This is a genomic window from Paenibacillus sp. J45TS6 (assembly GCF_018403285.1).
In the GTDB taxonomy this organism is placed as follows: domain Bacteria; phylum Bacillota; class Bacilli; order Paenibacillales; family Paenibacillaceae; genus Paenibacillus.
Genome location: NZ_BOSJ01000001.1, coordinates 288358 through 346028 on the forward strand (window position 1 = coordinate 288358; position 57671 = coordinate 346028).

A 57671-nucleotide genomic window follows, 5' to 3' on the forward strand; every position below is an offset into this window, starting at 1 on the left:
CAGCTCCAACGACCATACCAATAGAAGTGGAACTTGTGATAAGCCCTACTTCGCCTGGACTGAGGAGCCATTCCTTCGCCAAAGCAGCTACGATAAAGGACATCATACCTACTTCCATGGCATCAAACATCCAGCTCAGCCCGGCGCTAAAGAGCAGCTTACGTTGTTTCGGATTCTGTAAGACTTCGAGTTTACTCATCGTAATACTTTTGCTCCCTTATGTAATGTATTTGAAGTGGAACCCATCATCTTATTTATAATGATTTAAAACAGCCTGTCAACAAAAAAAGAGAACAGTCTGCTTATGAAGTAAGCATACTCTTCTCTTTTTTCTACTAACTCTTATTTCCGCAACAAGATTTAGGTTTTCCTATTTATTTTCTTTACGAACAAGAGATACATCATCCTTCATTTTCTCATACCACACTTCATAATGATGTACCGCAAGTCCTGCAAAGGAATGATGTTTTGTGCCAAGTTCAGCCGCTGTTTCCATCTCTGATTCCATATTCGTAACTGCTTTCCGGTAAAAGGTTAGATGTTCGCCTTCCTCGGTATGACCAAGCTCGGCACCGATCCATACCTTCTTGTCCAGCTCATCTGCTTCCGCAAGTTCTTCCTTGGAGAGATCGTACATCTGCTGACCGCTGTCTCGATAAGCCATGATAGCAATTGCATCAAACTGATCAATCATCCACCGACTAAGTGTACTCTTACCATCTGGACTTTCTCGCTTATCAAGCCAAAAAGGAACCGCTGCGCTCATATAGAGGTTTCCTTCAGACCCTGCCTGAATCCACTCTTCTATATTTGCGCTCCATTCTGCAATGACTGCTTGCTCCTCTTGTTCCCAGCGCCGCAATTGATACGGCTCGACATCGAACTGCACACCTGCAAACTGCTCCTCTGGTGCTGCTTCCTGGTTAAATTTCTTTACCCATTCCACCCATACGGTGCCTTCTTCTCGTTTTTCTGTATAAGCCCAGTCTGCATGACCATTGAGTGCATGGACTGAAATGTCGTGAGCTTGTGCTTCCGCATTAAAATGCCTGTATGCTTCATCAGACACGCTTTCCTTCGTTTGCAGAAAAACAGTATTCACCTTTTGTTCTGCTAAGAACATCACAATTTCATCTGTACGCTCTTCAATGATCGAAGCATCCCATAGCCATGTCGCTTTATTTTCATTCACCTCAGGTGATTTCAGCATGAAATACAGGATAAGTAAAAGGACAAAGATGATTAATAAGCTGCTTCCTTTTACCCATGCCGGCCATGAATTCCATGCATATCCTCCTTTACTCGGTGGCTTCTTCGCAGCGTTCACCGAATCTTTTTTAAGCAAATACCACTTCTTCCTGCGACGTCACGGGATGCTGTACAGAGTGGCCTATTTTATAGATGTGCGGTAATGGGTATTCTTTAAATGCATTACGAGTGTCAAGTACAGGTACGCCCAGCGATGCGATTTCATCATACTCTAGATTTTTATGGTTCGTAATTAGAACGATGCAGTCATATCCTTTGAAGTTAGCTGGGTTATACTCCACGCTATGAACCGTTTCTCCATGTTTATCGCGGAAAGTATCTGCATACGGATCAAAGTACTCTACATTCGCACCTGCTTCTTTAAAGAGCTCGTAAACTTCAAGAGCAGGAGATTCACGAAGGTCTGCAATGTTTGGTTTGTACGCCATACCGAGCAGCAAAATGTTCGATTTACGAATGGATTTCGCATATTCATTTAGAATGGTTGCTGTTTTGTTCATTACGTAGTACGGCATATTCTCATTAGTGGATTGAGCAAGTTCAATAAATTGGCTGTAGAATCTAAAACCTTTCGCTTTCCAGGATAAGTACATTGGATCAAGTGGAATGCAGTGTCCACCGATACCTGGTCCCGGATAGAATGGCATAAAGCCAAATGGTTTTGTAGCAGCTGCGTCAATGACTTCCCAAATGTCAATTCCCATGCGGTCACACATCATTGCCATTTCATTTACAAACGCAATATTGATACTGCGGAATGTATTTTCAAGCAGCTTGGACATTTCTGCAATTTTTGGATTGGATACAGGAACTACCGTTTCTACATACTGGCTGTACAGTGCTGCTCCGAGTTTTAAGCATTCTTCTGTAGTACCGCCAATTACTTTTGGTGTATTAAAAGTCGTAAATCTGCCGTTTGACGGATCCACGCGTTCTGGTGAGAAGCAGAGGAAATAATCTTCTCCTACTTTTTTACCAATCGCTTCAAGTTTATGCTCAATCAATTCTTCCGTTGTACCAGGATAAGTTGTGCTCTCAAGCGTGATGAGCATACCTTCCTTCATATGAAGTTTGATTTGGTCTACCACGGTTTCAATGTATGATGTATCCGGATCTTGGTTTTCACTGAGCGGTGTTGGCACACAGATACTTAGTGCATCAATCACACGCAGCATGCTGTAATCTGTTGTTGGCTGAAAACGACCGCTTTGCATTACTGTTTTCAGTTCTTCCGAAGAAATATCATGAATGTAGGACTCGCCTTGATAAATACTCTCCACTTTGGATGGGTCTAAATCAATACCGATTACCGTAAATCCTTGCTTTACCATTTCTACTGCGAGCGGCAGGCCAACATATCCTAGTCCTACTACACCCAACACGGCTTTCTTGCTTTCAATTGCGTTCATTAAAGTATGGAATTGCTCTTTCACAGTACTTCACCCTCCAAATGGAATTTTAGGTAAGCAGGTTGCATCATTTGGTTGCGATGATACACAGCTCACTGACTTTTTATGTGTTAAATCAGGACTACCTTATCAGTTTGAAATCTACTATTTTACAAGCTACGATTACTGTAAGTGCTATGATTTCTATTGAAAACAGCGACGAATACGAGCATCGAGTTCCACAGGTGAAAAAGGTTTGGTTACATAATCTTCTACACCTTTTTCAAAACACTGGGTGATGGTCTGCTCTACTCGCTGGTCTGTCAAAACAATTACTTTTGGCTGCTGTTTTAGATCCAGGTTTTGAATCTGATGGATAAAAGGAACTCCACTCATTCCATACAAATTAAGTTCGGTCAGAATAAGATCCGGTTCCACTTTTACAGCCATATCGAGGGCACTAAGTCCATCCACTGCTTCATAAATGTCATATCCTTGCAAAGCAAGGCGGATTTGAAGAAATTCTCTTGTTGATTGTTCTTGATCTACAATAAGAATCTTCCCTGGCCGTACCGCTGTTTCATTTGGTGTATATAATTTGATATCTGCATCCGTACTGAGTCTTGCGGATTCAGCCATACTTTTCAGCATGTGCTTGCTTGCTTTCCCCATTTCAGGGAAACTTGCAATTGTCAGACGCGGATCTACACCGGGTAACACTTGCATCAGGCTCTGTTTGATTAACAGTGCCTGATAGTGTGTACGATTAAGTGACATAAAAGGAAGGAAGACCGCAATCGTATTTGTCTGCGTATCTTTCCAGACCTGATATTCAGTTTCGCAGATCCTTGCGAGAATATCCTGCAGCTCCGCATCCGGCTGCTGGTCCCTATCCATGCAGTGGACAAACACAACGCCGCTGTTTTCGTTAGCCATTCCTTTTAACTGCTCATCCAGAATGTCATATACACTGTCCTTCATCTGACGCTCAAGAGTTACTGTATTTGCCATAAGACTCATCTCCACCTTTCAACATTCACTTTTACCTTACTTAAGCAGCCTCTTCGGCTTTTGGTTCTTCCCAGCTCTGTCTTGTCATCGTTCCCCAGGAGTTATTCTTTCTCATAAACTGGATATGTCCTTGTACTCTCCAGAGGACGCCAAGCTGATGATACCCTACAAACTTAAGAGCAGAAAAAGCTAACATTTTTACAAGATCAGACGGTTTTGGATAACGGCGGAAAGCAATCTCTTCGAGAATCAGGGCTCCTACACTCAGCAGATAGCCGCTTAAGAAATTAAGGAGACCAAAAATCAATAGAACAGGCCATGCCGTCATATCCAGCATAACGTAACCTACTAAAGCTAGAAGTCCAGTAATCCGGAAATAAGGATTCAATGCCTCGAAAAAGATGTTATACGGCATCGTAAGCATTCCCATTGTTTTATACTTGGGTCTGAACATCATATTTCCGTTCTCCAGCATATTTTTCAGGTTTCCCCGACCCCAGCGTTTACGTTGATTCGAAATAATCTGGTACGTATCTGGAGCTTGAGTCCAGCAGACTGCCTCTGGACAGAATGCAATACGATACTTTTTCTTGTTTTCCAGCATATAGCGATGAAGCTTGATAATGATGTTCATGTCTTCTCCGGGATATCCATCACGATATCCACCTACTGCAATAACAGCCTCTTTCTTAAATACTCCAAAAGCACCTGAAACGATAATCAGCCCATTTATTGAACTCCAGCCAATTCGTCCGCCAAGGAACGCTTTTAAATACTCAATAGATTGAAACATCGGCCACATTTTACGCGGAAGTGACACATCTTTTACAGCACCATTTTCAATCTTGCATCCATTTGCAATACGAACATCTCCGCCGATCGCAACGGTTTCTTCTGGGTTCTCCAGATACATACGAGCCATGCGAATAAGCGCATCCTTCTCAAGTAAAGAATCTGCATCAATCGATGAGATCAGAGGATAATGTGAGAAATTAATTCCAGCATTCAGCGAATCCGCTTTACCGCCATTATTCTTATCAATGAGATAGAGAAAAGGATAATCCGGGTTATGATATACACCGCGAATCTGCTCACATCTGATCGTTCCACGGAAAGTCGGATTTTGAACGGGTTTAAGTCCGAATTCTTTGATGAGTACAGGTATCGTCTTGTCTGTAGAACCATCATTGACGACAATGACCTCGTATGTCGGATAGTTGAGTGTCATCAGACATTTTACATTTTCTATAATCGTCAATTCTTCGTTAAACGCAGGTACCAAAAGCGAGATAGGAGGAACGACATCCGATCCCGCTAAGCTTTTAAAGCTTGAATACTCTGCTCGGCGGCGAATTGTAAAGATATCTCTGTACGAAAAACATAAAATTCCGAAATATAAGACAGTAACGAAAATAACGTAATAAATGATAACCATTCCATAACCAAGCAATATATCCCTAAGCAGTGAAATCCCCTCCAATAACCTCTGACATACGGCGAGTTTGTTTTTCTTTCGGTGAAGTTCCGAAATAATGTTGATAGATTAGTCTTTTCTTGTTCAGTGTCATCATTTTTTCAACTTCTTCTTGGCCGTCAGCCGTAGCCATCGCACGCTCTGTATAGGCAAGAGCTGCTTCTCTAGCCGTACCGCTTGCCGTAGCCGCTGTTTCGCAAAGCACTTCAAAACCGCGCACACCAAGTCCTGCAAGACTTTCTGCACTTTGATTACGCACAAGCAGTTCTGCATCGCTCAGTCCTTTTTGTAACAGCTGGATGCTGTCTTCCGTGTGGATGGAACCAAGAGCATTTGCCATTGCCGTTCTAACCTCAGGATTTGAATCTCGCATTAACTCTTTCATCGTTTGATCCTTGAGTACGGGACCTCTGCTTAAATAAAGTTTAATCGCATCTGTACGTATTGTTTCATCCTTCGAACGGAACAACGGGATAACAGCCGGCATCACTTCTGGAGATGCATAAGCATAGGAAGCGACGAGTCCCACTTTTACATCATTATAGTGATCTGATTCAAGCAGTTCTTGCAGCAGATTACTCGGTGTAAGACTCGTTTCCATCAGAATATCAGCAGCAAGTTCATAAACTGGTTTTCCTTTATCAAGGAGATATCTGAGCATCTCTTTCAGCTCAGCAGGCCGTTCTGCGCACTTCGCTACCGCTCTGGCGTATATGACAGCATGGGCTACCTTTTTTTCTTCTTTTAGCACTTGCAGCAAAGCTGTTGTCGCTTCGGCAGCTCGTATTCCGCCGAGCCTGTAAGCAGCTTCTATAGTTTTGCTGGTCGAGATGCTGTCAAGCTGTTTCATTTGCTTCGCAATATAGCCCGTTTCCCTAGCTATGTCGCGTAGTTTTGCAGCATGCTCTCCTTTAATCTGATCATGGATGGCGATTAATCGATCCATAATTACTTCCTCTTCTATTTTTGTCAATTTCCCTGGGGGAAGCTCAATTTTCTCATTCCCCGTCAGGTTTGCCTGAACATAAACGAAGTAATCCTTGTGTTTACTTGTATACTCTTCTTTTTTGCGTTCTTTTGAATTGTGGGTTGTTTTCATCGTTATGAGCAAACCGATCCCCACGACAATGAGTCCTGCGCACGAATAAAGGAAAATGTACGCCAGGGCCAAATTAGAAAACATGGATAAGTATCCTCCTTTATTTTTGCTGCATTTGTAATTCTGAGTATGTTTCTTTCATGAGATCATAGCTCTTTTTAAAACGTTCACTATAATTCACAGTTTCCCATGGGTCCCATGAATAAGCCTGAATGTCTTGTATATCAAATGTATCCTCTTTGCCGCCAGGCCAAGATACGTTACCGCTGCTAAGATCAGTCAACCAAGGGATCAGCCGAATTCCTTCCGTTGTTACCGTCTGAAATTCCTTATTTTCTGTTAACGGGCTGTAATCAATGACCTGTAGTGAACTCGGATCTCCAAAACCAAGCAGCATCCACGGAATGCGGACCTCTATTTCTTTCCCTTCGTACTGCCAAAGGGTTAGTGAATCGTAATCAGCAGCATCGGGATTTGTCGAGCCCCGGTTTAACAGGCCTACAACTTCATCCATATAAGGGTGGGCATATTTGGTATCAGGCGGATTCATCAACAGACTGATGGCCAGCTTCCAAGGAACAAATGACGGTGTATCCTTTGTCTGTTCCTCCAGCATCCAATAGCCTTCCGGTCCATATAATCGCTGGTTAAAGTCATAGCTTTTCGCGATAGCTACTTCTGATTCCTTATCCTTGCCTATTGTAATCAGCGTTTCCAGATCTCCGCCTTTTAGTGTTTTATCTGGAAGAGATTCAAGCGGCTGATTGCCGCCAGGAAGCGTATCTGTACCGATATTCAACTTCGTCTTAGATGGATCAAATGGTTCATCGAGCGTAATCCCCATATATAGATAAGCTTCATCATGAGTTAATTGAATACTCTCGATGCCTTCTGTATCCCCTTGCCAAAGCTTAATTTGTTCAGCGGGAAGCGTGGTCCACTCATCCAGTTTCCCATCGATAAACAGCTGGTTTTGTTTGCCTGCTTCCATGGCGAGAATACCGAACATTTTCTCATTCGTGAGTACGTTCAGCCAGTAAGCTTTACGATCTGCAGGAATTTCGAATGGCATCGTATTCCACGTCTTCTTAAACCACTCATCCTGCCACATGAAGAGAACAGCTCCGGCATATCCTTCATCAAAGATATCCTTAGTTAGCGACTGGTTAATCTCGCCCTGTTCCTGCTCATTATGTCCCCCTTGATCTTTCCCTCCGGGACCATAATGGGATATTCCGAGAGAAGACGGAACTCCGTATTCTGTAATCATTATAGGTAGATCGGGAAACTCGGATTTAAGCTTACGCAAGTACGCTTTATACGTGTTGTATTCCCCTTGTTCATCTTTTATCGTCTGCAGCGTTTTGTCTGTACGGAAGAAGTCTGGATAATAAGGATAGACGTGATAGGCTGCAAAATAACCGCCTTGCCAATTCACAGGCTCAATATGTCTCGCATCTACGCTTACCAAATCTTCTTCAAATAGAGGTTCTCCTGGATGTTCAAGCACATCGGTTGTAACCCAGTTGGTAAAAGTTAAGGGGTGTTCCCATCCGTATTTCTGTTCTTCCTTTGCTACTTCATCCAGCAGCTCAGCAAGCCAGTTCTCGAAGGGGCTTGCCTCTTCGGTACCTGAAAAGTGTTCACCGGCATAGCGAGGATGATCCGAATACTTGTTATTTGTTTCCTTTACCATCTCTGGGTCCCACTCGGTACCCAGATGCCATGCTAGCAGATACTGGCCTACATTCGCTCTGTACTTACCACTCGATTCTCCATTCACATGCGGGATATCCGCATCTCCATACACTGCCGATACTGCTTTTTTTATTTCTGCTTTAAATTTTTCTTCAATTCCTTCGGCAAAAGCGTCCCTTTGCTCAATCAGTTGTTCTTCTGGTGACCAGATCCCTTGCATGAAGTACAGCGGGTGTTCCTTGCCTTTGTTATACTCTGCGAGCGCTGAATAAAACACGGGCTGATGAACCGTATAGATGCGGATTACATTTGCGCCCAGATCTTCAATCTGTTGAAACCATCTAAGATAATCTTCTTTTACTAACGGAAATTCACCTGGGTAATGACCTGGTTTCGTTGAACCCAGGTTAACCCCCTTCACAAACAGTTCTTGCCACTTTCCTTCCTGGCTGTATTGTAAGAACTGATTGCCTTCTGTTTTGAATTTCAGTTTCGTTCCGTCTTCTGCTGTAAAAGTATTTTGTGCTGGCTTCAAGTATGAGTATGCTGCCCATCCTCCACCGCCAAAAATAAGAATGCCAATTAAGATGCCTACAGCAAATCGTTTTCTCTGTCGTCTGCTCATGGTTTCCTGGTTCGCTCCACTTCTAAAATCATTCTTAGTCATCGTAAGGCAAAAACGAGTTTTGCAATGCCTCCCTTTAATTTACAGATTGCCTGCAATGCAGAATCGGATTCTGTCGTTTGGCGAATGTCTGTAACTTCTCTATTAACTATATCGCCAAGCTTTCCCTTTTGTAACTAGGCAAATGGAAGGAAAGATAGATTGGATAATATTGCCCAGTTTCAAATCATGATCCTGGGTTTAGGGTCCGATCATCCTAAAAATCAAACTTTCTTTTTACTGCTCTGTCTACACCAAAGCAACACCTGAACTTCTCTTCAATAATCAAGAAAAATCCTTACTCATCAGTAGTTACAGCTCTGTTTTCCTCCCCCTCTGCCTATATAATGTAACGCATGTAATCACCTAAAGTTGCTATTTGTTTACAATTTTAACCATAGTTATTACAAAATTGATACTATAGTCCGATATCAAAAACGTGAAAAGCCTTGATATACCAGCATTCTTAAAATATCAAACTTTACAAAAAAATCGGATGGTCCTGTATCCAGGACAAATTTATTTAATTTTCCTTTACATTCTGCTTATAATCCCCTGATTTCTGACTCCCTGGTCTCAAATCACTCGCTCTTTATGTTAAAAACCGAGTCCTTTTTCCTAATTTCTAATACTTTCTGAGCATTTCAGAAAATCTCATCTCTTTTCAAAAAAATTCCGGTTGCTGTATGTATATTTCTCCGTTATTCTTATAAAATAAGAACATGTGTTCTATTACGGAACGAATGAAGAGGAGTATGGTCTTATGGAGCGGAAAAAACGTGTGATTATGCTGGCTGATTGTCAGTCTTTTTATGCCAGTGTGGAGAAGTCAGCCCATCCGGAGTATACGAGTCGCCCCCTTGTCGTTGCAGGCGATCCGGCTCGCAGGTCCGGAATCATTCTTGCCGCCTGTCCACTGGCCAAGACCTACGGAATTACAACAGCCGAGCGCCTGTCCGATGCAATTGCCAAATGCCCAGATGTCGTTGTAGTCAAACCTCGAATGGCAGAATATATCCGGGTTTCTCTCCATATTACAAGTATTTTTCAATCCTATACGGATCTTGTGGAGCCCTACAGCATTGATGAGCAATTTCTTGATGTAACCGGCAGTCTAAGGTTATTCGGTTCACCAGAAGAAATCGCCCGCCAGATCCAGCAGCAAGTTTGGCTTGAAACCGGAGTACGGGTACGGATCGGAATTAGCGATACCAAGGTCGTGAGTAAGATGGCCTGTGATTTGTTTGCTAAGAAAAATAAGACAGGGATCTATATTCTTCCAAAGGAAGATATAGCTGAGAAACTCTGGTCTATGCCCATTCGAGACATGTTTATGGTCGGCTCGAGAATGGCTCATCATTTTTATAAGATGGGTATTCATACGATTGGGGATTTAGCCCGCACTCCTCTCCCCCGTCTGCGTGACCGCTGGGGTGTCAATGGGGAAGTCTTATGGCGTATTGCGAACGGAATAGATGATTCGCCTGTAAGACCCAGTACTTTTATGCAGCAACAAAAAGGAATCGGTCATCAAATGACCCTTCCGAGAGACTACACTACATGGTCAGAGATTCGTGTTGTCCTATTGGAACTGGCTGAACTTGTTGCAAGAAGGGCCAGGGAGAAAGGACTTATGGGCCATGTTGTATCTGTCGGCTGCCGGGGAACCAACTTTGACAAACCCACCGGCTTTTCCAGACAAATGAAAATAAAGGAACCTACGCAAATTACCGCAGAAGTCTATAAAGCAGCCAGTGAATTATTCCAGCGCTACTGGGATGGTCAGCCCGTAAGAAGATTGGGTGTATCTCTTACAGAACTGATCCCTGATACGGAATATCAATTAACCTGGTTTGATAACCGGGAGCAACAACGGGAACTTGATAAAGTAACAGATGCGATCAAACGTAAGTTTGGAGACACTGCTATTATTCGTGCTTCCTCTCTTGAGCATGCAGGTCAGATACATGATCGTTCCCGCAAAATTGGAGGTCACTATCGATGAGTAAAAAATTACAACAAAACGGATTATTTGAATCCTCACGAATGATGCTTCCCGAACATCGCGAAGCTTATGTACAACATCAGCAAAAATTAGCTCCAAGGTCCCGGCCGATCCTTGATCCTCAAGCGTTCGAAGAAATGTCACGTCTGCTTGCCGAGTCGCTGATGTTAAAAGAGCCTGTGACAATCGTCCTGTTCGATGAGTGGGAAGATGTCCATCTTACCGGAACCGTTGTCAAATTTGATCAGGCAGGAAGATCGATTCGTATACAGGACCCGGCCGGATTCCATGATGTTCGAATGAGACATATTATTGATGTTCATGCTAACTAACCTGCTGAATGATAACGGGAGATTTGGTAAGGAGTCATGCGTTATACTGATACAAAAAAGGAAGGTGGGCTAACTTTGTGCGGAAGATTCACCCTAGGTGTTACGATGGAAGAATTGATGCTTCGTTATATGCTTGATGATATTCCAGAGTATATTGATTACCGCCCCCGCTATAATATCGCCCCAACTCAGCAGGTTATTGCGGTTATCCATGATGGTACTAAACGAAGAGCGGGTACACTCCGCTGGGGACTGATCCCTCACTGGGCAAAAGATATCCGCATCGGCAGTAAATTAATCAATGCCCGAAGCGAGACTCTTCTCGAGAAACCCGCCTTTCGCGAATCCTTTCTCCGTAAACGCTGCCTTATACCAGCCGATGGTTTCTATGAATGGCAAAAGCAGGAGAATGGCAAAAAAGTACCCTTTCGAATCACCATGGAAGACAAGGGTATTTTTAGTTTTGCTGGATTATACGATGTATGGATAAGCCCGGAAGGGCAAAAAGTCAGCAGCTGTACCATTGTTACCACTAAGCCGAATTCTCTTATGTCTCCCATTCATGATCGTATGCCTGTTGTCATCCCTTCAGGGCAGGAAGATCAGTGGCTGAATCGATCCATTCAGCGCCCAGAGGAAATATCCTCCCTACTTAGCCCCTATCCTGCGAATCAGATGCTGGCTTATCCGGTATCTGCTGCTGTAGGCAAGGTAGCGAATGACAGTATCGAGCTGATCTCACCGGTATAGCGGAAGTATCCTGGAGTAACTTTAAGTTTTAGATCGTTTCCAATACAAAAAGAAAGGGTGCTGGATATAACATCAGCACCCTCTTTTTTCAGTTTACCCGCACAAAACGCAGGGCCATCCTTCTAGATCGGCAAGAATCTAAACAAAGACCAGCCTGCACCCCATTCAGCGAAACATTCCCCATAGTTTAATGAGATGCAAAGTATTGTTCGGATCTATCTTTTGGTCAACCACAAATTTGACAAAACGTTCCTCATCCGCCGGCGTAAATTTCTCATTCAATATAGCAGCAGACGATTTTACCAGTCGTCTTACTTTGGCACTATTCTGAAGATCTGATTTTGTAACTCCATCAACCAGCAATTTGACTCGTTCCTTCGCTGCCGGATTTTTCATTTTTGTCTTGATTCGCTCCACCAGCTGCGGACTAATGCCATATTTTTGATAGCTCAAAGAACGTTACACCTCCCGCATATTGTAGTCCCTCATTACTATATGCGAGAGGTGCCCGTCCACTTGACCTCTATTTTATAAAACATGATTTAATCCATGATATCGCCTTGGAAAATTTGTTCCTTCTGCAAGAAACCTCGTAACGCCTCATATCCAGGAGAAGTCCAGAATGACTCACTAGATACGAGTGAAGCAGCATCATCACGGGCTACCTCAAGCACTTCAAAGTCGCTGACCATATCCGCAATTTTAAAGTCAGGCATACCGCTTTGCTTCGTTCCAAAGAAATCTCCGGGTCCCCGCAAATCCAGATCCCGCCGTGAAACCTCGAATCCATCTTCCGTTTCTGTCATAACCTTCATTCGCTCTTGGCCTATCTCTGACTTCGGATCTGCAATAAGTATGCAATACGATGCATGGGAGCCCCTTCCTACACGCCCGCGTAGCTGATGAAGCTGGGAGAGTCCGAATCGCTCTGCATCCATAATAATCATCAGCGTCGCATTCGGTACATCGACTCCCACCTCAACTACGGTAGTGGATACAAGCATCTGGGTCTTGTTCTCATAGAAAAGCCGCATCGACTCTTCTTTCTCTGACGGCGTCATGCGCCCGTGCAGAAGACCTACCTGATACTGAGGGAGAGCTTGCTGCATCGCTACATGCAGATCAATCGCATTCTGAACGTCGAGCTTCTCCGATTCCTCAATGAGAGGGCAGATCAGGTACGCTTGACGACCTTGACTCAGTTCTCGAGTAATAAAACCAATGACCCGATCCATCATATCGTGCTTCACCCAGTAAGTAGAGATTGGGATTCTCCCTTTAGGACGTTCAGAGATAGTGGATACATCAATATCACCAAAGGCCGTGATGGCAAGTGTTCTTGGAATTGGTGTAGCTGTCATCGTGAGAACGTCTGGGTTATATCCTTTACGGCGCAGTACACTGCGCTGATTGACCCCAAACCTATGCTGTTCATCCGTAACAACAAGGCCAATATCTCGGAAAAATACATCATCCTGTATAAGAGCATGCGTACCTACGACCACGTCGATAAGACCCATTTGCAGTCCCGCTAAAATCTCTTTTCGTTTACGGCCTGGTGTGCTTCCTGTGAGCAGAGCCACTTGGATATCAAAAGGAGTAAACAGCTTTTCAAGCGAGCGCATATGCTGTTCTGCCAATATTTCAGTCGGCACCATTAACGCCCCCTGAAAACCAGAACGTACCGCAGCGAACAAAGCGATGGCAGCAATGACCGTTTTACCTGAACCAACATCTCCTTGAAGCAGCCTGTTCATGCAGTGCGGAGAGCGCATATCATGCAATATTTCCAGTTCTACTCGTTTCTGAGCATCCGTAAGCTCAAAAGGTAAACTGCGAACAAACTCTCGAACGGTGCTATTGGAAACGGTATGTACGACTCCATCGCTTTTCCCTCGATTTATAGCACGAAATGCCTGCATTTTCAGTTGAAATAAAAAAAGTTCTTCGTATACCATACGTCTACGTGCTTCTTGACCAGCCTCTGGATCACCAGGCTGATGAATCAGCGCGATAGCCCGTTTACGAGGCATGAGGTTATATTTACTAAGCAGTTCAGCAGGAAGCAATTCAGGTACAAGGTCGCCATATTGCTGAAGTGCTTGGTTAATGGTTTTCCGCAGCCAATTTTGTGTCATCTTCCCGCCTATAGAATAGACAGGCTGAACAGACCCGGTACGTACTGCTCCTTTGTCTGGAAATTCAGACTCCGAGACAGTAAGCTGCATTCGTTTCTGATCCCATTTTCCCGTCAGCGTGATTTCCCGATTCGGCGTTAGCTGATCTTTCAGAAAATGACGATTAAACCATGTCGCTGAGAACATAAAATCTTCTGTCATCATCCGGCAAGTGAGTCTCGACTTGCGACCATATCGCTGCAGCACAGGTACACCCATGATTTTGGCCTGAACCGTCACTCGATCCCCATCTTTCACCTCTGTTAAAGAACGCAGACGGTAGTCCTCATAACGGAAAGGATAATACTCAAGCAAATCTTTCACGGTATAAATGCCAAAGGCGTGAAGCTCTTCTTCTTTAAGAGCACTCACGCCGCTAACTTGCTTCACCGATGTTTCTTCTAACAACATAAAGCATCCCTCATTTTATGCCGGCCATACAAAAATAGCAATCGTTCCAAAACCTACGTGGCTGCCAATAACAGCACCAATGTTCGGATAAACCACTTCACCGAGTTCAAACCGGGTTTGGATCAGTGAGATAAAAGTTTCAGCCGAGGCAGGATTGGCTGTATGACCGACAGCAATATTAATTCGTTTTCCCGCAAAGTCTTGTTCAAACATCTGAATGATGCGTTCCATAGCTTTTTTCTGGCCTCTAATCTTCTCGACAGCGTAGATAATTCCCTCATCGTCTATCGATAGAACAGGCTTAATATTAAGCAAGGTACCCAATACAGCAGAAGCTTTACCGATTCGTCCGCCTTTTTGCAAATATTCTAAGGTATCCACTAAGAAATACAGCTTACGCTGCTGATGAAGCCTAAGTACAGCGGCTTCAATCTCTTGTGCATTCTTTCCCGCCTGTGCCAGCTGTGCAGCATGTACAACGAGCAGTCCATACCCATAGCTGGCAGATTTAGAATCAATAACCGTAATCTCTGCCGTCTGCTCATCTTCAAGCATCGATTTACCAAGCAGTGCAGATTGATATGTTCCGCTCATACCTGATGATAAGTGGATCGAAACAATCTGACTGCCTGGATGATCATTCAGAATTTGGCTGTACACATTCATAAACTCGACTGGCGAAGGCTGGGAAGTGGAAGGCAGTACCTTAGCATTCCCAAGTTTCTCATAAAACGTAGCAGGACTGAGTTCAATCCCATCGAGATATGTTTCCTGATCAAATACGACTCGAAGCGGAACCACATGAATCTGATACTTCGCAACAAGTTCATCAGGAATATCCGCAGTACTATCCGTAACAATGAAAACTTGGCTCATGAAAAAGGACCCCCTTATTTATGATCAAGCTTCAACCGAGAAGAGATAAGCATAGATTGGCTGACCGCCTTCGTGTACTTCAATCTCTGCATTTGGATATTCAGCAGCAAGCCATGATGCTAGACGCTCTGTATCTGCCTCATCGGCTTCTTCACCTGACAGTATTGTAATTACTTCATCACCGCTCTCAATCATCTTGCTCAGCAGCTGCTCACAAGTAGGAACGAGACCTTCCTCCGTAGCCACAATTTTGGAATCATGAATACCAATAAAGTGTCCTGCTTTAATCTCAAGATCATCGAATACCGTGTCTCTTACCGCATAGGTAACTTGACCAGAACGAACATGAGCTATGGCTTCTAGCATATTCTCTTCATTGGACTCTGCACTTTCATCTTCCTGGAAAGCAAAAGCAGCGGAAATCCCTTGCGGAATCGTCTTACTTGGAATGACGGTAACAAGACGCTCTCCTTCTAACAAATCTCTTGCCTGTTTAGCAGCAAGAACAATGTTAGAGTTGTTCGGCAGAATAAATACATGTTCTGCGTCGATGGAATGAATGGCTTTCACAAAATCTTCTGTACTCGGATTCATGGTTTGTCCACCGGATAGAACAATATCTACTCCAAGACTTTTGAATACCTCTTCGATCCCTTGACCAGAAGAAACAGCAATAAAGCCAAATGGTGCAAGTTCATCTGCCGGCGGTATTGACAGTTCTGGAGTAAGCTCTTGTTCCGTCGGAATATCCGCAAAGAGCCCTGGCTCTGCAGCAGCATCCATACCCGCTGTCAGCAAATCACGATGCTGTTCTCGCATGTTCAGGATATGAATTTGTGTTATTTCTCCGTATTGAAGCGCTAAGTTAAGTACATCACCTGGTGTTTTGGAGTGAACATGTACTTTAATGACTTCATCATCTGAGATAATAATGATGGAATCTCCATTTACTGACAACGCTTTCCTAAAATATTCCTCATCGAATGGCGTTCCCTGTGCATCACCTAACTGACGGTTAATGAAAAATTCCATATCGTAAAGGAACTCAATATCCTCAGTTTCCAGTCTAGCTTGCGCTGTGTCAGGAAGTTCACGATGAGTGGGTGGTGCAGTTGGCATCGTTTTTGCAACAGGAGCCGGCGGAGTCATTTCCTTAGCAGGTTGAACTTTAGAATCTGTTTGGGCAGTTCCGCCAAGTAAGTACTCCATAAATCCTTCATAAATATATACAAGTCCTTTTCCGCCGGAATCAACAACGCCTACCTGTTTAAGTACAGGAAGCATTTCCGGTGTTAAGGCAAGAGTTTCATTTGCTTTTTTTAATACTTCACTCATAAGTTCAGTAATGTCAGTGGTTCGACGAGCATAATAAGTCGCATGCTTTGCCGCTTCCTTGGCAACCGTGAGGATTGTACCTTCTACTGGTTTTACTACAGCCTTATATGCGGTATCCACACCGTTCTGGAGGGCAGCAGCAAATTGAACTGTATTCAGCTCCTCATATGGGGCAGCGTAACGACTGAAGCCTCGGAACAACTGCGACAAAATCACACCCGAGTTCCCCCGCGCGCCCATTAGCAGGCCTTTCGATAAAATCCCTGCACAGCTTCCAATGGAACTAGAGCTGTTTCTTTTAAGTTCGGCCACACCGGCACTCATTGTCAAATTCATATTTGTACCCGTATCTCCATCTGGAACAGGAAATACATTGAGGGAATTGACATGTTCAGCATGCTTATGCAATTGATCCGCTCCGGCTAAAACCATCGCGTAGAAATCTGTTCCATTTAAAGAACGTTTACTCAAGTGAGAATTCCCCTTCCTAGCTTGATGCGGGAGCTTGTTCAAAAAAAGGCAGTTGCCTTCGAGAAAAGCTCTAACATCCGTTGTTCCGCTGAGTAGTGACTCAAGCGACAGCGGTCTTTCCGCAGTATTATGGACTATACCTCATTGTACTATAATCATGAGGAGAAATAAATAAAGTTTTTGTTTATGTTGACTAAGCTTTTTCTTATATGATATTATATTTAAGTATTGTTTTATGCAGGTGTATTGGATTAAGTATGGCCAAATTTGGTCTGAAGTACAACCATTGACCTTGCGGATAACGGTTACTTTCAGAATAGGAGGTGTAATCTATGTCTCGCAAATGTTATGTGACAGGTAAAAAACCGGGTAGCGGTAACCATGTTTCTCACGCTAACAACCGTAACCGCCGTTCCTGGGGCGTAAACGTTCAAAAAGTTCGCATTCTGGTGGACGGTAAGCCAAAACGCGTTTATGTTAGCACCCGTGCTCTGAAAGCCGGTAAAGTAACTCGCGTATAATCTTAGCAACGTCTATAGAATACAAAGACAAAAAGCACCTCGCCTTCTGACTAGGTGCTTTTTTCATGTCTGGATTTCGGCGACCCTTCCTATGCCAGCTCTTCTCAGCGTAAAATGAACACACCTCAAGCCGATTTTATTTCTGGAACGTGTTAAGGATCGCTTTCACAAAACCTCCTAAAAATTTTGGAAGCTTAAACGTGTAGAATTTCATACTTAACCCTCCCCATCATCCTCATGTGCTCCACCTTTTATCGTGCAAGAAGCCTTCCTATTCGCTTTAGAATCAAAACCAGGATTATACGAAAAAAGGCTACATGAGAATCGCGCTCATGTAACCATATTTATGCAGGACACTGTCTTGCTATGCCACTAGCTTTGCTTAAACCTGCGGCGGATTCATTTTTATAAAGGTATATGCCGACCATAATAAGATAAATAACAAGTAATATACGGCGGTAAAAATAACAAAAGTAATGCGAATCCCTTTTCGCTCAAACTTACGGAAAAACCAAATCACAAGAATAACACCAAGAAGCGATACGACTGCATTAATAGGAGAAGGGAGTAATGCAAAGGAACCTAATAAGGTTCCCGTAACAAGACTAATAAGCGAAGTCCACATTGCTTCTTTAAAGGTCATTTTTATCCTCCGAGGCTTTGACGTATCTCAGTAATTGCTTCTGCACGATCTTCTCTTCCAAATACAGCACTGCCAGCAACGAGTACGTCGGCTCCTGCCTCCACTACAAGCGGAGCTGTCTCCTTCGTAATTCCTCCATCTACTTCAATATGAACGTCCGCACGTCCTCTTTCTCGCAACGAACTGCGGATTTCGCGGATTTTACGTAATGTGCCTGGAATAAATGCTTGTCCTCCAAAACCAGGATTCACAGTCATAACCAGCACCATATCTACGTCATCCAGAACTTCTTGTACATGAGCTGCAGGAGTGCCAGGATTGAGCGCTACGCCTGCCATGATGCCATGTTCCTTAATCATATGAATTACCCGGTGCAGATGAACACAGGCCTCCGCATGCACCGTAATCATACCTGCTCCTGCTTTTACAAAATCAGCAATATAAAGCTCTGGATTTTCAATCATTAAATGTACATCCAGCAGGAGACTTGTGTGTGGTTTAACTGCTTTTACAATCGGCGGTCCCAGCGTAATATTAGGAACAAAATGTCCGTCCATAACATCAACGTGGATCCAGTCCGCACCAGAAGCTTCTGCTTCTGCTACTTCAGCGCCGAGGCGTGCAAAATCTGAGGATAGGATAGATGGTGCGATTTTAATTGTCATAGTTAGTACCTCCGCTTTTTGTCCTTCATTTCTTCTAAAAATTGAACGTAATGATGATATCTGCTTTCTGCAATCATGCCATCTGCTTTGGCACGAATCACTTCACAGCCGGGCTCATGCGTATGTGTACACCCTCGGAATTTACATCCGCCTGAGTATTCACGGAACTCACGGAAACACTCTCCGAGCTCTTCTACACCGATCTCAAGGAAATCCAGCTGACTAAAGCCTGGGGTATCAGCAACAAAACCACCGTTATCGAGTGGGATCAGCTCCACATGACGTGTGGTATGTTTCCCCCGGCCAAGTTTCATGCTGATTTCGTTTGTTTCAAGAGTAAGTCCTGGCATCATTGCATTTAACAGCGATGATTTCCCTACACCCGATTGTCCTGAAAAAACACTGATTTCACCCGCAAGATGTTCCTTCAGTTCGTTAAAACCAAGTCCTTCCTTAGAACTTGTACGAATGACCTCGTAGCCGATTTTCTTATAGAGTTCAATAATTTCTTTGTATTTTTGTTCGCTTTTTTCATCCACCAAGTCACTCTTGGTCAGACATATGATAGCAGTAAGACCCGCCTGCTCAATGTGTACCAAAAATTTATCAAGCAGCTGAACATTCATTTCTGGTTCTTTTAATGAAAATACTAATACGGCAAGACGTGCATTTGCCATTGGCGGCCGGATCAATTCTGTCTTTCTGGGTAAAACTTCAGTAACGGTTCCTTCTCCATTTTCAGTAAGAACGTACTTCACTCGGTCTCCTACCAGTGGGGAGATACCTCTATTTTTGAAGACCCCTCGCCCCCGGCATTGAACGGAGGATTCCGAATCGATCGGAGCTCCATCCTCTCCAAGTGGCTTAACATAATAATATCCGCTTAATGCTTTAATAATAACTCCATCGAGCATGAATCCACCGTCCTTTATACATTTCATATTGCTACGGAATATAAGAACAGGCGCCTATTCGGCGCCTGAAATGAAGAGTGTATACTCATATTTCATCTATCACTCATCGCCATCCTCATCATCGGATGGATCTTCATCTCCCTGACCGTTACCTTGATCATCGTTCTTATCGTTACCGTTCTCTCCATTATTACCCTTATTGTCATTCTTCTCACTATTGTTCTTGTTTTCATTACCATTATTAGCCGTGGTATCTTTTTCTGGATCTACTGCAGGGGCACCCGGTCCTTCATCTCCTCCTCCGCCTTCTTCCGGCACAGAATTCGATTTGATCTCAGGAATTTCTACATTGCCGTTCTTAGCATCAAAGTATCCCACCTTGTAGGTATCCACAAGCTCTCCATCCCGATGAACCGTTACAAAACCATCACGATTAGGTGCAAGCACGAGCGGAACGGAGAAGGTCTGTGCTTTATTAATCGTTTTGGTACCCCACTCTTGATTTTCCCCTCGAGCATCTGTATACACGACTCGAACTTTACTGTTCTTCCCTTCCTCACTAGGTGCAATAAGGAATGCGAACGTATATTCAATTGTTTCCGGCGAATACCCGGTACTTACATAGATTGTAATCTCTGTACCTGGTGCAATGGAGGATCCCGCGTCTACAGGCCACTGCTGTGTAACTTTTCCTTTTTCTACTTGAAAACTGGACTCTTCCTTGATTTCAGCAAGTTTTAAGTTGTTATCTTCAATCAGTTTAACTGCTTCAGAACGCGACTTATTAATCAGATCAGGCATTAATATGAGTTCTGGGCCTTTACTGACGGTAAGAACAATCTCAGCTGTATCTGGATCAAATTCGGCCCCTGGCGCAATCGACTGACTAATGACCGTCCCTACAACCTCATCACTGAAACTTTCTTCTTTTTTGATCTGATTATCATTTTTTATATTAAGAGCCAGCAACTTTTGCACAGCATCTTCGTAATTTTCTCCCGTTACATCCACCATTTGTTCCTGGGGTTTTTCAGCACCAACGGTCAGGTCAATTAAGGAACCTTTTTTAACGAGACTGCCTTCTGGTTTACTCTGTTCAAATACAATTCCAGGATCGACTCCCTCTTTGTATTCTGCAATTACTTCATCGACTTCGAGTCCACTTTCCGTAAGAAGCTTTCTCGCCGCATCTTCGTCTAAAGAAATGACACTCGGAACAGGTACGTCAGGAACAACAAGCACCTTCTCTACATAAAAGACGACTCCAGCAAGGGCAATAAGGACAACGAGAGTTAATGTTACCCAAAAAGTTGCCCGTTTCTTAGATTTCTTATTTGGCTTAGCACTATGATCTGCAGGTTCCGGATCCATCCCAGATGTATCTGTGTTAACAGCAGTATACTGTTCTGGTTTGATAGCAGGAATGACTCGCGTTTGATCGATATCAAACTCATCATCAAACATCATCTTCGGTTCCTGAAGCCGATCAGGAAACAAACAAGTCTCAAGATCTGTCTGCATCTCAAGGGCTGATTGATATCGTTCATTTGGATCTTTACGCATCGATTTGAGAATAATATTTTCAACACTTTGCGGAATCAGCGGATTCAGAAGTCTCGGTTCCTCAAAATCTTCTTGAAGATGTTTAAGGGCAACGCTGATAGGACTTTCCCCTAAGAAAGGAAGCTGTCCTGTGAGCATTTGGTATAAAACAATACCAAGAGAGTATAGATCGGATTTCTCACCAGTCACTACCCCTTTAGCATGTTCAGGTGAGAAATAATGCACCGAACCAACGACCGAACCGGTTTGCGTTATTGTCGTAGACGTTACAGCCCGAGCGATTCCAAAGTCTGTCACTTTTACCCGGCCGTTTCTGCCAATCAAAATATTATGCGGCTTAATATCGCGATGAATAATCTGGTTATGATGTGCATGATCCAGTGCATCCGCAATCTGGCAAGCGATTCTTACCGCTTCCTCTACCTGCAGCGGCGCACGTTCTTTAATAATCTCGTTTAAGTTCTGTCCTTCAATATATTCCATTACAATGTAATGGATTTCGTCTTCTTGACCCACATCATAAATACTGACTACATTCGGATGGGATAAAGAAGCAGCGGACTGCGCTTCTCTACGAAAACGTCTAATAAATTCTTCATCATGTACAAACTGTTGGCGAAGAACTTTGATTGCGACATTACGGTTCAGCAAGATATCTTGAGCCTTATAAACCAAGGCCATGCCGCCCCCGCCAATGCGTTCTATTACTTCATAACGACCGCCAAGCTGATGTCCGATCATATGTTACCCCCCTGTTCCTTGCCGCTAGCTACCGCTAGGGGCATTTCAAAAAGGGCAACCGTTATATTATCATCCCCGCCAGCAAGTAGTGCCAGCTGAAGCAGTCTTTCCGCCCGTTCAGCCAGCAGAAGATCTGCTTGTCCGACAATCGTAAGGATCTGTTCACTGCTGACCATATTACTTAAGCCATCACTGCAAAGCATTAGTACATCTCCTGGTTCCATTTGGACGGAATAGAGATCTACATCTACTTCCTTATCTGTACCAAGTGCTCTCGTGACGACATTTTTAAGTGGATGAACTTGAACTTCTTCTTCACTGATCTGACCGTTTTTAAACAGCTCATTTACAAGAGTATGGTCCTCCGTGAGCTGTACTACTTTACGATCTGATATAAGATAAGCTCTGCTGTCTCCAATATGGCCTATAACTCCTGCCGAATCGCTCATCAGAACAGCAACAACAGTGGTTCCCATATTATGAAACTTTTCATTTTCTGCAGCCTGACGAAAAATTACCTCATTCGCATGCAGAATTGCATCGCTTAGCGCAGCTGACAGTGTCGATAAAGGCAGTTCAGTCTCAAGCCCGGACAGGTCCTGTGAGACGGTTTCTACAGCGAGACGACTCGCTGTATCCCCGGCCAGATGACCTCCCATGCCGTCCGCTACAATACCAAGAATATAACCTTGATCTAATTGGCGGACCCAGGCTGAATCTTCATTCACGGAACGAACCCGCCCTACGTGGCTGACATGTACTGTATTCATCACCTTCATCACTCACCTCATGCTTCCATGTGCTTGGCGCGCAGCTGTCCGCACGCTGCCGCTATATCGTGTCCTTGCTCTCTACGAATGGTTACATTAATGCCTTGCTCGGCAAGAATTCTTTGGAACTGGAATATGTCTTTACGTGCGGTTCTTACATATTTCCGCTCCGGCACATGGTTAACTGGAATCAGATTCACGTGACATATCATGTCTTTAATTACGCTTGCGAGTTCCTCAGCATGTTCAGGCTGATCATTAACTCCGCCGATTAGTGCGTATTCAAAAGTAATTCTTCGTCCTGTTTTTGCCTGATAATAACGCAAGGATTCCATCACATCATCAAAAGGAAAACGGCGGTTAACCGGCATGAGCTTGGAGCGTAATTTATCATTTGGCGCATGAATGGAAATGGCGAGATTAATCTGCGTGTCTTCATCCGCGAATTGATAAATATTAGGAACGATACCGCTTGTAGAGACGGTAATATGGCGCTGTCCGATATTAAGTCCTTTTTCATGAATCATCGTTCTAAGGAATTTCATCGTCTCGTCATAGTTCTCAAATGGTTCTCCTGTACCCATAATAACGATGCTGCTTACACGTTCGCCGCGCTCATCCAAAATTTGCTGAGAACGGACAACCTGAGCAATAATTTCACCAGCTGTAAGGTTACGTTTTAGTCCCCCGAGTGTGGATGCACAGAAAGTACAACCTACACGGCAGCCTACCTGCGTTGTTACACAAACACTATTTCCATAATTATGTTTCATGATTACTGTTTCAATTGCGTGATCATCATGCAGTCCGAATAGGAACTTAACGGTTCCATCTTTAGACTCAAATTTAGTAATTTCACGCAGCGTAACAAACTGGAACTGATCATTAAGTTTCTCACGCAGTGCTTTTGAGAGATTCGTCATCTCAGAGAAGTCATTTACACGTTTAACATAGATCCAATCGTATATTTGTGCAGCACGAAATTTAGGTTCACCATTCTCTTTAGCCCACGCTTCTAGCTCTTCGAGCGTGTAATCATATATAAAAGGCTTCGTCATTATTTTCAACACCTGTTCTTTCTTCTTAAATAAAGTATCGTAAAGCAAAACATCGTCATCTTATCATTCTACCCATTTTAACATATAATCCCGCATTCATCCATGAAAGCTGATGTTACAGCCTGTCATACATGAATATGATTTGCCGTGTACCAAGCTTCTTAAAAGCAACAAGAAGCCGCCTAAACCTTACGGTTTACAGCGGCAATCATTGATCTACGTATTAAAATCTTATAAAGCTTAGCAGACATCCGATAAGGATACAACATCCTTTTTTCTACACAAGCTATCCAAGACGTTTCAATCTGGCAATATAAAAACCATCACTGTTAAACTTCTGAGGAAGAATCTGAATTCCATATCCCTCTTCGGTAACACAGGATTTAACCTCTTCATTCATGCTCTCCGCAGGAGGAACGGCTGCATAATCAGGGTGTGAAGCTAGAAATTCACGGACAACCTGGTCATTTTCTTTAGGCTCTGTAGTACAAGTGCTGTAGACTAATATACCACCTGGCTTAAGAAGCTTTACCGCCCGGCTGAGAAGTTCACTCTGCAAACTGCTAATTGCTTCCACATCCTCCGGCGATTTCGCCCAGCGAAGATCCGGTTTGCGCCGAATGACCCCGAACCCTGAACACGGAGCATCAAGCAAAATCCGATCAAAAGAAGCCTCAGGATAATACGTATCCAGATCCAAAGCATCGTGACAAACCGTTTCAATACTACTAAGGCCAAGCCGATCTGCTTGGTCCTGAATTAATTTGACCTTATGAGGATGAATGTCGTTCGCAATAATAGAACCCTGGTCCTGCATCTTCTCACCTATATGAGACGTTTTTCCTCCCGGTGCAGCACAGCAATCCAGCACGGTCATTCCCGGCTTCGGTTCTACTGCCTCGGCAACAAGCATTGAACTTTCGTCCTGTACAGACAACATACCATCTTTATACCAAGAGGTAAGTGCCATGTTCCCGCCGCTGGATACAATAATCCCGTCTTTGCTGATCAAGGACGGCACTACGATATGACCCGCTTCTTCCATCTCCTGCATTAATTTGTCGCGGGAAATCATGGTCGTATTGACACGAACACTGACTGGCGGCGCTTCATTATTGGCACGGCACATTGCTTCGGCTGTATGCTCTCCGTACTGGGCGACCCATCTTTTCACCAACCATTCCGGGTGAGAGTGCGTAAGGGCAATACGTTTAACTGCTGGTAAATCTTCTGGAACTTTTAACTGATCAAGATTCCGAAGCATGTTACGCAGCACCCCGTTCACCATACCTGAAATGCCTTGATGACCTTTGCGTTTCGCAATGTTTACTGCTTCACTGACTGCTGCATGATCAGGAATCCGGTCAAGGTATAGAATTTGATACAGACTAAGACGGAGCAAATTTCGAACCCAAGGGGTTAGTTTTTTTAAACCTTTCGCAACATAGGACTCCAGGAAATAGTCCAATGTGTTACGCCGAGCTATCGTTCCGTATACAAGTTCAGTAGCAAGACCTGCATCAGCAGGACTTAGATTTGCGCCTTTTAACACCTGATTCAAGAGCAGATTACTGTACGCTCCCTCTTCTTCCACTGCAGTCAAAATGTTCATCGCTGCTTCACGACTAGTTATATTCCGTTTCTTAGGTGCAGAAGGAGCCGACTGTTTCTTAATAGCCTTATGCTGCTCAGATGACTTCACTTCAACACCGTCCCTGCTTTGAGAGATCCGCCGCGAGCGAAATCAGAAGCTTGCATCACTTTTTTACCCGCAGGCTGTACTTCACGAAGCCATAACGAGCCATCTGAAGTCTTCACTTCAATACCAAGTTTAGATAAGGAAAGTACCGTTCCCGCTTCGGCTTTGTTTTGTCCGCTGGATGCATTTTTATACTCATCCGGCAATGCCAAAGGATTTACCGCTGACCATACTTTAAATACCTGCTCGTCCCACAGGGTGAAAGCCCCTGAATAAGGAACAAGACCACGAATTTGGTCGTAAATCTCCCTTGCAGAACGCGCCCAATCGATCTTCTCATCTTCTCTTGTCAAGTTCTTCGCGTAAGTTGCTTCCTCATCATTTTGCGGTATAGCCGTCACTTTACCGCTGATCAGGTTAGGCATTTCACGAATCAGCAAGTCAGATCCCGCTTCACTCAGCTTGGCGAACATCGTACCTGACGTATCTTCGTCCGTAATCGGAACTTCCACTTTGGAGATCATATCCCCCGTGTCGAGACCTTCCGCCATATACATCAGCGTAACTCCTGTAACCTTTTCCCCGTTAATAATCGAACGCTGAATTGGAGCTCCGCCGCGATATTTCGGCAACAGAGAACCATGTATATTAACACATCTGTACTTCGGCATGTCCAGAACAGCTTTAGGCAAAATCTGACCGAAAGCAGCCGTCACAATCAGATCCGGCTCCCACTTTGCAAGTTCTGCCACCGATTCTTCATCACGAAGACGGCGAGGCTGAAACACAGGAATCCCATGTTTCAGCGCAGCCTCTTTTACAGGAGTTGGGGTTAATATTTTTTTGCGACCTTGCGGTTTATCTGGCTGTGTTACTACGAGTTTTACGGAATACCCTTCCGCCAGCAATTTTTCAAGTGCAGGTACGGCGAAATCAGGTGTCCCCATAAAAACAATATTCATATCCTTACCCCCTGTTACTGCGATTCGGCAAATCTGCTCCGATTTCATATATTTTTTCAGCAAGATCTGTGAACAGAACTCCGTTTAAATGATCGATTTCATGCTGGAAAGCACGTGCAAGAAGACCGCTTCCTGTAATCGTAATTTCTTTACCTTCACGATCCAGTCCTTTTACCGTTACCGTCTCTGCACGGCGTACATCTCCGTTATAACCAGGAATACTCAGACAACCTTCGGGACCAAATTGCTCGCCTTCCTTGGATACGATCTCCGGATTAATCATTTTGATCAGACCGTGATCATCTCCTGTATCAATAACGATGAGACGTTTCAAAATTCCTACTTGCGGAGCAGCAAGACCTACCCCTTCAGCGTCATACATTGTATCGGCCATATCATCCAGCAGTTTTTGAACGTTTGGCGTGATTTTGGTAACTTCTTTCGCAACTTTACGCAATACATCATCAGGTTCTTTTACAATTAATCGAATTGACATCTTTATGGACACCATCCTATACGCTTATAAGTTATGTTTTATTCTATGATCAAACCGCTTGGCTTACATCAGCATTTGCGGATCAACATCTATACTAATCAGTAAATCTTTCCCTTGAAAATCTTGTTCCATTTGACGAGCGATGTCCTGAACAAGCCGGGTAGCATCGATATCACCACGCCATTTTACCATACATTGAAATCTGTATCTATTTTTCAGTCTCGCCATCGGAGAGGCTACCGGTCCAAGTACATCCAAAGCGTTAGCACTAAATTTATCTAGACTTCCCAGCATTCCTCGTTTCTGTGCCTGCTCCTTGAGCATCCTCGTGTAGTTCTCGGCAGCTCGCACAAGCAGCGGAAGCTGTTCATGTGAGAATGTGACGAGGATCAAACGGCAATAAGGAGGATACTGCAGAATCTTGCGATGCTTTAATTCTTCCCTAATAAAATGGTTGAAATCATGCTTGCTTGCATGAATGATAGAATAATGTTCTGGCGTGTAGGACTGAACAAATACTTCCCCAGGCAGTTGATGTCTGCCTGCTCGGCCTGCGACTTGTGTCAGCAATTGGAATGTTTTTTCCGCAGCACGAAAATCAGGTAAATTCAGCGCCGAATCAGCCGTAATTACACCGACGAGAGTGACATCTGGAAAATCAAGCCCTTTTGCTACCATCTGCGTTCCAAGCAAAATATCGGCTTTTTTCTCCCGAAAAGCTTTCAGCAGTTTTTCGTGTGATCCTTTTTCTGTTGTTGTATCTACATCCATACGGATCACTCGAACGCCAGGGAACAACTTCGCCAGTTCTTCTTCTACCCGCTGCGTACCGGTTCCAAAGTAACGGATATGTTCACTTCCACAGTCGGGACAAACCTCTGGTACAACTTCTGCATATCCGCAGTAGTGACACCGCATATTATTTGACCGCTGATGATAAGTTAACGAAATATCACATTCAGGGCAGGTTGCCACATAACCGCAGCTTCGGCACATCACAAAGGTAGAATAACCTCTTCGATTTAGTAGCAATACCGTCTGTTCGCCCTTTTCAATCCGCTCCGCAATCCCTTTATGTAGAGCCCGGCTGAACATGGAACGGTTGCCATCTTTGAGTTCTTCTCGCATATCTACAATGTGAACAACAGGCAGTTCATTACCCAGAGCACGCGTAGGCATCTCGAGCAGAACAGGAGCAAATTCATCATTGCTTTGGGATTTTGCAGCATAATAACTTTCCATTGAAGGAGTTGCTGAGCCAAGAATAACGACAGCTCCATGCTGACGAGCACGTTCTACAGCTACATCTCTTGCGTGATACTTCGGCGTTTCTTCTTGTTTATAAGAAGTCTCGTGCTCTTCATCAATGATAATGAGACCAAGGTGTTCAAAAGGGGCAAATACGGCGGAGCGAGCCCCAACGGCTACTTTTGCCTTGCCTTCACGAATTTTACGCCATTCATCGTATCTTTCCCCGCCAGAGAGTCTGCTGTGCATAACAGCGACTTGATCACCAAAACGCCCCTTAAATCGCTCTACCATCTGAGGGGTGAGTGATATTTCGGGGACGAGGACGATCGCCTGGCGATCTTGCTCTATCGCCCGCTGTATTGTCTGTAAATACACTTCTGTTTTTCCGCTTCCGGTTACTCCATGCAAAAGGAATACACCTTGTTTGCGCTCGTCCAATTTCTCCACAATCTTCTGATATACAGCCTGCTGTTCCAAAGTTAGAGGCAGCGGCTGGGTAGGTGTGAAGTGACGGCCCTTATAAGGATCACGAAACACTTCGACATCTTCAAGTACAACAAGCCCCTTATCCTCTAGACCCTTCACCGTACCCGCAGAGACCTGTAAGCCAGAGAGCACTTCTTTTAATGCCATGGGCAGAAAGGAGCTCATCTCCACCAAATAAGAAAGCACTTCTTTTTGCCTCTTTCCCTTAGCCGGAAAATCGGCAAGAGCAGCTTCTGCTTCCTCTAATGGGACCGCAAGGTCAATAGATCGCAACGTTTTTTTCTGCAGCTTATCCTTAATCGACTGGTTCTCTTGAAGCACACCCGTAAGAAGCAGTTCCTTAATAAGGTCAGCGTCTTCAGGGTAACGTTTACCTAAATGATCTAATGTGACTTGTTCCTTACTTCGAACATATCGTATAATTTCATTTTTCACTCTGAATGCTTCATTATCTTCGGGCAGATCAAATAATACGCTGTCCGTCTTGTCTGTAAGCCTAGGTACAGATGAATCCTTATCTTTAGTAGGATCTGCGGCGGATTGTTCCTGTGCCTCACTGTTGACAGAGATATAACGCTTGGCCTTTCCTTTGAGAGCCGTCGGAATCATGGCCTGCAGCGTAAGAATCCGATTGGAAGCATATCGCTTGCTCATCCATCCTGCGAGTTCAATGAGATCTGGTGAAAGCGGAGGTACAAGATCAAGTAATTCTCCAATTGGCTTTAACTTGAAAGTTGTGTTTGTATGATCCGCAATCGAGATTACAAACCCTTGAACTGTTCGATGGCCAAAAGGGACTCCCACCCTGCTTCCTACTTCAACCCAGCCTAAGAGGGATTCCGGAATTAGATAATCGAATTCGCGGTCAGTATCCTTGGCTGGTACATCCACGATTACTTTCGCGATCTTCAAGGGTTTACTCCCTCCCCTCCATTTGCGCAATTGCAATTTGAAATACTTGTCTTGCCACTTCGTCTTTTGATATTACGGCTAATTCTTTAACTAAACCATGTTTGTCATAGATTTCAACCGCATTGGTATCTGTTCCAAATCCTGCTCCCGGTTTCGTTACATCATTAGCAACAATAAGATCCGCATTTTTTCGTTCTAATTTTCCTTTTGCATGGAATTCAACATCATTTGTTTCCGCTGCAAATCCAATTAGGTATTGATGTGTTTTTTCTTTACCAAGTGATTCTAAAATATCGATGGTTTTGACGAGAGACAGCGTGAATGTATCGTCTTTTTTCTTGATTTTTTGTTTCGCAGCTTCCGCAGGTCTATAATCTGCCACGGCCGCAGCTTTAACCATAATATCCGTCTTTGGCCAAAGTTTATGGACCGCCTCATACATCTCCTGAGCAGACTGCACTTTCACTACGTTGACATCTGCCGGATAGGGAACTTGCATATTGGCGGCAACAAGGGTAACCTCCGCCCCCATGTCTTTCGCAGCGGCCGCAAAGGCCACTCCCATTTTCCCAGAAGAATCATTCGTTATATATCTAACAGGGTCAATTCGCTCAATGGTCCCACCTGCAGTAACAACGACTTTTTTTCCTGCCAAACATCCTTTTTGAGAATGACGTTCAAAGAATGTTTCTAACGCAGCTACGATGGTTTCCGGTTCTTCGAGCCTGCCTTTTCCTACATAGCCACAGGCAAGCTGACCTACACCAGGTTCGATAAAATGAACCCCTCTGGAATGAAGGGTATTCATATTCGCAACAACTGCAGGATGTTCATACATATGAACATTCATAGCAGGAGCGATAATAACAGGAGCTGTCGTTGCAAGGAGTGTTGTGGTCAGCATATCATCGGCAAGGCCATGTGCCATTTTAGCAATGGTATTCGCTGTAGCCGGTGCAACAAGTACAAGATCAGCTGTATCTGCTAAATTGATATGAGAGACAACCGAAGCATCTCGTTCATCAAATGTATCGGTATAAACCGGATTTCGCGACAGTGATTGCAGGGTAAGCTCTGTGATGAACTTCTTAGCAGATTCGGTCATGATCACATGTACCTCTGCCCCTTTTTGCACGAGCTTGCTTGTCAGTGCTGCTGCTTTATATGCTGCAATGCCTCCTGTTACTCCGAGCACGATTTTTTTACCTTTCAACATATGCGCTCCCCCTGTTCTTATCATAGATTATGGCAATAACTACGCTTGTATCTTTCGTTAACAGAGCAAAAAAAGAAGTAGAAAGAAAAAAATAACAACCTTCCGGTTGTCACTTTTATCAGGGTGTTACCTATATTAGTAGTTCAGTAAAGAAAGATGAATAGAATTATGCTTCATTTTCTTCTTTTTCGTCAGTACCTGGCTCTACTTTGATGATGTCGTCATAAATCTCTTCAAGAGCAACGCCCACTTGTTTATGAGATTTAGGATTTCTAAGTTCGGACTTTTCGCCTTCACGAAGCTGTCTAGCACGTCTGGATGCAGCAACTACAAGAGAATACTTACTGTCGACTTTGTTCATCATTTCATCAATAGATGGATATAACAATACGAACACCTCATTCGATTCTATTTTTTCGCTACTTTACAATGTTCGGCGATGATGATCGATTCTATTCGCTTGCACGCCAAATCAATTTCATCATTTACTACAGCATAATCATATTTTTCTAAAAGACTGATCTCTTCAGCAGCAACGGTCATCCGGTGATCAATCGTTGCTTGGTTCTCCGTACCGCGGCCTTGGATACGGTCTTTTAGTTCATCGAGCGAAGGAGGCAGTAAAAACACGAAAATTCCTTCTGGGAATTTTTCTTTTACTTTAAGTGCTCCTTGCACCTCAATCTCCAGAATAATATCTTTGCCTGATTCAAGCGTCTGTTCTACAAAATCACGCGGTGTACCATAGTAATTACCCACATATTCCGCATGTTCTAGTAGTTCATCTTTTTCAATCATATCAAGAAATTGTTCACGGCTTTTGAAAAAATAGTTCACTCCGTTTTCTTCGCCAAGTCTTGGCTGACGTGTCGTTGCCGACACGGAGTACGTCAAATTAGGAACTCGTTTACGCAAAGCAGTACACACGGTTCCTTTTCCTACACCCGATGGGCCAGATAATACAATAAGTAATCCCTTAGACATATTACACTCCATTTTATTCGTCGTTGTCATCGTCTTTAGAAGATAGACGATGGGCAACCGTCTCCGGCTGCACTGCGGACAAGATCACATGATCACTGTCAGTAATAATTACAGCACGTGTTCTGCGTCCATATGTAGCATCAATGAGCATATGACGATCTCGTGCTTCCTGGATAATTCTTTTGATAGGCGCTGATTCAGGGCTAACAATAGATATGATACGATTCGCTGAAACGATATTACCAAATCCTATGTTAATGAGTTTAATCGCCATATTCAGGTTCGTCCCCCTATAACTTTTAATCCTTCTCGCAAAGCATTGTTGTTATTTGGCAGCAAGCTTACCTTTATTCTAGACTACTCTAGATTTGCAGCCTGTTCCCTAATTTTCTCAAGCTCGGCCTTCATGTCCATCACGAGATTAACCAAGGTCAAGTGATGAGCTTTCGTACCGATGGTGTTTACTTCACGATTCATTTCCTGAATCAAGAAATCAAGTTTGCGACCTACAGGGTCAGGACTGGTCAGTAATTGCCTGCACTGCGTAAGATGACTAGAGAGACGAGTCAGTTCCTCATCTATGTTGGATCGGTCCGCAAAAATCGCAATCTCCATACCAAATTTATGTTCATCAAAAGATCCATCTGAAATTTCGGCCAATCGCTGCCTCAGTTTATTTCGATATTCGATCACTACTTGAGGTGCAAGTTGAACCATCTTTTCATGACAGGCCCCTAAACTTGAAATCCGGGTCTCTATATCTTTCGCAAGGTGACTTCCTTCACGAGCTCGCATTTCCACCAGCTCCTCAAGGGCATGAGTTATCCCCTCTTGCAGCGCAGTGTCCCAAGCTTCATCTTCTGTTGCCACTCGGAGAATCGCTTCTTCCGGTTTCAGAAGCACGCCAGGAAGCGAAAGTACATCTGATACTTCCATATTCCCTCTCATTCCATAACGAAGCTCGAGTTCTTTGGCTGCTTCTAGGTAAGAAGCTACTACCTGTTCGTTAAGGACTGGGTTCAGATGACTCTCCACTGAAAGTTCCTTCGTTATAAATACGTCAATCCGTCCACGCCTTAGCTCGCGCTGTATGATTTTACGAAGTCCATCTTCGTAGCGTGTCCACTCTCGTGGCATTCGGAATACCACTTCGCAATATCTGTGGTTCACAGACTTCATTTCAAACAATACATTATAGCCGCCATAGCTGAGCGAATATTGACCGTATCCGGTCATGCTGAATGACATCGGCATCACATCCATTACACTATTGTATCGGATTATAGTGGTTGAAACAAGTATGAACATTACGCTTTATCCCCGTTTAATTCCTACCATCATTGCCTAAAAAAGGGGTTCCTAGTAGAATAAATTAATACTTTTTCATAAAAATGATGCTGAACATGGATAAGGAGACCATCTCATGAAAACAGAACTTCAACTTATTGTCCGTCCAACCGAAATCGATGTGAATGGCCATGTCAATAATGCAAAGTATTTAGAGTATCTCGAATGGGGAAGAGAAGAATGGTACGAAGCCGCAGACCTCCCCTATAACAAACTACTGCAAGAAGGATTCCAAACGGTTACCGTTAACATTAATATTAACTATCGTAAAGAATGTGTTCAGAATGAACGGCTCACTGTCATTACAGAACCAGAAAAAGCCGGGAATTCAAGTTATGTATTGAAACAAATAATTGTGAGCGAGACAGATGTTGTCTGTGCTGATGCGGTTGTTACTTGCGTAACGATGGATCCATCTAGTCGAAAAAGCAAACCTCTGCCCGAGATGCTGCGAAAATTCTTTCCGGCGAATCAGTTATGAAACTCATTCCGGCATAGTAAAAAAGGGTGCCTTAGCTGCTGAAATCATTTTCGCAGCAAGGCACCTTTCTGATTAATTCATAATAAATTTAATTTAATTTAATTTATAATTGCTGGTGATCCTTTTTTCTCCATGATGTGACTCGACTTTTCCCATACAAACTTCGTCAACTCTTCGCTCATACCATAGAACATAAACGGCGTCATAATATAGATTCCATTGAAATGCTCCATAGCAACTTCTATCAATTCCTTGGCAATTGCAGTTCCCGTCGCTCTGCCTTCTTCACCTTCAAGCCCTGCCATCCGCTCTCTTACCTCGTCCGATAACAGAATGCCTGGAACCTCGTTGTGCAGATATTCGGCATTCCGGCCGCTCGCAAGCGGCATGATCCCAATGAAGATTGGAATTTCAAGATGTTTGGTCGCTTCCTTAAGCGCAACAATCAAATCTTTATCGTACACAGGCTGGGTCATGATGTAATCCGCACCTGCCGTTATTTTTTTCTCCAAACGCTGAACTGCCTTTTCTAAATATTTCACATTTGGATTAAAAGCAGCACCCACTACAAAATCAGCTTTTTGTTTCAGCGGCTTACCTGAAAAGGCAATCCCGTCATTCAGCTGTTTGATCATTCGAATAATTTCAAAAGAAGTCATATCATATACCGAGCTTGCCCCGGGTAAATCACCAAACCTAGCCGGATCGCCGGTTACTGCAAGAACGTGATCAATGCCTAATGCATCAAACCCCATCAGATGGGACTGGGTCCCAATTAAGTTTCGATCTCTGCAGGCAATATGGATTAAAGGCCTCATCCCTGTCTGTTCCTTCACAAGGTATCCTAGTGCCATATTACTCATACGGGTAACTGCTAGTGAATTATCGGCCAGTGTCAGCGCATCAACTCCTGCTGCTTTTAGACATTTAGCACCTTTCAGGAACTTTTCAATATCTAGATCCCTAGGCGGGTCAAGTTCTACAATAACGGTATGTCGTTCTTTGACCAGATCCACGATGGTAGGTTCTGTTCGTGTTTTTTCATATTGATCCGCGGATGCAAATGAACTTCTAATTTCATCACGTGTAAATAATGCCTCTTCATCGAGAGGTGGAAGGAGAGCTGGCTTATATGCTGCAAGTGCTTCAGCTATTGCCTTAATGTGCTCAGGTGTTGTACCGCAGCAACCGCCAATAATGCGGGCGTTCAGATCTGCAAAACGAACAGCTGTCTGTCCAAAATATTCAGCAGATGCACCAAATCGAACTTCACCATCAATATAGTCAGCAATTCCTGCGTTAGGAAATACGGACATAGGAATACCGATATCAGATACCGTTTCCATGGCACGCATGATGGCATTTGGACCTGAGCGGCAGTTAAATCCAATCACATCTGCTCCTTCTCCGTGTAAGATTGAGAAGGCTTGAGGCATGGTATAACCATCGAGTGTTCTTCCAATATCGTCAATGGCAAACTGGCAGATGACAGGAAGTTCAGACTGTTTTCTTATACTCCGGAGTGCGATCAAAAGTTCTTCTACATCATAAAAGGTTTCGAGCATGATCCCATCAACGCCCTCATCGATCAGCGCGGTAACTTGCTCCTCAAAATAATATCCAAGTTTACTTTTTGAAATATCAGAACGTTTACCCGCTCTAATCGAACCTGCAGCTCCAACCACATATCCTTTTCCATTTAAAGCTTCCTTGGCAATCCGAACTCCCGCCCGGTTAATGTCCACCACTTTGTCTTCCAGACCGAATTTGGAAAGTTTATCGTAATTGGCCGAATACGTATTGGTTTCAATCAGTTGTGCACCCGCATCGATATACCGCATATGTACATCATGAATGACATCAGGTGATTCTAGATTCAGTTCCTCATAGGAGATTCCGACAGGAAAACCCTTTTGATATAAATAAGTACCTATCGCCCCATCGCCAATCAGGATTTCCTTTTGCAACACCCCGCGTAGATCCACCCTCATTCTCCTCCCGCCACATTTCCTATATTTCACACTAATGTAACATAAAAACATAAAAAGAGGGAACTAGTACGCTCCCTCTTTTTGTCAAAACTCCTTTTCAATTATCTTGCCGGTGAATACGAATGCAGCTGGCCCTGTCATATAAACATGATTATCTTCTTCATTCCATTCAATGAACAGATCCCCGCCTTTCAGACGAACCCAAGCCGACCTTTCAGTAAGCCCGTTTAATACAGAAGACACAAGCGTTGCACAAGCTCCTGTCCCGCATGCCAGTGTAGGACCCGCCCCGCGTTCCCATACTCTCATGTCAATATGCTCTCTATCCTTTACCGTAGCAAATTCAACATTTATTTTTTTCGGGAAGAAAGGATGTGCTTCAAGTTTCGGACCCCAAGAGGCCAGATCAAAATGAACTGCATCCTCTACATAAATAACACAGTGCGGATTACCCATGGATACGGCGGTAAACCGGAAACCGCTCCCTCCTGCTTCAATCGGCTGATCCACGACAGGACTTTCATCTATGGTAGTAGGTATCTTGAGACCGTCCAGTACAGGTGCGCCCATATCTACCCGAACTTTACTTACTTTCCCATCCTCCACTGTCAGCTTCACAGGTTGTACGCCGGCTCCAATCGTCTGAATCGTAATATGCTCACGATCAATATGACCATGGTCATATACATATTTGGCTACACACCGGATCGCATTTCCGCATTGTTCCGCTTCTGTACCGTCTGAATTCATGATTCGCATCTGAAAATCAGCCTTCTCTGAAGGTAAAATATATACCAACCCATCAGCACCAATTCCAAAAAAACGATTGCACCATTTGATTGCTAGTTCGGCGGCATCGGAAGGCAGCTCTTTCTCGCCATAGATCACAATAAAATCGTTGCCAAGTCCGTGCATTTTCGTAAATTCCATAATAAAACTCCACTCCTTTTGGCTTTTAATGGCCCCGATGTAATCATCGCCTACAACCATGTAATCAATACGTGATTGAGCGACTTTTCAGGTTAGCATATCTTAAGGAGTGGAGGAATTGTATTGATTTTATGCTGAAAATTTTGTACTTTTTGGTGTGTACCCGCTTGTAGCCAGCCTGCGCTGATTTTTCCTGCCTCCCCATACGCTTCCCGCACCAAGCAAGAACGTTGGAATTCCTGCAGCTACGATAACAAGTGCCCATTCTCTCAAATCAAGCGCCGTAGTCTTAAAAATCGGCTGGAGCTGAGGTGTATACATGACGCCTAATAGCAGTACTACAGAGGAGATAACGGCAAGCACCAAGTATTTGTTCTGCAGCGGATTTCGGTGAAAGATAGATCTTGAACTTCGGCAGTCAAACACATGAATGAGCTGTGCCATAACCAGTGTTGCAAAAGCTACGGACTGTGCTTTCACCAGATGAGCAGGATTATGCGGATCTATGCGAAGCGTAATCCAGAATGCAGCAAGTGTGCATAATCCAATCAGCACGCCGCGGCTGATAATTTTCCAGCCCAATCTCCTTGCAAAAATATTCTCTTTCGCCGAACGCGGCTTATGTTCCATCAAATCCTTCTCCGCCTGATCCACACCGAGTGCCATGGCAGGGAGCCCATCGGTAACCAAGTTCACCCAAAGAATCTGTATCGGAAGAAGCGGAAGCGGAAGACCTGCCATCATCGCAAAAAACATCGTTAAGATTTCACCTACATTGGATGCGAGCAGATAACGGATGAACTTCCGGATATTTTCGTAGATGTTTCGCCCTTCTTCAATCGCTGCTACAATCGTAGAAAAGTTATCATCACTAAGAATGAGTGCCGAAGCTTCCTTCGTAACATCCGTTCCGGTAATCCCCATCGCAATCCCAATATCTGCAGCCTTAATTGCCGGCGCATCATTCACACCATCACCTGTCATTGCGACGACATGCCCTTTTCGCTGTAATGACTTCACAATCCGAAGCTTATGTTCCGGTGATACTCTCGCATACACATAGATCTGATCCACTTCTTTATCGAGGTCTTCGTCACTGAACTGAGACAACTGCTGTCCTGTCATCACTTTTCCGCCGCGAGGCAGAATACTGAGCTGATGCGCAATTGCTTCTGCGGTAAGAGAGTGATCACCTGTAATCATGACCGTCTTGATTCCGGCTCTTCTACAAGTCGCAATCGCATCTCTTGCTTCTTTACGAGGTGGATCGATCATGCCGGCAAGTCCGACAAATACAAGCTGGCTTTCTGCCTTACACTCATCGTCTACCTGTTCTTCTGGCCTTACTTCACGATAAGCCATTCCCAGCACTCGAAGTGCAGAACTCGCCATTTGCTCATTCGCCTGAATTACTTGCTGCCGGATCGCTGAGGTAAATGGAATGACTTTGTCATCCCATAAAATATAGGCACATTCCTTAATAAGTACATCCGGTGCACCCTTTGTAAAAATAAGTCTGCCTCCCTGATGTTTCATCAGTACGGACATCAGTTTGCGTTCGGAATCAAAGGGAAACTCCTCAACTCGTTCATACAGTCCAGATAAGCTTTGAGGCGACATTCCAAGCTTAGAGGCTAAGGTAACCAGCGCACCCTCTGTAGGATCGCCCTTTAATATCCATTCTGTTTCCTCATTGCTTTTTTTATTACGCGTTTCCTGAACGGAAACTTCTTCAATAAGTGCGTTGTTGCACAAACTGCTGACTTGAAGGAGTCTGCGCAAGGATTGGTCATTCTTCAGATCTATTACATGATCTTGAAGCGTAATATGACCTACCGGTTTATAGCCTTCTCCTGTTACTTTGAGCTGCCTTCCGCCCTGCCACACATCCGTTACTGTCATTTTGTTCTGAGTTAAGGTTCCTGTCTTGTCTGAACATATGACAGAAGCCGAACCAAGCGTTTCTACAGAGGGAAGCTTACGAACAATCGCTTTTCGTTTGATCATCCGCTGTACACCAAGCGCAAGTGCGATGGTAACAATAGCAGGCAATCCTTCTGGTATCGCGGCAACCGCAAGACTGACACCCGCAAGGAACATACCGACGGCAGGCTGTCCATGTAAAATCCCGGCTACGACAACGAGTACCGTAAGCACCAGGGATACGATGATCAGGATCTTTCCGAGTTGTTCCAGACGGTGCTGAAGCGGCGTTTCTTGTGCTTCTGTATTCTGTATGAGGTCTGCAATTTTCCCCATTTCGGTATCCATTCCCGTACGAATGACGACCCCTTTTGCGGTTCCCCTCGTAACCATGGTTCCCATGAAGCCAACATTCTTGAGGTCTCCGAGTGGAAGATCATCCTGCTCAATGATTTTGCTGTGTTTATTCACAGGCACAGACTCGCCGGTCAAAGCGGATTCTTCCACATCACAGTTACTTGTCATAATAAACCGAATATCCGCAGGTACACGATCTCCGCTTTCCAGAAGAATAATATCGCCGGGTACAAGGTTTTTAGCCGGAATCTGTTCTACTTTTCCATCCCTCAGCACTTTTGACATAGGAGCTGATAATTTTTTCAGTGCGCTTAGTGAACGTTCTGCTTTGAATTCCTGAACAAATCCAAGAATCCCATTTAATAAAATGATAGCAATGATCGTAATCGCATCCAGGTATTCACCCAGCAATCCGGATAACAGCGTAGCCCCTACCAAGACAAGCACCATAAAATCTTTAAACTGATTTAGAAAAAGGGTGATTGGAGAAATTCCTTTTCCTTCTGACAGCTCATTTGGTCCTGACTTCTTCTGCCTGTTTGCTGCCTCATCCTTGGTTAGACCTAGCTGCGGCTCCACATCTAATTCTGACTTCAGTTCGTCTGCACCCATCTGATGCCACTTCTTCTGTTCCATATTCCAAGGTTCCCCTCCCGCTCTTTAGTTCTGTGCCTGTCCAGCTTTTCTCACACTTGTGTGTATTGCATCAGTCAAAATGCCAATTTGTCTAATGCCGGACAAACTTCTAAAACTACTGTATTCGGACAAGGGCGGAAATATCACACAAAGAGAGCTCTTAAGTTTTTGTTCAAACTATGGCATGATAGATGGAGAAGAAATTTACACAAGCGCAACATGAATATAAAAACCAACCTGATACAAGATGGGAGAACATAGATTATGGCATTAGACGGAATTGTCGTTCGTTCTATCGTGCATGAGCTTCAAGTGCTCATTGGTGGACGAATGAGTAAAATACATCAACCTAACAGTCGCGATATTGTGATTAGTCTTCGAGCAGGGCGTGAGAACACTAAATTGCTGATCTCAGCTAGTCCTACTTATCCGCGTGTTCAATTCACAAAACAAACGTTTGTGAATCCAACAGAAGCACCTATGTTCTGTATGCTGCTTCGCAAACACTGCGAAGGGGCTATTATTGAGAAAATTAGCCAAGTCGGCATGGAAAGAATTATTCATATTGATGTTCGGCAGCGGGACGAAATCGGAGATGTTTCCACGAAGAAAATTATTATTGAACTGATGGGCAGACACAGCAATGTGATCTTGGTAGACCCTTCCACAGGCAATATTTTAGATGGAATCCACCATGTGACGCCTGCGATCAGCAGTTACCGTGTCATTATGCCTGGGTTCTCATACATGGAACCTCCGCAGCAGAATAAAGAAAATCCGCTCACCGCAAATGTTTCTTCCTTTGCATCATATGAGAGCTATGAAGGAAGTGCATCGAAATGGCTGGTGGAAACTTTTAGCGGACTCAGCCCGCTGATTGCGGAAGAGATTGCATTCCGCGGCAAGCAGAATGATGCAGATGCGGTACGGGACAAAGAACAACTGTGGAATGGTTTCTCTGAAGTGATGAATCTCGTATCCGGCAACAAGTTCACGCCCGTCATTGCAACGAATGCAAAAGAAAAAATGGTTTTTTCCGCCATTCCTCTCACTCATCTGAATGAGAATCAAACGTATGATTCGATTAGTGCATGTATGGAAGATTACTATGGAGAAAAGGCGGAACGGGACGTTGTCAAACAGAAAGTCAGTGACCTCCTTCGGTTCCTGCAAAATGAACGTAATAAAAACATTAAGAAACTAGATCATCTGAATGCGGACCTTGCGGAAGCGGATGATGCGGATCAGTACCGAATTTACGGTGAACTGCTGTTTTCTTCTCTTCATGCCATTCAAAAAGGAGATAAAGAAGCAGTTCTTACGAACTTCTATGATGAGAACCAAGCTGAAGTACGCATCCCGCTTGACCCGCTTTTGACTCCATCCGATAACGCTCAGCGTTATTTTAAGAAATACAATAAATACAAAAACAGCCTGCAGATCATTGAGGAACAACTAATCAAAACACGCGAAGAAATCATGTACATGGACAACTTATTACAGCAGCTGGCTTCTGCATCGATAAACGATGTCGAAGAGATTCGGGAAGAACTGGTCTCTGAAGGGTATCTTCGGGACCGTAATAAAAAAGAAAATAAGAAAAAGAAAAAGAAGAATCAACTTCCTTCTCTGCAAGTGTTCACGTCTTCCGATGGTACCGAAATTTATGTAGGCAAAAACAACCTGCAAAATGAATACTTGACGAATCGTCTGGCAAGTTCTAATGATACATGGCTTCATACAAAAGACATCCCGGGCTCACACGTTGTAATACGCTCTACCTCCTTCTCTGAGCAGACCTTGGAAGAAGCAGCCATGATTGCGGCTTATTACAGCCAGGCCAAAGAGTCTAGCAGTGTACCTGTGGATTATACGACCATCCGTCATGTGAAAAAACCTAGCGGTGCAAAACCCGGTTTTGTGATTTATGATAATCAAAAAACGCTGTTTGTTACACCGAGCGAAGATCTAATTAAAAGGCTGCCTAGCCACATTAAGAATTGATCTTACCCTGCTTTTCCAAAAAAAGAGGAAATCAAAAAGCAGCGTTCCCTATACGATAGAGAACGCTGCTTTTTACGACTGCAGAGACAAATTAGCTAGTCTAGTTTGTCTCTGCCGTTTTTTATTTTCCCGAACCAGCCTCGTATAGTTGACTGAGAACAGAAGCATCTACGGTCACGCTGCCGAGATCCCCGTGGAATACAACTCCTTGCCTCGCCCCATGAAAATCAGAGCCGCCTGTTACAATCAGATTGTACTGCTTAGCCATTGCAAGATATCGCTTTTCCTCTTCGGGGCCGTGATCTGAATGGTAAACTTCAATTCCCGCCGGATGACCATGTTCTATTATTTTTCGAACGAGTTCATCGTCGCCATAAAGCCCCGGATGGGCAAGCACCGGCGTTCCGCCTGCAGCTCTAATCCAGGAAAATGCATCTTCTGGTGTCACCCGCGGAACACTGACAAATCCCGGTTTACCTTCTGCTAAATAAAGATCGAAAGCTTCCCGCATGTTACTTACATATCCTTTTGCTACAAGCGTATCCGCAATATGCGGACGCCCAACTGTCTCATCCTTTTCCAGCGGTCGTCCCATCTCCCGAATTACGTCTTCCATAGAAATTACGAGCCCAAGCTCATTTAACTTCTCCAGAATAAGGATATTCCGTTCCTCACGGGTTCTGCGCAGGGTCTCCAGCCTGTTGAGAAATTCAGGGTTCTTTATATCCACGTAGTACCCAAGCACATGAATTTCTTTTCCCTCAAGTCTAGTACTGATCTCAACACCAGGTACAACCACGATCCCATATTCTTCACCCGCTGCGAGCGCTTCTTCTACTCCTGCAACCGTATCGTGATCTGTAATCGCCACAGCAGCAAGACCTTTGTTATGCGCGATGCGAACATTCTCAGAAGACGGCTGCATTCCGTCCGATGCCTGGCTATGCGTATGAAGATCACATTTTCCATTTAAAAGTTCTACATTAGCTGCTTCTTTTGCCGATCTATTCATACGAATGCCTCCTTTCCATTCCTTTGTCATGCTTTATACAATATACACGGATTCTAGAAAACAAATCCTAAGATGTGCTTTGTCCTATCCTGCCGATCACGTCTAAGTCCTCAGCATGCTTTTTCAAATAATTTAAAAAAGTAACGGCCGAGATGGGTAACATGGAAGACTTCGAATATACCTCATAAAATTCCCGAGAGAATGTAATATCTTTTAAATCAAGCACTTTTACAAGGCCGAGCGCCACTTCATGCTTCACAGAATAGGGTGAAATAATGGTAATTCCAACACCCGCTTCCACCGCGGATTTAATAGCCCCCGTACTGCCAAGTTCCATGACGGTATTTAGACTCGATGGTTCAATCCCTTTATCTTTCATCGCAGCCTCCATCACTTGTCTCGTTCCCGATCCTTTTTCTCTTACGATAAATGGATACTCCAGAATATCTTCAAGCTTTACCTCTTGCAAAAGAACAAGTGGATGCTGTGCAGGAACAATCAGCTTCAACTCATCATGCATGCCTGGCTCTACAATAAGATCTGGATGAGACAGCGGTGCCTCAATCATGCCAAAGTTCAACTGGTTTTTCATAATTCCTTCAACAATTTGCGTGGTATTCATTACATTCATCACGATCGAGATATCGGGATACTTCTTGCCAAAAGGACCGAGCAGTCTTGGCAGTACATACTCACCGATGGTCAGACTCGCTCCAATTAATAGACGTCCCTGCAGCCTGTCTGTGTAGGCGGCTACCGCTTCATCCGTTTCACGAAATAACTCCATACTTCTCAGTGCGTAAGGAAGCAGGGCCTCACCTGCTTCAGAAAGCTCTATTTTTTTAGTGGAGCGATGAATTAATTTGGTTCCAAAATAATCTTCAAGTGATTGAATTTGCATGGTAACCGCAGGCTGTGTCATATGTAGAGCTTGAGCTGCTGCCGAAAAACTTCCTTTTTCCGCAACCGTATAAAAGATATGTAATTGGTGAAAATTCATCGAACTATCCCCCCTGGCCTTCATCATATTGTAACCGATTTATACCAAAAAAAAAGTGTGCAGCTTCTGCACACCTTATCTTCACTACATTTACAAAAAAGTCCTGCTTATCTACGTTTGCGGCTGTTCTTGACCAGTGTCATGCGCCTAGAATGACGCAACCAGGAATAATAAGTTTTGAGATCTCGAAGTTCCATCGTCTCCGACATTCTTCCGAGAAACGTTACAATAATCATTTTATGAAGGGGATTACCTGTAATATCGTATTCACCAGGCAACTCCGCAAATTCCGCAACCACGACAAGATCGCCATCAATTAAATATACATCTTGTTCATTTCGATAGTAAGGTGAGATCCTGTTCTGTTTGAGGCATTCCCACAACCATGCTGCAATGTTCTCAAAATCATTATTATCTTGTCTGACTCGGTCAACATATCGAAGTTTAGCATGGTTCGTTATGACAATGTCAGCCACTTTTTTATCACCCAAAGCCACAAAAAAAGGTTCATAGGTGCTCCAACGCTGCATTAACTTGTCACGCATGGGATATCACTCTCCACAAGATAGGTCTTTCTATCTACATATTTATCCAATATATTACATCATAAGTCCCGGAATCTCAAGTTGAAAATTAAGATCCTATCTCATAAATCCTAAATCCTGTAATTTCGAATCGCAGAGCTAAGTCACTAGCACTATTTATTCATGCTCATATAAAATAACAGGAGCGACCAAAGGCGGGCCGCTCCAATCTATAACCTATTCAAAAAGTCAGCATTACCTAGTATCCGTTAACCGATACCGCCATAAAAGCTGGTCTTATCCGGAATATCTTTACTATACTCCGTCTTAATTTCATTACGATAAGATCGTTCTATTTTGCGTACATAAGAGAGTTTACGTACGTTCTTCATTGTATCTTCCGCACGTTCCGCATTCACATACATTACGACATAATGCATTTTTTTAGAAATATAATGTACGGTTCCATACTTGTCTAGATTGCGCGCAGCCTTTACATCACTTACCCATATGATATATCCTGTTCGTTCCGCAAACATGCGAATTTCACCTCTTTTGTAGGATTTGCATCTCTTTCTATCTATTGCAAAATCCTCTTACCAGAATTCAATTCTGGTAAGCGATTCTATACATATTAACCTCCGCAGCCGCAGCTTCCACCGCCGCCGCATCCACCTTTTGGTGAATGGTTATTACTTGGTACTTTAATTGTGCTTGATACGGAGAAAGCAATTGTTTCAGACATTTGATGGAGTAGGCTATCGAGCTGTTGCTCCGCTTCTTTAAAACGAATCACTTCTTCGAAAGTATCCAGTTTGTCTTCTACTGCCTTCACTTCATCTTTGGCACTATGGAAGTTAGGATGGAAATGGCCGAAACGCTGTGTTTCTGCAAACAGTTCCTTCTTATCTTCGAGCTTACGTACCCACTCTTGTATTTCTGGATTCGATTGAACCCGCTCTTTCCAATATAAATAATCTGAAACCAACGTGGATTCGTTGATCATATCGCCCAGTTCATAGGCGTAAGTCAACACTTGGGCCATATCGACCGTGTTAAGTTCAGATACGCTCATGAAATTCATCCCGATCTATAATAAAGTTCCACTTCCTTAAAAAATATGAAAGCGGACTATAACCTATCATAACATACCCGATTGTTCATAAGAAGAGTTTTGTTCCTAAACCCTCTCAGGATTTTACTTAATCTGGTAAAATTAAGATAAGCTTTGTCCATTCAGCAGGTACAAGTGTACGCTGCTCAGCTACTATTCTATTGGGTCCAGGGAGCAGCCAACCATTTACAGCCCATGGCTCGCCTTTGCCGATTGATTCAGGGATGAACTCCTGCCTGTGTCCCTCCATCTCCACTCCCATTCGGGTACGCCAGTTGATGGCCTGCTGTACCAGCTGTTTCGCTGTAGATGGATGGTACTCTCTCCATTCACTTACCCACATCTTCGGTACCTCTGTTATGTCTGGCATAATTGCGGCCTCATCACGGTCCTCCTGTACCCCTTCATAGTAATGCAGGTTTCGGCCTGTGTATACAAATCCCTGCCTTCCTTCTTCATTAAAATGGATAAATGGATTCTCTTCTACTGATGACAGCGTGACCTCGTCCTCTATCGAAACAGCCGGATATTTCCGTTCTTCTGTATCGATTCCTTTAACTGCCTTCGCTGGGGTGAGTCCCATCATCGTGAGTCGCTTTCTTACTTCCATCAATTTGTCTCGCTCCAGTATGAAATGCAGCGGCCCAATTCTTTGTAAAGACTCATTCCACGATGGATATGACTCAATTTGATCTGCATCCTGCTTATTTTCTGCACTTAGCAGCATGACTTGTGAAAAAGAAGTTCTTCCAAGTTCACTTCCCCATTGTTTCAGTGCCAAGAGAACATTCTCAGGAATCGATCCTTGTGCATACCGAGTCAGCCATGTAAGCACCAAGGATGGAGTAATCCCCACTTCAGCACCTTCACTTAGTCGCTCTCGCGTCAGTTTATAGATGGTCATATGGTCTCGTACCGCAAGATCAGCACAGCCTTCTAATAGCCACCTTATAGAATAAGGCGCATCAGGAGGAACAATCACTTCAAAATCGGGCTGTACATAGATAGCTGGCTCTGTATAATGCTCTGTATCTTCCAAGTCATAAATGATAGGATTCGTCCACCGGAAGTATAAAGCCTCGTCCGAAGCCGTAGACATTCCGGTATCTCCATAACCGAACGCAGCGAGCAGCGTGACCCATCCTTTTGCATAACTTTGGAATTCAGCAAGATCTTGTTCATTAATGATACTGACCTGTACAAATCGCTGACAAATCAGATCTATGCTCAGCCAATACCCAGCATCTTTCCGGCTAAATAGGGTCAACAGATAGCGAAAATGCTGCAATCCAGCTTCTCCTGCATTATAGCGCTCCATAATGGCGGTATAGATATTTCTCTCCATCTGATACCTATCTAACTGCACCCAGCGGCTAACGTAGGATTCATCCAGCCCGATTTCTGCCTCGTATTTCTTGGCAAGTCCGAGCGTAAATACTAAGTCGAGAAGCACGGCTACCTGTACAGGATAAATCTCCGGATGGGCATAGGATAATTTCAACAATTGAAAGTCCGTACTTCTTAATACCGTTACATTTTCAATTTTGGATATCGTTTTTTTATGTATCGTCCCTTTTGCTGTCAGCGGAACACCGTGGATCGCAATGTAAGACAGCAGGTGAAGTATTTCCCCCGCAATGTTTGGCCTTGCTTCCATAGCAACTTGTATGTTTCCAGCTGAGCTGCGTGAAATTTCACCAATTTCATCATCAAATAAGGGCAGTACATACTTCTCTGTCAAAAAGGAATGATGCCGGGAAGGGATAAAGTAGATATGTTCTCCCCATGTTTTTTTGGCTGCATCGATAAAGCCCTTTCTACGCAAACCAAATAACGCAATATCCACCTCAAGTCCGCTCATTTTCCCAGCAAATAAGCTTTTAAGTTTCTCCATTTGAAATGGATTTCCGCCGAACTCTAAAAAAGCGGCCTGTAGAAATTGAGCTTCATTCGCAGACCACTCTACTTTTTCTAATGATGTTGTCGTTTCTTCATTCTTCAACCGGAGGCAACCTCCTTTTCGTCTGTTACGTGATATTCGTATCCTTGTTCTATGAGAAAGAGTTGTCTTTTTAGAGCAAAATCCTGTTCTTTTGTATTTTCCGAAACCAGCGTATAAAAATAAGCACGGTTATTTCCCTCTTTGGGCCGCAAGATGCGTCCTAGCCGCTGAGCTTCTTCCTGACGTGAACCGAAACTGCCCGAAATCTCAATAGCTAGCGCAGCATCCGGCAGATCTACGGCAAAATTGGCTACTTTTGATACAACCAACACCGTGATTTCTTTTTCACGAAAAGCAGTATACAGCCTCGATCGCTCCTGTTCACTTGTTGCTCCTGTAATGAGCGGAACACCGAGTTCTTTTGCCATTGCCTTCAATTGCCCAACATATTGCCCGATAATGAGAGCAGGGACATTCGGATGTAGAGCAAGCAGCCTTTTTACCACATTAATCTTGGCTGGATTCTCTGCTGCTAATCGAAACTTCTGTCTGCTCTCCGCGTACATATAGGCTTCCTTAAGTTCATCGGACATGGGAACACGCACTTCATTGCAATTCACCTCCGCAATCCAGCCCTCCTGTTCGAGCTCCTTCCAGGGTAATTCATAACGTTTAGGTCCAATGAGTGAAAATACATCCTCCTCCCGGCCGTCTTCTCTAACAAGCGTCGCTGTAAGCCCGAGTCTTCTGGTCGCTTGGATATCCGCGGTAGCTCTGAACACCGGAGCAGGTAAAAGATGAACCTCATCATAAATAATCAGTCCCCAGCTACGTTCTCCGAACAACTTCATATGCGTAAACTCGCTTTCCTTCGATTTGCGATGCGTCATAATTTGATAGGTTGCCACCGTCACTGGCTTGACTTCCTTACTATGACCAGAGTATTCACCAATCGATGCGGATGGAATCGTTGTCTTCTGCTCAATCTCACGAATCCATTGCCTTACCGAAGTCGTATTCGATGTCAGAATGAGCACTTCCGTCTGTAGTCGTTCCATAACCGCCATGCCGATAATTGTCTTTCCCGCTCCACAAGGCAGAACAAGGATCCCGCTTCCACCAAAGCCATCTTTTCCTTCAAAGGCAGTCGCTGCTTCTCTCTGGTAATCTCGGAGTTCAAAGGGTTTGTTATGTAACGAGCTGCCTGTGTTTCTCCACTGAAAAGAAAGCGGGCTTCCGTGTTTATATCCTGCCAGGTCCATTACCGGGTAACCGAGCCTCGTAAGATCTTGCTTCAACAGTCCTCGGTACTTGCCGAGCACCTTCAGTTCGGTATCCGATAATCTGCTTAACTCGTAAGCAGTTAGTGATGGATGTGCTAGAATTTCTCCGAGCAGGTCCGTATCTTCACTAACCAGCCGAAAATCTTCTGACCGCGCGTCTGCTTGCAGAGTCAACTTACCGTATTTTTCAATAAGCTGCCTGATCTCTTGAGTAAGCGATGCAGGTACATTCCAGCGGGACACAGACTCTAATCTGCTAAGGATCTCATCAGCAGAATAACCTAAGGCAGCGGCGCTCCATAATGTAAGCGGCGTTATTTTGTATGTATGAAAAGCAGGAGGACTCTTAGTCAGCTCCGCAAAAGGAAGAATGAGTTCTCTCGCTTTTTCGGACTGAGGATGGGCTGTCTCCAGCAAAATGGTAAAGTCACGCTGTACAATACATGCATGATGTGAGTTCATAGGTGTTTGCCTCCTTTATATCCAGTATTTCCTTTCAAGCGGACGTTTATATCCATCATGGATCTCTCATCTAACCTAAAATACAAAGAAAAAAGTTCATCTATCACCCATCAGGCGAAAATGAACTTTTTCTTGTTTATCATAGTATACAGGACTCTCGGCTCGTTCCCAAATATTAATGAGAAGGTTCAGAAATGTCGGTAAGAGCACTGCCGGCATTATTCTGAGACGAAGACTCCGTTGCGATATCGCCCAGGGATAAGATACCCACGAGTTCTCCATTATCAACGACAGGCAGTCTACGAACTTGATGCGCTGCCATCATTTTTGCTGCCTCATCAATAGAAGCTGTAGAATTTACGGTATGCACATCCGCAGTCATAACTTCACTTACTTTCGTAGAACCCGGATTTTTTGAGGCAATTCCGCGCAGAACAAGATCACGGTCCGTTACAACCCCTACTAGCTTACGATGATCTTCTGTTTCTACAATTGGAATAAACTCCGTATCATATTCTTTCATATTCAGTGCAACATCATATACATGCTTGTCCAGTGACACCGGAACAACATTGGTGGACATCACATCAGATACATTTTTATTCATTAGAAGCCTACTCCTCATCTATAAGATCTCTAACAACGCCTGGATTCGTGCTCTTTTGTTAGAGTACCCAAATAAACAAGTCACATTCGTTTTCTCTCATGAACTGATCATATTATGCCCTATCTTATGTCCTATCGTATTCTTTTAGGTAATCTTTCGTTATCTGAATAAATAGTTTCATGGCATCGAGCATTGCACTTTCATCAAAATCAAATCTCGGATGATGATGCGGATATACGGCATCTAATTGCTCATTCCCCGCACCGACAAACATGAAACAGCCTGGTTTCTCTTTCAAATAATACGCAAAATCTTCAGCAGGCATCATCTTCGGCGATACGCTTGCCCGCTCTGCTCCGAACTCTTCAGAAACCACCTTGAAAAATCGTTCTGCTTCCTTCTCATCATTAATGACGGGCGGATAACCCATCAAGTATTTGATCTCCGCCTCGGCACCGTACGCGGCAGCGATCTGATTCGTTAATGTATGTATACGTTCTTTTATGATATATCTCGTTTCTTCATCAAAGGTGCGGACCGTTCCACTTATTTTATAGGTTTCGGCAATCACATTCTGAGCAGCCCCTGCCTGAATGGTTCCAATGGTCAGCACAGCGGGCTTAAGCGGATCGACCGAACGACTCACTATACTTTGCATCTGCAGCACTAAGGCAGATCCAGCAACAATACTGTCAATACTCGCATGAGGTACGCCGCCATGTCCTCCTTTACCTTTCAGCTCGATATAGAAGTCATCAGCGCCAGCCATCATAGCCCCAGAAGTGCTGGCATACGTACGGACAGGCATAGGGGACCATAAATGAATGCCATAAATCACATCTACCTCTTCCAAGGCTCCGCTAGCAATCACCTTAACTGCCCCTCCCGGAAGAAGCTCTTCTGCGGGTTGAAACAAAAACCTAATCTCTCCAATAAACTCATCTATATGCTCACTCATATAACCGGCCGTTGCCAGCAGCGTTGATGTATGTCCATCGTGACCGCAGGCATGCATTACACCATCAACTTGAGATTTATAAGGAACTGACTTTTCATCTTGAATAGGGAGCGCATCTATATCTGCTCGAAGCATCACTACAGGTCCAGGCCGTCCTGAGCGCAGTATTCCAATAACACCATGTCCTCCGACATTTGTAACGACTTCAAGGCCGAATGAACCTAGATGTTCAGCAATAAACTTTGATGTTTCGGATTCCTGAAAAGAAAGTTCCGGATGCTGGTGAAGATGACGTCTCCACTCTATCATCTTGCCGATCCATTCTTCATAGGTATGCTCTATTCTCACGCTCTCCACCCCTTCAAATGTTTTCTTATTTAATTGTAGCAGAATTTATATGTAAACGATATGAAATGGAAGGTTATGGAAAGCTTGCACATGCTGAGGAAACATACTAATATGAAACTAGAAATGTAAGGGAGATTTTATATATAGGAGGTATGGTCGTCAATGATATTTGAAAACACAGGCCTGGACGGTTTAAAAAGTGATCTGGCGTACATGGACGAAAGTGCCGAGAAAGTCGGATTTATTCGTTGGCAGTGGGAATATTACCGCGCTACATACGACTACAAAATTGAGGACAACAAGACAAAAAGCGAATATTTCTTGCGCATTAATACACGGGCAATCGAGGGCAAACTAGAGAAACCAGACACCATTCTTTCGGTAGAAGCTGTTTATATCGGAAGAGCGACATTCCCCCATGGACTAGAGTATGAGAGTGAAATTCCTTCTCCTGTTCTGAATGTAGCTAATGAGAAAATAAAAGAACTCAAGGAACTGCTTGAAGCTTAGGCACTATGAATTCTATGAAGAAAAATACAGCTAGGCCTCAGAGAAAAGGTTTGCCTGATTATCAGCTACTGATCCTCACCTTGCTGCTTACCGGTTTCGGACTGGTTATGGTTTACAGCTCGAGTTCCAGCATTGCCCTCATGTCTGAAAAACTCAACTTTGACGCACTTCACTACACGAAAAGACAAGCGGTATATGCCATACTCGGCGTTATAGGCATGTTTGTTGCTATGAATATTCCTTTTGCAAAATACAAGCAATTATATAAACCCTTATTTTTTATTACCATTCTGATGCTCGTTGCCGTTCTATTCGTCGGAGTAGAAATCAACAACGCTAGAAGTTGGTTTAATCTTGGAATTGGAACTTTACAGCCTTCCGAGATTGCCAAAATATCGATCATTCTGTATTTAGCTGCGCTTATTACTAAAAAAGGCGAGCGTTTCCGAGATCTCAAAACAGGATATATCCCGGTGATGATTATTGTCGGCTTTGTTGCGGGACTCATCATGCTGCAACCTGACTTTGGTTCTACCTTTATCCTCGTTGCAACCTGCGGCCTCATTATTTACGCAGGCGGGGCAAGTATGAAGCACATCATGGGTTCCATCGGACTGCTCATTCTAGGCGCGGCCATTGTCATGGGTGCTGGTTATCTAGTGGATTTAATGTCCGGGAATGTATCCGGAAGTTCATACAGTTATAAGCTGGCACGGTTTCAATCTTTTCTCGATCCGTTTCATGATAAGACAGGAGATTCTTACAACCTGGTGAACTCACTTACCGCCATCGGAACAGGCGGCTTTACGGGTACAGGAATTGGCCAAGGGGTAATTAAGCTTCACTATCTACCCAATGCATTTAATGACTTTATCTTTGCTGTCATCGGCGAAGAACTCGGATTCATCGGCACTACTATTTTCCTCATTATTTATGTTTACTTTATCTGGCGAGGGTTTACGATTGCACTTCGCTGCAAGGACATCTTCGGGACACTCGTTGGCGTCGGGATTATGGGGCTTATTGCAATTCAGGCCTTCATCAATATCGGCGGAGTTACCCAAACGATCCCTGTTACTGGGGTAACTCTTCCTTTTATCAGCTTTGGAGGAACCTCTTTGCTCGTAACGATGACAAGTATCGGGATCATGCTTAGTATTTCCCGGGAAAACAATTTGGAAATATCGCAAGAGACGGTTAAATCCGTTCGAACGGTAACGGAAGAACGACCATCCCCAGCTCTTGTCACGCGGAATTCGCAAAAACGACGCAGTTCACGATCCAGGTAATAAAAGAAGGACAGTTTCGGTATTTACCGAGACTGTCCTTCTTTATGCGGCTTTTATGCCATCCATTATGATAGGTAAGATCAAACATTGTAAGATAAGATTTGCATCTTATTGCTCGTCGCCTCGGAAGGAAACACCTTCTACCTTCACGTTCACTTCAACAACTCGAAGACCTGTCATACTTTCTACTGCCTCACGTACATTCTGCTGAAGCATCCGGGATACTTCGTGAATAGGTGTCTCGTAAAGAACAATAATGCGGAGATCAATGGCTGTTTCCGTTGTTCCTACTTCTACAGTGACACCCTTTTGCACATTTTTTCCGCTGAGGCGTTTGGCCCAGCCTTCAGATAAACCTCCAGACATTGCTGCAATCCCCGGAGTTTCTAACGCTGCAAGGCCAGCAATTTTTGCTACAACATCATTGGATATCCGGATGTCGCCTGTTTCGATTTTTAGCTGTTCTGACATGCCATATCCTCCTTTGCTTCTTTATAAGATATTTTAATGCTTCTGCCCCCCAAATTGCAAATAAAAGTGCCATCTGACTGCTTAGGCAATGAAAACAATTTCATAATTCAGCAATATATCAAATGTTTCATATTACATGTTTCATATTACATGTTAAAGGGGGAATATAGTTATGAATTATGATCAAACTTCGTTCTTGCAAATTAAACGTTAGAAAAAAGGAGACTACATATGAGTAAAGTTAGAACCTCGCTGCTGATCATTACATTTTTACTAAGTGCGGTTTCCCATTACCTTCACTTTGACCCGCTTATTCAGTTTGCCCTATCCGCCATCGCCGTAGTCTTTGTAGCTGGATTTTTAGGAAAAGCCACAGAGAATGTAGCTCACTATGCAGGGGAACGACTAGGCGGATTTCTCAATGCCACTTTTGGGAATGCAGCCGAACTTATTATTGCTATCTTTCTCGTTAAAGAAGGTCTTTATGACATGGTCAAAGCAAGTTTGACTGGTTCCATTATCGGTAATTTACTGCTTGTGCTTGGTCTTAGTATTTTTCTCGGAGGCACCAAATTTAAGGTTCAGAATTTTAACCAATCCCTTGCGGGAATGAACGGTTCTCTCATGATTGTTGCCGTAATCGCCCTGTTTGTGCCGGCAGTATTTTTTAATACCCATACGATTACTGTCCCTCAAACCGAAACCTTGAGTCTCATTGTAGCTGGTATTCTTATTGTTGCCTATATTGCTTGGATCATTTTCTCGATGATTACACATAAAGACATCCTTGCAGAGAACGTTGCTGAAGGAGAAACTCATGAGGAGCCTGCCTGGTCTAAGAAAAAATCAATTGCTTATCTTGTACTCGCTACAGTGATGGTTGCTTTTGTCAGTGAATGGCTTGTTGGAACGCTGGAAACCCTGACTGTTCGATTTGGTCTTAGTGAAGTCTTTGTCGGTGCATTCCTGGTAGCGATTGTAGGAAACGCAGCTGAACACAGTGCAGCAGTCCTGCTCGCTATGAAAAATAAAATCGGAGCAGCTGTTGAGATTGCAGTAGGCAGCAGTTTGCAAATCGCGTTGTTTGTTGCACCCGTACTCGTCTTCACTAGTTTCTTCTTTGGAAACACCATGGACATCGTATTTACTACGATTGAACTCGTAGCCATTGGCGTTGCCGTATTTATCTCCAAATCGATTATTCAAGATGGATCCACCAACTGGTACGAAGGGCTTCTTCTTATGGCTGTCTATGCTATTCTCGGTGTATCGTTCTTCTTGATTTAAGCTTATATACAAAAAAAGCATGCATCTCCAATCTGCATGCTTCTATGAAAAGATGCCAGGAGCTTACTCCTGGTTTCCTTTATTATTAAGTGCCTCGTACAGGACAGCAAGATTACGTTCAAGGTTGTTTACCAACTGTTTACCTGTATCGACCGGAAGAAGACCTGCACGCACTGCAAAATCGACTTCTTTTGAAAATCCGAACACTTGCGTATCCAGTACTTCCTCATAGAGAGGGCAATAACGGGTTGCCAGATTCTCCATCTGAACTTGAATCAGTTTTTCTATTTTATATGCATCTTCTTCAAGAAGACGAATTGCTTTGGAATTAAGTTGTTCTTGCAGATCTGATGAAGTCATGCACTCTTCCCCCCTACGTCCAGAATCTTGTACAACAATCTAATCTTAATATTAGACGAAAACCGTTCTCAATACAAGAAGCATCTAAAAAAAGCATCTTCGCCAAATTTGGCAAAGATGCTTTTACTGCTGTGTTGCTGTTATTCTTTTGCAAGCGAAACAGTAAGTCCATGTTTTTCGAATACTTCAGATAACTCTTTCTTCGCTTCATCTGCATCTGGTCCATGAACATGAAGTTCATAGTTTTTGCCGCCAACAAGTGTGGTGAATAGTCCCAGAATGCTCTTCACATCAATGTACTTTGTGTCAGAGTGGAGTACGATGGAAGAAGCGAATTTGCTGGCCGTTTGCGCAATCTCCACCACTGCCGCGTTATTATTCGACATAGGAATCCCTCCGTCTAGTGTAAGAATATTCTACTCTTTATAACCACTAACAATATACATTGAATCCGCTTTCTTAGCAACTACATTTTCCATTTACTTGTTAGCTTCGTTTGTTTTAAACCAAGTTTTCGGGATTCAGTCCTTGCAGTTCTGGGATGACAAAAATTCCATCTTTACGGATAAGTACATCATCAAAATAAATCTCTCCACCGCCGTACTCCGGACGCTGAATAAGTACCAGGTCCCAGTGAATGGATGAAGTGTTTCCGTTATCTGTTACATCATATGCCTGCCCTGGCGTAAAATGAAGACTTCCTGCAATCTTTTCATCAAACAGGATATCTTTCATCGGGTGCAGAATATGCGGATTAAATCCAATAGCAAATTCACCGATGTAACGTGCACCCTCATCTGTGTCCAAAATTTCATTGAGTCGTTTCGTATCATTACTTGTAGCTTCTACAATCTTACCGTTCTCAAAACGGAATTTAATATTCTCAAATGTAATCCCATTGTATAACGTAGGTGTGTTATAGCTGATTGTCCCATTTACAGAATCGCGAACGGGTGCGCTATATACTTCTCCATCCGGAATGTTTTTCTCTCCCGCACATTTTTCTGCTCCAATGGATTTAATGGAGAAATGTAGATCAGTTCCGGGGCTGACAATGCGGACTTTATCGGTTTTGCGCATCAGCTCAGCCAATGGATCTTGTGCTTTGTCCATTTTGGCATAATCCAAATTACATACCTTGAAATAAAAGTCTTCAAATGCTTCTGTACTCGTGTTCGCAAGCTGCGCCATACTTGCATTCGGATAACGAAGTACTACCCACTTCGTACGCTTCACACGTTCTTCGCTATGTACAGGGTGAGAATAGAGTGCATTGTACATTTTCATTTTTTCTTCAGGCACATCAGAGAGGTCATTCGCATTTTCTCCAGCGCGAATTCCGATATATCCATCCATAAGTTCCATTCGCTTCAAGTCAATCTCTGCCCATGTTTTCAGCTGTGCTTCTGTTGCACCCATCAGCATGGAACGGAGTACTGTTTTATCAGTCAGCTGAACAAACGCATTACCGCCGGCTTTACCGATTTCTTCAATAATTGCATTCAGCAGGTCGCGTTCTGAGCCGATCATCTCCACTAGAACATTTTCTCCTGGTTGTACATTTACAGAATATCCAACCAAATTTTGAGCAAGTTTTTGAATTCTTGGATCTTTCATCGTTATATGTTACCTCCTTCATGTAGTAAAGCTTCTATCGTTGTCTAACATTTCCATTGTATCATGCAGTTTGTCTGATGGGATACTTCATGTCAGAACTCAGTTACTTATAATGATCAAAATATACATCCGTCACAAGAAGTTCTTTTTTAGGGGCTCCTTCTGCTTTCTCGTAATGAATCTCACTTTCAGAAGACAACCTCAGGGGAAGATTCGTTTTTTTATCAATGAGCAAATGATATACGAGTGTAGCTTGTGCCCTTGTCAGATAATCTTCCAGCTGACTTTTCTGCTGTTCATACAGGGTATTCAGTTCCTTCAAACATTCACTGCGTTTATCATTAGGAACCGAACTCGTGAGAGCAGGAAGTTCACTCTGAAGTTCCTGCATTTCCTCTTCAAGCTGATTACTTAGATACGTTACCGCTTCTTCACCTTCAAGTTCAATTCTAATCATTTGTTTCCCTCTCGGGACACCATACTCCGTACGAAACGTTTTGTTTTTTGTCTGTTCAATAGCTTCTAATTGGGCTAAGGGATTCCAGCGCGCTAGAGGTGGTTTTGTTCCATCTAAAGACTCCGCTTTCCACTCTTTATTCACCCTTTTCAAAGTAAGTGACCTTGTTTTTGTGTCTGTACTGCTCGGAGATAACTGACCCTCAATAACGATCTCATTATGGTTTGTGAGCGTCCCTGAATACTGATATTCAGTATCAAATAATCCATGATCATCCGTTCGAATAGCCGCTTTTCCTCGAAACTTCATCTCTTCTTTACCAGCTAATCCCGTTAATGCACGTTGAAAGATTTCTTTTGGGTCCTCCTGATACCTGTAAGCACAACCCGTTCCCCAGGACAGAACAGCGACGCATAGGATTGCCATCAAGAAACGATATAATGATCTACACATATCAACCCAACCTTTCCTCATTTATTGTTAGGTTGGCCTCAGTGTACTACTTATATCCATAAAAAAGAGCGTCCTCCTTTTTAAAGGAAGCGCTCCTTATCTGTACCTATTTTTATTCTCAATACATACCCGATTTCTACCGCTGTTTTTAGCTTCATATAAAGCCATATCTGCACGGTAGAACAGCGATTCAACACTGACTTGATCATCAAGCCAGCACCATTCCCCAATTCCGCAGGATACCGTAATCGATGGAGAAGTTCGCTTCGAGATTTGTACCCGGATATTCTCTGCAATAAAGAGCGCTTGCTGCGCACTGACCTGAGGTAAATAAATGGCCATCTCTTCCCCGCCCCATCTTGCACATAGGTCATCTGGACCTCCACTTTCGCGAATGACATCACTTACCTGGGTGAGTACTTGATCACCGATCTGATGACCATAAGAATCATTTACTTGTTTGAAAT

At 43.7% G+C, this 57671-nt stretch carries 54 protein-coding genes (2 of these 54 only partly in view); 9 read left to right on the forward strand and 45 right to left on the reverse strand.

What is annotated here, in order from left to right; translation table 11 throughout:
* From KJS58_RS01455 to KJS58_RS01485, 7 genes are all read right to left on the reverse strand, one after another.
* On the reverse strand, positions 1–199 hold the start of the coding sequence (locus KJS58_RS01455) for an MFS transporter (RefSeq protein WP_213529822.1). Its footprint begins 1019 nt before the window's first position; only the first 199 of its 1218 coding nucleotides appear in the window; it begins with the start codon at positions 197–199; the stop codon falls past the left edge of the window.
* 171 nt (positions 200–370) lie between these two features.
* On the reverse strand, positions 371–1345 hold the full coding sequence (locus KJS58_RS01460) for a sugar phosphate isomerase/epimerase (RefSeq protein ID WP_249716842.1): 975 nt from the start codon (positions 1343–1345) through the stop codon (positions 371–373).
* Positions 1338–2678 carry a nucleotide sugar dehydrogenase gene (locus tag KJS58_RS01465; RefSeq protein ID WP_374705775.1) on the reverse strand — a complete coding sequence of 447 codons (1341 nt, stop codon included), beginning with the start codon at positions 2676–2678 and terminating at the stop codon, positions 1338–1340. The genes KJS58_RS01460 and KJS58_RS01465 overlap by 8 nt, the downstream gene beginning before the upstream one ends.
* Positions 2679–2861: 183 nt before the next feature.
* Positions 2862–3668 (reverse strand): response regulator, encoded by an 807-nt coding sequence (locus KJS58_RS01470; protein WP_213529826.1) that lies wholly within the window; start codon positions 3666–3668, stop codon positions 2862–2864.
* 40 nt (positions 3669–3708) lie between these two features.
* Positions 3709–5103 carry a glycosyltransferase family 2 protein gene (locus KJS58_RS01475; protein ID WP_213530258.1) on the reverse strand — a complete coding sequence of 465 codons (1395 nt, stop codon included), beginning with the start codon at positions 5101–5103 and terminating at the stop codon, positions 3709–3711.
* Positions 5104–5125: 22 nt separating this feature from the next.
* A complete protein-coding gene (locus KJS58_RS01480; protein ID WP_213529828.1) occupies positions 5126–6325 on the reverse strand; it encodes a HEAT repeat domain-containing protein in 1200 nt (399 codons plus the stop codon).
* 16 nt (positions 6326–6341) lie between these two features.
* Positions 6342–8564, reverse strand: a complete 2223-nt coding sequence (locus tag KJS58_RS01485; protein WP_213529830.1) for a hypothetical protein — start codon at positions 8562–8564, stop codon at positions 6342–6344.
* A gap of 802 nt (positions 8565–9366) precedes the next feature.
* Between KJS58_RS01485 and KJS58_RS01490 the strand changes: the two genes are divergently transcribed.
* The 3 genes from KJS58_RS01490 to KJS58_RS01500 all read left to right on the forward strand — a co-directional run bounded on the left by KJS58_RS01490 (position 9367) and on the right by KJS58_RS01500 (position 11690).
* Positions 9367–10608: a DNA polymerase IV gene (locus tag KJS58_RS01490; protein WP_213529832.1), complete on the forward strand. Its 1242-nt coding sequence runs from the start codon at positions 9367–9369 to the stop codon at positions 10606–10608.
* Positions 10605–10940 (forward strand): YolD-like family protein, encoded by a 336-nt coding sequence (locus tag KJS58_RS01495; protein ID WP_213529834.1) that lies wholly within the window; start codon positions 10605–10607, stop codon positions 10938–10940. The genes KJS58_RS01490 and KJS58_RS01495 overlap by 4 nt, the downstream gene beginning before the upstream one ends.
* 75 nt (positions 10941–11015) lie before the next feature.
* On the forward strand, positions 11016–11690 hold the full coding sequence (locus KJS58_RS01500) for an SOS response-associated peptidase (RefSeq protein ID WP_213529836.1): 675 nt from the start codon (positions 11016–11018) through the stop codon (positions 11688–11690).
* 165 nt (positions 11691–11855) lie between these two features.
* Here the strand turns inward: KJS58_RS01500 and KJS58_RS01505 are convergent, their stop codons facing one another.
* The 4 genes from KJS58_RS01505 to KJS58_RS01520 all read right to left on the reverse strand — a co-directional run bounded on the left by KJS58_RS01505 (position 11856) and on the right by KJS58_RS01520 (position 16960).
* Positions 11856–12143 carry a stage VI sporulation protein F gene (locus tag KJS58_RS01505; RefSeq protein ID WP_213529838.1) on the reverse strand — a complete coding sequence of 96 codons (288 nt, stop codon included), beginning with the start codon at positions 12141–12143 and terminating at the stop codon, positions 11856–11858.
* A gap of 89 nt (positions 12144–12232) precedes the next feature.
* Positions 12233–14278 carry an ATP-dependent DNA helicase RecG gene (recG, locus tag KJS58_RS01510; protein WP_213529840.1) on the reverse strand — a complete coding sequence of 682 codons (2046 nt, stop codon included), beginning with the start codon at positions 14276–14278 and terminating at the stop codon, positions 12233–12235.
* Between the two features lie 15 nt (positions 14279–14293).
* On the reverse strand, positions 14294–15154 hold the full coding sequence (locus KJS58_RS01515; RefSeq protein ID WP_213529842.1) for a DegV family protein: 861 nt from the start codon (positions 15152–15154) through the stop codon (positions 14294–14296).
* A 24-nt stretch (positions 15155–15178) separates the two neighbouring features.
* Positions 15179–16960: a DAK2 domain-containing protein gene (locus KJS58_RS01520; RefSeq protein WP_213529844.1), complete on the reverse strand. Its 1782-nt coding sequence runs from the start codon at positions 16958–16960 to the stop codon at positions 15179–15181.
* 332 nt (positions 16961–17292) lie between these two features.
* Here KJS58_RS01520 and rpmB point away from each other — a divergent pair, with 332 nt between their 5' ends.
* A complete protein-coding gene (rpmB, locus tag KJS58_RS01525; protein ID WP_047910965.1) occupies positions 17293–17481 on the forward strand; it encodes a 50S ribosomal protein L28 in 189 nt (62 codons plus the stop codon).
* A 136-nt stretch (positions 17482–17617) separates the two neighbouring features.
* On the opposite strand, the gene spoVM is transcribed toward rpmB, so the two are convergent.
* The 16 genes from spoVM to KJS58_RS01605 form a co-directional block, all read right to left on the reverse strand.
* Positions 17618–17695: a stage V sporulation protein SpoVM gene (gene spoVM, locus KJS58_RS01530; protein ID WP_091159225.1), complete on the reverse strand. Its 78-nt coding sequence runs from the start codon at positions 17693–17695 to the stop codon at positions 17618–17620.
* A gap of 168 nt (positions 17696–17863) precedes the next feature.
* Complete coding sequence (locus KJS58_RS01535) at positions 17864–18124, reverse strand: hypothetical protein (RefSeq protein WP_160033586.1); 261 nt, start codon at positions 18122–18124, stop codon at positions 17864–17866.
* A gap of 2 nt (positions 18125–18126) precedes the next feature.
* Positions 18127–18789: a ribulose-phosphate 3-epimerase gene (rpe, locus tag KJS58_RS01540; RefSeq protein WP_213529846.1), complete on the reverse strand. Its 663-nt coding sequence runs from the start codon at positions 18787–18789 to the stop codon at positions 18127–18129.
* A 2-nt stretch (positions 18790–18791) separates the two neighbouring features.
* The gene (gene rsgA, locus KJS58_RS01545; protein ID WP_213530259.1) at positions 18792–19703 is read right to left on the reverse strand and encodes a ribosome small subunit-dependent GTPase A; all 912 of its coding nucleotides are present in this window, start codon (positions 19701–19703) and stop codon (positions 18792–18794) included.
* 99 nt (positions 19704–19802) lie between these two features.
* The gene (gene pknB / locus KJS58_RS01550) at positions 19803–22007 is read right to left on the reverse strand and encodes a Stk1 family PASTA domain-containing Ser/Thr kinase (protein ID WP_213529848.1); all 2205 of its coding nucleotides are present in this window, start codon (positions 22005–22007) and stop codon (positions 19803–19805) included.
* Positions 22004–22780 carry a Stp1/IreP family PP2C-type Ser/Thr phosphatase gene (locus KJS58_RS01555; RefSeq protein WP_213529850.1) on the reverse strand — a complete coding sequence of 259 codons (777 nt, stop codon included), beginning with the start codon at positions 22778–22780 and terminating at the stop codon, positions 22004–22006. The genes pknB and KJS58_RS01555 overlap by 4 nt, the downstream gene beginning before the upstream one ends.
* Before the next feature lie 14 nt (positions 22781–22794).
* Positions 22795–23835, reverse strand: coding sequence for a dual-specificity RNA methyltransferase RlmN (rlmN, locus tag KJS58_RS01560; protein ID WP_160033594.1), 1041 nt, complete (start codon positions 23833–23835; stop codon positions 22795–22797).
* Between the two features lie 286 nt (positions 23836–24121).
* On the reverse strand, positions 24122–25537 hold the full coding sequence (rsmB, locus tag KJS58_RS01565; RefSeq protein ID WP_374705770.1) for a 16S rRNA (cytosine(967)-C(5))-methyltransferase RsmB: 1416 nt from the start codon (positions 25535–25537) through the stop codon (positions 24122–24124).
* The gene (gene fmt, locus KJS58_RS01570; protein WP_213529852.1) at positions 25534–26496 is read right to left on the reverse strand and encodes a methionyl-tRNA formyltransferase; all 963 of its coding nucleotides are present in this window, start codon (positions 26494–26496) and stop codon (positions 25534–25536) included. Before fmt ends, rsmB begins: the two co-directional genes overlap by 4 nt.
* Before the next feature lie 4 nt (positions 26497–26500).
* Positions 26501–26992: a peptide deformylase gene (gene def / locus KJS58_RS01575; RefSeq protein WP_160033598.1), complete on the reverse strand. Its 492-nt coding sequence runs from the start codon at positions 26990–26992 to the stop codon at positions 26501–26503.
* Positions 26993–27055: 63 nt separating this feature from the next.
* Positions 27056–29641, reverse strand: coding sequence for a primosomal protein N' (gene priA / locus KJS58_RS01580; RefSeq protein WP_213529854.1), 2586 nt, complete (start codon positions 29639–29641; stop codon positions 27056–27058).
* Positions 29642–29645: 4 nt separating this feature from the next.
* The gene (gene coaBC / locus KJS58_RS01585) at positions 29646–30857 is read right to left on the reverse strand and encodes a bifunctional phosphopantothenoylcysteine decarboxylase/phosphopantothenate--cysteine ligase CoaBC (RefSeq protein WP_213529856.1); all 1212 of its coding nucleotides are present in this window, start codon (positions 30855–30857) and stop codon (positions 29646–29648) included.
* Positions 30858–31023: 166 nt separating this feature from the next.
* Positions 31024–31245, reverse strand: a complete 222-nt coding sequence (rpoZ, locus tag KJS58_RS01590) for a DNA-directed RNA polymerase subunit omega (RefSeq protein WP_213529858.1) — start codon at positions 31243–31245, stop codon at positions 31024–31026.
* A 20-nt stretch (positions 31246–31265) separates the two neighbouring features.
* Positions 31266–31841, reverse strand: a complete 576-nt coding sequence (gmk, locus tag KJS58_RS01595; protein ID WP_191799079.1) for a guanylate kinase — start codon at positions 31839–31841, stop codon at positions 31266–31268.
* A gap of 13 nt (positions 31842–31854) precedes the next feature.
* Positions 31855–32115: an extracellular matrix/biofilm regulator RemA gene (gene remA / locus KJS58_RS01600; RefSeq protein ID WP_006209218.1), complete on the reverse strand. Its 261-nt coding sequence runs from the start codon at positions 32113–32115 to the stop codon at positions 31855–31857.
* An 83-nt stretch (positions 32116–32198) separates the two neighbouring features.
* Positions 32199–33089 (reverse strand): YicC/YloC family endoribonuclease, encoded by an 891-nt coding sequence (locus KJS58_RS01605; protein WP_213529860.1) that lies wholly within the window; start codon positions 33087–33089, stop codon positions 32199–32201.
* A gap of 175 nt (positions 33090–33264) precedes the next feature.
* Between KJS58_RS01605 and KJS58_RS01610 the strand changes: the two genes are divergently transcribed.
* Positions 33265–33669, forward strand: coding sequence for an acyl-CoA thioesterase (locus tag KJS58_RS01610; protein ID WP_213529862.1), 405 nt, complete (start codon positions 33265–33267; stop codon positions 33667–33669).
* A 98-nt stretch (positions 33670–33767) separates the two neighbouring features.
* On the opposite strand, the gene KJS58_RS01615 is transcribed toward KJS58_RS01610, so the two are convergent.
* The 3 genes from KJS58_RS01615 to KJS58_RS01625 form a co-directional block, all read right to left on the reverse strand.
* Positions 33768–35660: a bifunctional homocysteine S-methyltransferase/methylenetetrahydrofolate reductase gene (locus tag KJS58_RS01615; protein ID WP_213529864.1), complete on the reverse strand. Its 1893-nt coding sequence runs from the start codon at positions 35658–35660 to the stop codon at positions 33768–33770.
* 84 nt (positions 35661–35744) lie between these two features.
* Positions 35745–36590 carry a diaminopimelate epimerase gene (gene dapF / locus KJS58_RS01620; RefSeq protein ID WP_213529866.1) on the reverse strand — a complete coding sequence of 282 codons (846 nt, stop codon included), beginning with the start codon at positions 36588–36590 and terminating at the stop codon, positions 35745–35747.
* Positions 36591–36719: 129 nt separating this feature from the next.
* Positions 36720–39506, reverse strand: a complete 2787-nt coding sequence (locus tag KJS58_RS01625; protein ID WP_213529868.1) for a calcium-translocating P-type ATPase, SERCA-type — start codon at positions 39504–39506, stop codon at positions 36720–36722.
* 264 nt (positions 39507–39770) lie between these two features.
* Between KJS58_RS01625 and KJS58_RS01630 the strand changes: the two genes are divergently transcribed.
* The gene (locus KJS58_RS01630; RefSeq protein WP_213529870.1) at positions 39771–41510 is read left to right on the forward strand and encodes an Rqc2 family fibronectin-binding protein; all 1740 of its coding nucleotides are present in this window, start codon (positions 39771–39773) and stop codon (positions 41508–41510) included.
* 121 nt (positions 41511–41631) lie between these two features.
* Here KJS58_RS01630 and KJS58_RS01635 read toward each other — a convergent pair whose 3' ends face one another.
* From KJS58_RS01635 to KJS58_RS01675, 9 genes are all read right to left on the reverse strand, one after another.
* On the reverse strand, positions 41632–42522 hold the full coding sequence (locus KJS58_RS01635) for a PHP domain-containing protein (RefSeq protein ID WP_213529872.1): 891 nt from the start codon (positions 42520–42522) through the stop codon (positions 41632–41634).
* A gap of 67 nt (positions 42523–42589) precedes the next feature.
* Positions 42590–43522 carry a selenium metabolism-associated LysR family transcriptional regulator gene (locus tag KJS58_RS01640; RefSeq protein WP_213529874.1) on the reverse strand — a complete coding sequence of 311 codons (933 nt, stop codon included), beginning with the start codon at positions 43520–43522 and terminating at the stop codon, positions 42590–42592.
* 107 nt (positions 43523–43629) lie between these two features.
* The gene (locus tag KJS58_RS01645; protein WP_191799070.1) at positions 43630–44067 is read right to left on the reverse strand and encodes a hypothetical protein; all 438 of its coding nucleotides are present in this window, start codon (positions 44065–44067) and stop codon (positions 43630–43632) included.
* Positions 44068–44315: 248 nt separating this feature from the next.
* Positions 44316–44585 carry a YlbG family protein gene (locus KJS58_RS01650; RefSeq protein ID WP_213529876.1) on the reverse strand — a complete coding sequence of 90 codons (270 nt, stop codon included), beginning with the start codon at positions 44583–44585 and terminating at the stop codon, positions 44316–44318.
* A 95-nt stretch (positions 44586–44680) separates the two neighbouring features.
* Complete coding sequence (locus KJS58_RS01655; protein WP_191799068.1) at positions 44681–45121, reverse strand: YlbF/YmcA family competence regulator; 441 nt, start codon at positions 45119–45121, stop codon at positions 44681–44683.
* 127 nt (positions 45122–45248) lie between these two features.
* Positions 45249–47162 carry a helicase-associated domain-containing protein gene (locus KJS58_RS01660; protein WP_213529878.1) on the reverse strand — a complete coding sequence of 638 codons (1914 nt, stop codon included), beginning with the start codon at positions 47160–47162 and terminating at the stop codon, positions 45249–45251.
* Positions 47159–48847, reverse strand: a complete 1689-nt coding sequence (locus KJS58_RS01665; RefSeq protein WP_213529880.1) for a DNA repair helicase XPB — start codon at positions 48845–48847, stop codon at positions 47159–47161. The genes KJS58_RS01660 and KJS58_RS01665 overlap by 4 nt, the downstream gene beginning before the upstream one ends.
* Positions 48848–49022: 175 nt before the next feature.
* On the reverse strand, positions 49023–49454 hold the full coding sequence (locus tag KJS58_RS01670) for a CBS domain-containing protein (RefSeq protein WP_213529882.1): 432 nt from the start codon (positions 49452–49454) through the stop codon (positions 49023–49025).
* A gap of 124 nt (positions 49455–49578) precedes the next feature.
* Entirely contained in the window at positions 49579–50721 is a 1143-nt protein-coding gene (locus tag KJS58_RS01675; RefSeq protein ID WP_213530262.1) for a M20 metallopeptidase family protein, read from the reverse strand.
* A 201-nt stretch (positions 50722–50922) separates the two neighbouring features.
* On the opposite strand from KJS58_RS01675, the gene KJS58_RS01680 reads away from it, so the two are divergent.
* Together KJS58_RS01680 and ftsW are read left to right on the forward strand one after the other, a co-directional pair.
* Entirely contained in the window at positions 50923–51270 is a 348-nt protein-coding gene (locus KJS58_RS01680) for a YugN family protein (protein WP_191799064.1), read from the forward strand.
* Positions 51271–51284: 14 nt separating this feature from the next.
* Complete coding sequence (gene ftsW, locus KJS58_RS01685) at positions 51285–52559, forward strand: putative lipid II flippase FtsW (RefSeq protein ID WP_213529884.1); 1275 nt, start codon at positions 51285–51287, stop codon at positions 52557–52559.
* A gap of 108 nt (positions 52560–52667) precedes the next feature.
* On the opposite strand, the gene KJS58_RS01690 is transcribed toward ftsW, so the two are convergent.
* Positions 52668–53030: an Asp23/Gls24 family envelope stress response protein gene (locus KJS58_RS01690; RefSeq protein ID WP_191799062.1), complete on the reverse strand. Its 363-nt coding sequence runs from the start codon at positions 53028–53030 to the stop codon at positions 52668–52670.
* A gap of 231 nt (positions 53031–53261) precedes the next feature.
* Here KJS58_RS01690 and cax point away from each other — a divergent pair, with 231 nt between their 5' ends.
* The gene (gene cax / locus KJS58_RS01695) at positions 53262–54317 is read left to right on the forward strand and encodes a calcium/proton exchanger (protein WP_213529886.1); all 1056 of its coding nucleotides are present in this window, start codon (positions 53262–53264) and stop codon (positions 54315–54317) included.
* Between the two features lie 63 nt (positions 54318–54380).
* On the opposite strand, the gene KJS58_RS01700 is transcribed toward cax, so the two are convergent.
* The 5 genes from KJS58_RS01700 to KJS58_RS01720 form a co-directional block, all read right to left on the reverse strand.
* Complete coding sequence (locus KJS58_RS01700; protein WP_213529888.1) at positions 54381–54677, reverse strand: Fpa/YlaN family protein; 297 nt, start codon at positions 54675–54677, stop codon at positions 54381–54383.
* Positions 54678–54817: 140 nt separating this feature from the next.
* A complete protein-coding gene (locus KJS58_RS01705; RefSeq protein ID WP_191799060.1) occupies positions 54818–55063 on the reverse strand; it encodes an HPr family phosphocarrier protein in 246 nt (81 codons plus the stop codon).
* A 115-nt stretch (positions 55064–55178) separates the two neighbouring features.
* On the reverse strand, positions 55179–56294 hold the full coding sequence (locus tag KJS58_RS01710; protein ID WP_213529890.1) for an aminopeptidase: 1116 nt from the start codon (positions 56292–56294) through the stop codon (positions 55179–55181).
* Between the two features lie 103 nt (positions 56295–56397).
* Entirely contained in the window at positions 56398–57177 is a 780-nt protein-coding gene (locus KJS58_RS01715; protein WP_213529892.1) for a hypothetical protein, read from the reverse strand.
* A 123-nt stretch (positions 57178–57300) separates the two neighbouring features.
* Positions 57301–57671 carry the final stretch of a sensor domain-containing diguanylate cyclase gene (locus KJS58_RS01720; RefSeq protein WP_213529894.1) on the reverse strand. Its footprint extends 1636 nt past the window's final position, so the window shows 371 of its 2007 coding nt (coding positions 1637–2007); its start codon lies off the right edge, out of view — the gene reads right to left on this strand; it ends in the stop codon at positions 57301–57303.

Bases quoted from the DNA above. Each gene is read 5' to 3' on its own strand.
- KJS58_RS01465 (WP_374705775.1), bottom strand. From the start codon at position 2,678: ATGAACGCAATTGAAAGCAAGAAAGCCGTGTTGGGTGTAGTAGGACTA.
- KJS58_RS01470 (WP_213529826.1), bottom strand. From the start codon at position 3,668: ATGGCAAATACAGTAACTCTTGAGCGTCAGATGAAGGACAGTGTATAT.
- KJS58_RS01475 (WP_213530258.1), bottom strand. From the start codon at position 5,103: ATGGTTATCATTTATTACGTTATTTTCGTTACTGTCTTATATTTCGGA.
- KJS58_RS01480 (WP_213529828.1), bottom strand. From the start codon at position 6,325: ATGTTTTCTAATTTGGCCCTGGCGTACATTTTCCTTTATTCGTGCGCA.
- KJS58_RS01485 (WP_213529830.1), bottom strand. From the start codon at position 8,564: ATGAGCAGACGACAGAGAAAACGATTTGCTGTAGGCATCTTAATTGGC.
- KJS58_RS01490 (WP_213529832.1), top strand. From the start codon at position 9,367: ATGGAGCGGAAAAAACGTGTGATTATGCTGGCTGATTGTCAGTCTTTT.
- KJS58_RS01495 (WP_213529834.1), top strand. From the start codon at position 10,605: ATGAGTAAAAAATTACAACAAAACGGATTATTTGAATCCTCACGAATG.
- recG (WP_213529840.1), bottom strand. From the start codon at position 14,278: ATGTTGTTAGAAGAAACATCGGTGAAGCAAGTTAGCGGCGTGAGTGCT.
- KJS58_RS01515 (WP_213529842.1), bottom strand. From the start codon at position 15,154: ATGAGCCAAGTTTTCATTGTTACGGATAGTACTGCGGATATTCCTGAT.
- rpmB (WP_047910965.1), top strand. From the start codon at position 17,293: ATGTCTCGCAAATGTTATGTGACAGGTAAAAAACCGGGTAGCGGTAAC.
- spoVM (WP_091159225.1), bottom strand. From the start codon at position 17,695: ATGAAATTCTACACGTTTAAGCTTCCAAAATTTTTAGGAGGTTTTGTG.
- KJS58_RS01535 (WP_160033586.1), bottom strand. From the start codon at position 18,124: ATGACCTTTAAAGAAGCAATGTGGACTTCGCTTATTAGTCTTGTTACG.
- rpe (WP_213529846.1), bottom strand. From the start codon at position 18,789: ATGACAATTAAAATCGCACCATCTATCCTATCCTCAGATTTTGCACGC.
- rsgA (WP_213530259.1), bottom strand. From the start codon at position 19,703: ATGCTCGATGGAGTTATTATTAAAGCATTAAGCGGATATTATTATGTT.
- pknB (WP_213529848.1), bottom strand. From the start codon at position 22,007: ATGATCGGACATCAGCTTGGCGGTCGTTATGAAGTAATAGAACGCATT.
- rlmN (WP_160033594.1), bottom strand. From the start codon at position 23,835: ATGACGAAGCCTTTTATATATGATTACACGCTCGAAGAGCTAGAAGCG.
- fmt (WP_213529852.1), bottom strand. From the start codon at position 26,496: ATGAATATTGTTTTTATGGGGACACCTGATTTCGCCGTACCTGCACTT.
- def (WP_160033598.1), bottom strand. From the start codon at position 26,992: ATGTCAATTCGATTAATTGTAAAAGAACCTGATGATGTATTGCGTAAA.
- coaBC (WP_213529856.1), bottom strand. From the start codon at position 30,857: ATGTTGAAAGGTAAAAAAATCGTGCTCGGAGTAACAGGAGGCATTGCA.
- gmk (WP_191799079.1), bottom strand. From the start codon at position 31,841: ATGTCTAAGGGATTACTTATTGTATTATCTGGCCCATCGGGTGTAGGA.
- remA (WP_006209218.1), bottom strand. From the start codon at position 32,115: ATGGCGATTAAACTCATTAACATAGGATTTGGTAATATCGTTTCAGCG.
- KJS58_RS01605 (WP_213529860.1), bottom strand. From the start codon at position 33,089: ATGTCATTCAGCATGACCGGATACGGTCAATATTCGCTCAGCTATGGC.
- KJS58_RS01610 (WP_213529862.1), top strand. From the start codon at position 33,265: ATGAAAACAGAACTTCAACTTATTGTCCGTCCAACCGAAATCGATGTG.
- KJS58_RS01615 (WP_213529864.1), bottom strand. From the start codon at position 35,660: ATGAGGGTGGATCTACGCGGGGTGTTGCAAAAGGAAATCCTGATTGGC.
- dapF (WP_213529866.1), bottom strand. From the start codon at position 36,590: ATGGAATTTACGAAAATGCACGGACTTGGCAACGATTTTATTGTGATC.
- KJS58_RS01625 (WP_213529868.1), bottom strand. From the start codon at position 39,506: ATGGAACAGAAGAAGTGGCATCAGATGGGTGCAGACGAACTGAAGTCA.
- KJS58_RS01630 (WP_213529870.1), top strand. From the start codon at position 39,771: ATGGCATTAGACGGAATTGTCGTTCGTTCTATCGTGCATGAGCTTCAA.
- KJS58_RS01635 (WP_213529872.1), bottom strand. From the start codon at position 42,522: ATGAATAGATCGGCAAAAGAAGCAGCTAATGTAGAACTTTTAAATGGA.
- KJS58_RS01640 (WP_213529874.1), bottom strand. From the start codon at position 43,522: ATGAATTTTCACCAATTACATATCTTTTATACGGTTGCGGAAAAAGGA.
- KJS58_RS01645 (WP_191799070.1), bottom strand. From the start codon at position 44,067: ATGCGTGACAAGTTAATGCAGCGTTGGAGCACCTATGAACCTTTTTTT.
- KJS58_RS01650 (WP_213529876.1), bottom strand. From the start codon at position 44,585: ATGTTTGCGGAACGAACAGGATATATCATATGGGTAAGTGATGTAAAG.
- KJS58_RS01655 (WP_191799068.1), bottom strand. From the start codon at position 45,121: ATGAGCGTATCTGAACTTAACACGGTCGATATGGCCCAAGTGTTGACT.
- KJS58_RS01665 (WP_213529880.1), bottom strand. From the start codon at position 48,847: ATGAACTCACATCATGCATGTATTGTACAGCGTGACTTTACCATTTTG.
- KJS58_RS01670 (WP_213529882.1), bottom strand. From the start codon at position 49,454: ATGAATAAAAATGTATCTGATGTGATGTCCACCAATGTTGTTCCGGTG.
- KJS58_RS01675 (WP_213530262.1), bottom strand. From the start codon at position 50,721: ATGATAGAGTGGAGACGTCATCTTCACCAGCATCCGGAACTTTCTTTT.
- KJS58_RS01680 (WP_191799064.1), top strand. From the start codon at position 50,923: ATGATATTTGAAAACACAGGCCTGGACGGTTTAAAAAGTGATCTGGCG.
- ftsW (WP_213529884.1), top strand. From the start codon at position 51,285: ATGAAGAAAAATACAGCTAGGCCTCAGAGAAAAGGTTTGCCTGATTAT.
- KJS58_RS01690 (WP_191799062.1), bottom strand. From the start codon at position 53,030: ATGTCAGAACAGCTAAAAATCGAAACAGGCGACATCCGGATATCCAAT.
- cax (WP_213529886.1), top strand. From the start codon at position 53,262: ATGAGTAAAGTTAGAACCTCGCTGCTGATCATTACATTTTTACTAAGT.
- KJS58_RS01700 (WP_213529888.1), bottom strand. From the start codon at position 54,677: ATGACTTCATCAGATCTGCAAGAACAACTTAATTCCAAAGCAATTCGT.
- KJS58_RS01705 (WP_191799060.1), bottom strand. From the start codon at position 55,063: ATGTCGAATAATAACGCGGCAGTGGTGGAGATTGCGCAAACGGCCAGC.
- KJS58_RS01710 (WP_213529890.1), bottom strand. From the start codon at position 56,294: ATGAAAGATCCAAGAATTCAAAAACTTGCTCAAAATTTGGTTGGATAT.
- KJS58_RS01715 (WP_213529892.1), bottom strand. From the start codon at position 57,177: ATGGCAATCCTATGCGTCGCTGTTCTGTCCTGGGGAACGGGTTGTGCT.